52 protein-coding genes and 1 pseudogene (2 of these 53 only partly in view) are annotated in these 56325 nt (G+C 68.4%); 21 read left to right on the plus strand and 32 right to left on the minus strand.

Features of this window, described 5'->3' with window-relative positions:
• Both ABC419_RS00265 and ABC419_RS00270 read right to left on the minus strand, forming a co-directional pair.
• Positions 1-435, minus strand: the 5' end (the start) of a protein-coding gene (locus tag ABC419_RS00265; protein ID WP_412876701.1) for a GGDEF domain-containing protein. 918 nt of this gene lie to the left of the window's left edge; 435 of the gene's 1353 nt are visible here — the first part of the coding sequence; it begins with the start codon at positions 433-435; the stop codon falls past the left edge of the window.
• Between the two features lie 106 nt (positions 436-541).
• A complete protein-coding gene (locus ABC419_RS00270) occupies positions 542-982 on the minus strand; it encodes a hypothetical protein (RefSeq protein ID WP_234287881.1) in 441 nt (146 codons plus the stop codon).
• A 111-nt stretch (positions 983-1093) separates the two neighbouring features.
• On the opposite strand from ABC419_RS00270, the gene ABC419_RS00275 reads away from it, so the two are divergent.
• Positions 1094-2008 (plus strand): alpha/beta fold hydrolase, encoded by a 915-nt coding sequence (locus ABC419_RS00275; RefSeq protein WP_200168654.1) that lies wholly within the window; start codon positions 1094-1096, stop codon positions 2006-2008.
• A gap of 4 nt (positions 2009-2012) precedes the next feature.
• On the opposite strand, the gene ABC419_RS00280 is transcribed toward ABC419_RS00275, so the two are convergent.
• Positions 2013-3512, minus strand: a complete 1500-nt coding sequence (locus ABC419_RS00280; protein WP_200168652.1) for a S41 family peptidase — start codon at positions 3510-3512, stop codon at positions 2013-2015.
• Between the two features lie 81 nt (positions 3513-3593).
• Positions 3594-5462, minus strand: coding sequence for a DNA helicase RecQ (gene recQ / locus ABC419_RS00285; RefSeq protein ID WP_412876700.1), 1869 nt, complete (start codon positions 5460-5462; stop codon positions 3594-3596).
• Positions 5463-5592: 130 nt separating this feature from the next.
• On the opposite strand from recQ, the gene ABC419_RS00290 reads away from it, so the two are divergent.
• Positions 5593-7641 carry an OPT family oligopeptide transporter gene (locus tag ABC419_RS00290; protein WP_412876699.1) on the plus strand — a complete coding sequence of 683 codons (2049 nt, stop codon included), beginning with the start codon at positions 5593-5595 and terminating at the stop codon, positions 7639-7641.
• Positions 7642-7649: 8 nt separating this feature from the next.
• Here ABC419_RS00290 and ABC419_RS00295 read toward each other — a convergent pair whose 3' ends face one another.
• On the minus strand, positions 7650-8537 hold the full coding sequence (locus ABC419_RS00295) for a LysR substrate-binding domain-containing protein (RefSeq protein ID WP_412876698.1): 888 nt from the start codon (positions 8535-8537) through the stop codon (positions 7650-7652).
• A gap of 82 nt (positions 8538-8619) precedes the next feature.
• Here ABC419_RS00295 and ABC419_RS00300 point away from each other — a divergent pair, with 82 nt between their 5' ends.
• Together ABC419_RS00300 and typA are read left to right on the plus strand one after the other, a co-directional pair.
• On the plus strand, positions 8620-9666 hold the full coding sequence (locus ABC419_RS00300; RefSeq protein WP_412876697.1) for a YeiH family protein: 1047 nt from the start codon (positions 8620-8622) through the stop codon (positions 9664-9666).
• 155 nt (positions 9667-9821) lie between these two features.
• Positions 9822-11654, plus strand: a complete 1833-nt coding sequence (gene typA, locus ABC419_RS00305; protein WP_368924366.1) for a translational GTPase TypA — start codon at positions 9822-9824, stop codon at positions 11652-11654.
• An 84-nt stretch (positions 11655-11738) separates the two neighbouring features.
• On the opposite strand, the gene ABC419_RS00310 is transcribed toward typA, so the two are convergent.
• Entirely contained in the window at positions 11739-13403 is a 1665-nt protein-coding gene (locus ABC419_RS00310; protein WP_412876696.1) for a phosphatidylglycerol lysyltransferase domain-containing protein, read from the minus strand.
• 130 nt (positions 13404-13533) lie between these two features.
• Here ABC419_RS00310 and ABC419_RS00315 point away from each other — a divergent pair, with 130 nt between their 5' ends.
• Positions 13534-13992 carry a superoxide dismutase gene (locus tag ABC419_RS00315; protein ID WP_125899442.1) on the plus strand — a complete coding sequence of 153 codons (459 nt, stop codon included), beginning with the start codon at positions 13534-13536 and terminating at the stop codon, positions 13990-13992.
• Positions 13993-14062: 70 nt separating this feature from the next.
• Here the strand turns inward: ABC419_RS00315 and ABC419_RS00320 are convergent, their stop codons facing one another.
• Positions 14063-14320, minus strand: coding sequence for a GlsB/YeaQ/YmgE family stress response membrane protein (locus tag ABC419_RS00320; RefSeq protein ID WP_125899443.1), 258 nt, complete (start codon positions 14318-14320; stop codon positions 14063-14065).
• A 167-nt stretch (positions 14321-14487) separates the two neighbouring features.
• Between ABC419_RS00320 and ABC419_RS00325 the strand changes: the two are divergent.
• Together ABC419_RS00325 and hisN are read left to right on the plus strand one after the other, a co-directional pair.
• Positions 14488-14703: pseudogene (locus tag ABC419_RS00325) on the plus strand (helix-turn-helix domain-containing protein); the annotation flags it as partial.
• A 112-nt stretch (positions 14704-14815) separates the two neighbouring features.
• The gene (gene hisN, locus ABC419_RS00330; RefSeq protein WP_412876695.1) at positions 14816-15598 is read left to right on the plus strand and encodes a histidinol-phosphatase; all 783 of its coding nucleotides are present in this window, start codon (positions 14816-14818) and stop codon (positions 15596-15598) included.
• Positions 15599-15602: 4 nt separating this feature from the next.
• Here hisN and ABC419_RS00335 read toward each other — a convergent pair whose 3' ends face one another.
• The 3 genes from ABC419_RS00335 to ABC419_RS00345 form a co-directional block, all read right to left on the minus strand.
• Complete coding sequence (locus ABC419_RS00335; protein ID WP_313045219.1) at positions 15603-16634, minus strand: alpha/beta fold hydrolase; 1032 nt, start codon at positions 16632-16634, stop codon at positions 15603-15605.
• A complete protein-coding gene (locus ABC419_RS00340; protein ID WP_412876694.1) occupies positions 16631-17542 on the minus strand; it encodes a class I SAM-dependent methyltransferase in 912 nt (303 codons plus the stop codon). The genes ABC419_RS00335 and ABC419_RS00340 overlap by 4 nt, the downstream gene beginning before the upstream one ends.
• A 93-nt stretch (positions 17543-17635) precedes the next feature.
• Complete coding sequence (locus ABC419_RS00345) at positions 17636-18436, minus strand: class I SAM-dependent methyltransferase (RefSeq protein WP_412876693.1); 801 nt, start codon at positions 18434-18436, stop codon at positions 17636-17638.
• A 264-nt stretch (positions 18437-18700) separates the two neighbouring features.
• Here ABC419_RS00345 and ABC419_RS00350 point away from each other — a divergent pair, with 264 nt between their 5' ends.
• On the plus strand, positions 18701-19180 hold the full coding sequence (locus ABC419_RS00350; RefSeq protein WP_200168641.1) for an Hsp20 family protein: 480 nt from the start codon (positions 18701-18703) through the stop codon (positions 19178-19180).
• A 68-nt stretch (positions 19181-19248) separates the two neighbouring features.
• On the opposite strand, the gene ABC419_RS00355 is transcribed toward ABC419_RS00350, so the two are convergent.
• The 3 genes from ABC419_RS00355 to gpmA all read right to left on the minus strand — a co-directional run bounded on the left by ABC419_RS00355 (position 19249) and on the right by gpmA (position 21945).
• Positions 19249-20520 carry a pentapeptide repeat-containing protein gene (locus tag ABC419_RS00355; RefSeq protein WP_412876692.1) on the minus strand — a complete coding sequence of 424 codons (1272 nt, stop codon included), beginning with the start codon at positions 20518-20520 and terminating at the stop codon, positions 19249-19251.
• An 85-nt stretch (positions 20521-20605) separates the two neighbouring features.
• Positions 20606-21235, minus strand: a complete 630-nt coding sequence (locus tag ABC419_RS00360) for a bifunctional diaminohydroxyphosphoribosylaminopyrimidine deaminase/5-amino-6-(5-phosphoribosylamino)uracil reductase RibD (RefSeq protein ID WP_412876691.1) — start codon at positions 21233-21235, stop codon at positions 20606-20608.
• Positions 21232-21945, minus strand: a complete 714-nt coding sequence (gene gpmA / locus ABC419_RS00365) for a 2,3-diphosphoglycerate-dependent phosphoglycerate mutase (protein WP_412876690.1) — start codon at positions 21943-21945, stop codon at positions 21232-21234. The genes ABC419_RS00360 and gpmA overlap by 4 nt, the downstream gene beginning before the upstream one ends.
• A 210-nt stretch (positions 21946-22155) precedes the next feature.
• Between gpmA and ABC419_RS00370 the strand changes: the two genes are divergently transcribed.
• The 3 genes from ABC419_RS00370 to ABC419_RS00380 all read left to right on the plus strand — a co-directional run bounded on the left by ABC419_RS00370 (position 22156) and on the right by ABC419_RS00380 (position 26413).
• Positions 22156-23655 (plus strand): phosphomannomutase/phosphoglucomutase, encoded by a 1500-nt coding sequence (locus ABC419_RS00370; protein WP_412876689.1) that lies wholly within the window; start codon positions 22156-22158, stop codon positions 23653-23655.
• A gap of 43 nt (positions 23656-23698) precedes the next feature.
• Complete coding sequence (locus tag ABC419_RS00375) at positions 23699-25009, plus strand: FAD/NAD(P)-binding protein (RefSeq protein WP_412876688.1); 1311 nt, start codon at positions 23699-23701, stop codon at positions 25007-25009.
• Between the two features lie 117 nt (positions 25010-25126).
• On the plus strand, positions 25127-26413 hold the full coding sequence (locus ABC419_RS00380) for a cystathionine gamma-synthase family protein (protein WP_412876687.1): 1287 nt from the start codon (positions 25127-25129) through the stop codon (positions 26411-26413).
• Between the two features lie 12 nt (positions 26414-26425).
• Here ABC419_RS00380 and ABC419_RS00385 read toward each other — a convergent pair whose 3' ends face one another.
• The gene (locus tag ABC419_RS00385; protein ID WP_412876686.1) at positions 26426-27727 is read right to left on the minus strand and encodes a hypothetical protein; all 1302 of its coding nucleotides are present in this window, start codon (positions 27725-27727) and stop codon (positions 26426-26428) included.
• 7 nt (positions 27728-27734) lie between these two features.
• Complete coding sequence (gene glmM / locus ABC419_RS00390; RefSeq protein WP_412876685.1) at positions 27735-29084, minus strand: phosphoglucosamine mutase; 1350 nt, start codon at positions 29082-29084, stop codon at positions 27735-27737.
• A 184-nt stretch (positions 29085-29268) separates the two neighbouring features.
• Here glmM and glmS point away from each other — a divergent pair, with 184 nt between their 5' ends.
• The 4 genes from glmS to ABC419_RS00410 all read left to right on the plus strand — a co-directional run bounded on the left by glmS (position 29269) and on the right by ABC419_RS00410 (position 34532).
• Positions 29269-31083, plus strand: a complete 1815-nt coding sequence (gene glmS, locus ABC419_RS00395) for a glutamine--fructose-6-phosphate transaminase (isomerizing) (RefSeq protein ID WP_412876684.1) — start codon at positions 29269-29271, stop codon at positions 31081-31083.
• A gap of 83 nt (positions 31084-31166) precedes the next feature.
• The gene (gene galU, locus ABC419_RS00400; RefSeq protein ID WP_412876683.1) at positions 31167-32060 is read left to right on the plus strand and encodes a UTP--glucose-1-phosphate uridylyltransferase GalU; all 894 of its coding nucleotides are present in this window, start codon (positions 31167-31169) and stop codon (positions 32058-32060) included.
• A gap of 352 nt (positions 32061-32412) precedes the next feature.
• Positions 32413-33642 (plus strand): NAD-dependent epimerase/dehydratase family protein, encoded by a 1230-nt coding sequence (locus ABC419_RS00405; protein ID WP_412876682.1) that lies wholly within the window; start codon positions 32413-32415, stop codon positions 33640-33642.
• A gap of 14 nt (positions 33643-33656) precedes the next feature.
• The gene (locus tag ABC419_RS00410) at positions 33657-34532 is read left to right on the plus strand and encodes a Rossmann-fold NAD(P)-binding domain-containing protein (RefSeq protein ID WP_412876681.1); all 876 of its coding nucleotides are present in this window, start codon (positions 33657-33659) and stop codon (positions 34530-34532) included.
• A gap of 4 nt (positions 34533-34536) precedes the next feature.
• On the opposite strand, the gene ABC419_RS00415 is transcribed toward ABC419_RS00410, so the two are convergent.
• The 13 genes from ABC419_RS00415 to ABC419_RS00475 form a co-directional block, all read right to left on the minus strand.
• Positions 34537-35160: an SAM-dependent methyltransferase gene (locus tag ABC419_RS00415; protein WP_412876680.1), complete on the minus strand. Its 624-nt coding sequence runs from the start codon at positions 35158-35160 to the stop codon at positions 34537-34539.
• A 147-nt stretch (positions 35161-35307) separates the two neighbouring features.
• Complete coding sequence (locus ABC419_RS00420) at positions 35308-35928, minus strand: DUF1134 domain-containing protein (protein ID WP_412876679.1); 621 nt, start codon at positions 35926-35928, stop codon at positions 35308-35310.
• Positions 35929-36100: 172 nt separating this feature from the next.
• Positions 36101-36652 (minus strand): TIGR00645 family protein, encoded by a 552-nt coding sequence (locus ABC419_RS00425; RefSeq protein WP_003166428.1) that lies wholly within the window; start codon positions 36650-36652, stop codon positions 36101-36103.
• A gap of 2 nt (positions 36653-36654) precedes the next feature.
• A complete protein-coding gene (gene pheT / locus ABC419_RS00430) occupies positions 36655-39048 on the minus strand; it encodes a phenylalanine--tRNA ligase subunit beta (protein ID WP_412876678.1) in 2394 nt (797 codons plus the stop codon).
• On the minus strand, positions 39045-39437 hold the full coding sequence (locus ABC419_RS00435) for a pentapeptide repeat-containing protein (RefSeq protein ID WP_125899464.1): 393 nt from the start codon (positions 39435-39437) through the stop codon (positions 39045-39047). Before ABC419_RS00435 ends, pheT begins: the two co-directional genes overlap by 4 nt.
• A 57-nt stretch (positions 39438-39494) precedes the next feature.
• Positions 39495-39917 carry a hypothetical protein gene (locus tag ABC419_RS00440; RefSeq protein ID WP_412876677.1) on the minus strand — a complete coding sequence of 141 codons (423 nt, stop codon included), beginning with the start codon at positions 39915-39917 and terminating at the stop codon, positions 39495-39497.
• 13 nt (positions 39918-39930) lie between these two features.
• Positions 39931-41007: a phenylalanine--tRNA ligase subunit alpha gene (gene pheS, locus ABC419_RS00445; RefSeq protein ID WP_412876676.1), complete on the minus strand. Its 1077-nt coding sequence runs from the start codon at positions 41005-41007 to the stop codon at positions 39931-39933.
• A gap of 88 nt (positions 41008-41095) precedes the next feature.
• On the minus strand, positions 41096-41449 hold the full coding sequence (gene rplT / locus ABC419_RS00450) for a 50S ribosomal protein L20 (RefSeq protein ID WP_087141803.1): 354 nt from the start codon (positions 41447-41449) through the stop codon (positions 41096-41098).
• A gap of 109 nt (positions 41450-41558) precedes the next feature.
• Positions 41559-41756, minus strand: a complete 198-nt coding sequence (gene rpmI / locus ABC419_RS00455; RefSeq protein WP_003166435.1) for a 50S ribosomal protein L35 — start codon at positions 41754-41756, stop codon at positions 41559-41561.
• Between the two features lie 173 nt (positions 41757-41929).
• On the minus strand, positions 41930-43201 hold the full coding sequence (locus tag ABC419_RS00460; RefSeq protein ID WP_412876675.1) for an MFS transporter: 1272 nt from the start codon (positions 43199-43201) through the stop codon (positions 41930-41932).
• Between the two features lie 110 nt (positions 43202-43311).
• Complete coding sequence (locus tag ABC419_RS00465) at positions 43312-45279, minus strand: alpha/beta hydrolase family protein (protein WP_412876674.1); 1968 nt, start codon at positions 45277-45279, stop codon at positions 43312-43314.
• Between the two features lie 71 nt (positions 45280-45350).
• Positions 45351-45872: a translation initiation factor IF-3 gene (gene infC / locus ABC419_RS00470; RefSeq protein ID WP_003166438.1), complete on the minus strand. Its 522-nt coding sequence runs from the start codon at positions 45870-45872 to the stop codon at positions 45351-45353.
• Positions 45873-45999: 127 nt separating this feature from the next.
• Positions 46000-46980: a glycosyltransferase family 9 protein gene (locus ABC419_RS00475; protein ID WP_412876673.1), complete on the minus strand. Its 981-nt coding sequence runs from the start codon at positions 46978-46980 to the stop codon at positions 46000-46002.
• An 80-nt stretch (positions 46981-47060) separates the two neighbouring features.
• Here ABC419_RS00475 and ABC419_RS00480 point away from each other — a divergent pair, with 80 nt between their 5' ends.
• Entirely contained in the window at positions 47061-47801 is a 741-nt protein-coding gene (locus tag ABC419_RS00480) for an alpha/beta fold hydrolase (protein WP_412876672.1), read from the plus strand.
• A gap of 31 nt (positions 47802-47832) precedes the next feature.
• Here the strand turns inward: ABC419_RS00480 and hslU are convergent, their stop codons facing one another.
• Positions 47833-49140 carry an ATP-dependent protease ATPase subunit HslU gene (gene hslU, locus ABC419_RS00485; protein WP_412876671.1) on the minus strand — a complete coding sequence of 436 codons (1308 nt, stop codon included), beginning with the start codon at positions 49138-49140 and terminating at the stop codon, positions 47833-47835.
• A gap of 72 nt (positions 49141-49212) precedes the next feature.
• On the minus strand, positions 49213-49782 hold the full coding sequence (hslV, locus tag ABC419_RS00490; RefSeq protein ID WP_412876670.1) for an ATP-dependent protease subunit HslV: 570 nt from the start codon (positions 49780-49782) through the stop codon (positions 49213-49215).
• Positions 49783-49948: 166 nt separating this feature from the next.
• On the opposite strand from hslV, the gene ABC419_RS00495 reads away from it, so the two are divergent.
• Positions 49949-50359 (plus strand): BLUF domain-containing protein, encoded by a 411-nt coding sequence (locus ABC419_RS00495; RefSeq protein ID WP_200168262.1) that lies wholly within the window; start codon positions 49949-49951, stop codon positions 50357-50359.
• A 61-nt stretch (positions 50360-50420) separates the two neighbouring features.
• Complete coding sequence (locus ABC419_RS00500; RefSeq protein ID WP_412877986.1) at positions 50421-51167, plus strand: HesA/MoeB/ThiF family protein; 747 nt, start codon at positions 50421-50423, stop codon at positions 51165-51167.
• Here ABC419_RS00500 and ABC419_RS00505 read toward each other — a convergent pair.
• A complete protein-coding gene (locus ABC419_RS00505) occupies positions 51164-52150 on the minus strand; it encodes a 2-hydroxyacid dehydrogenase (RefSeq protein ID WP_412876669.1) in 987 nt (328 codons plus the stop codon). The genes ABC419_RS00500 and ABC419_RS00505 overlap by 4 nt on opposite strands.
• A gap of 119 nt (positions 52151-52269) precedes the next feature.
• On the opposite strand from ABC419_RS00505, the gene ABC419_RS00510 reads away from it, so the two are divergent.
• From ABC419_RS00510 to fabB, 3 genes are all read left to right on the plus strand, one after another.
• Positions 52270-52776 (plus strand): SH3 domain-containing protein, encoded by a 507-nt coding sequence (locus ABC419_RS00510; RefSeq protein WP_292057392.1) that lies wholly within the window; start codon positions 52270-52272, stop codon positions 52774-52776.
• 79 nt (positions 52777-52855) lie between these two features.
• Entirely contained in the window at positions 52856-53395 is a 540-nt protein-coding gene (gene fabA / locus ABC419_RS00515; protein WP_125899477.1) for a 3-hydroxyacyl-[acyl-carrier-protein] dehydratase FabA, read from the plus strand.
• A gap of 62 nt (positions 53396-53457) precedes the next feature.
• Positions 53458-54687 (plus strand): beta-ketoacyl-ACP synthase I, encoded by a 1230-nt coding sequence (fabB, locus tag ABC419_RS00520; RefSeq protein ID WP_412876668.1) that lies wholly within the window; start codon positions 53458-53460, stop codon positions 54685-54687.
• A 327-nt stretch (positions 54688-55014) separates the two neighbouring features.
• Here fabB and ABC419_RS00525 read toward each other — a convergent pair whose 3' ends face one another.
• Positions 55015-56325, minus strand: partial view of a S1C family serine protease gene (locus ABC419_RS00525; protein WP_412876667.1) — the 3' portion only. It continues 36 nt past the right edge of the window; only the last 1311 of its 1347 coding nucleotides appear in the window; its start codon lies off the right edge, out of view — the gene reads right to left on this strand; its stop codon occupies positions 55015-55017.

Raw genomic sequence — 56325 nt, forward strand, 5'->3', positions numbered from 1 at the left:
GCTCATCAGGCGAAGGGCGTGGTCGATGCGTTGGTCCGCTAGCCGCAGCAAGTCGAAGGCCGCCGGATCGTCGGCCAGGTCGTCCGCCAGCCGCGTCTTCAGCACCGCCGCCCCCGCCATGACCAGGTGCATGGGAATCTTGATGCGGGCGTGGACCTCGCCGATCTTCATCTGCCGCGCGATGAAGGCCGCTTCGGCCATGTCGGCGCCGGGCGCGAACAAGTCCACCAGCCAGTTGCGCAGCGACGGACTCAACCGCTCCTGCACCACCGAATGATGCAGGAAGGTCCGCGCCTCCTCATGCGCCAGAAGCGTCTCATAAAAAGCCGCCACAAGGGCGTCGGCGCGGTTCTGGATCAGTTGGCGAAGACGGTTCGACAACGCCAAGTCAGCGGCGTCGACCAGATCGGCGACCACGAGAGAGGAAAGCTGCAAGGGATTACTCGATACTGTACTGGGCTTCGCGGCGACGCCACGGCGGCCTTAGCCCCAAGCGGCCAAGGGAACAACCCGAAGTCGGGCCCAAACACGCCCTGGCGGATCAGCGCGAGTCGGGTCGCCCCGCTTCGACGAAGGCGCGGATCGTCGGAAAGGACGCCGCCCCGCGCTTGCTCTCGCAGACGATCTCCTGGACGTAGGAATCGAGCGAGTTGCGGGCTATCGGCTCGAAATCATAACCATCGTCGATCCGCTCCTGCTCGGCGCCGTCGGGACCGTAATAGACTTCCTCGCCGGATTTCGATTGATTGGCGGAGCAGCGGAAAGAGACAACACCGACGCTGTGCGACAGGTCGCCCGGGGCGCCCGTCGCAGGCACGCGCGCCAATCGGGCGCTGGTAACGCCGTCGGCCTGGGCGATCGAATCCACATCGACCATGAAGGCAGTGGCGGCGCTGCGCGAAATGACGTTCCAATTCTCAGCCAGGGCGGGTGATGCGGCTAGGCCCAGAACAGCGGACAGGATGGTGATTGATTTCTTCATGAGAACCTCCCCAGGTCGGACGATTTCACTCCTGATCGAAAAAAATTACAATCCAAGTCCGCTGCGTGACGCTGTCGAGGTTTCGCCGCTATCTGTCGGCAGGTTGCCGTCATGAGCCGGTTTTTCGCTGTCCTGACCGCCCTGTCCCTGAGTCTTGCGACGTTCGCCGCGCCTGCAGACGCCCGCGCGCCTGCGGTCGCCGCTACGGCGGAGCCAGCCTCGTTTCAATCGTCGCGTATCCTCGTCGAGACCCGCGGACAGGGGCCGGACGTCGTTCTGATTCCGGGCCTGGCTTCGACCTCGGCGGTCTGGAGCCGAACCGCCGACGCCCTGCAGAACCGCTATCGCGTGCATCTGATCTCGGTGCGCGGCTTCGGCCAGATTCCGGCGGGCGGCAACGCCGAGGGACGCATCAGCGGCCCGGCGGCGGCCGAAATCCTGCGCTACATCGACGAAGAGAGCCTGACTCGCCCGGCCCTGATCGGCCACTCCATGGGCGGACAGGTCGCCCTGCGCGTCGCCGCCGACGGCGGACGCCGGGTCGGGCGCGTCATGGTGGTGGACGCCTCGCCCTTCTTTCCGTCCCTGATCAGCCCAGGCTCGACCGTAGGCGATGTCGAACCCCTGGCGCGACTGGCCTATCAGGGCCTGATGCTGCTGGGCGACGAAGCCTTGCGCACACAGGCCGCCTCCATGGGGCTGGAGCTGGGCGGCGCCGCCGACAGCCTGTTCAACGGCCTGGGCTGGCAGGGCGGCGACCGGCGCGTCCTGGCCCAGGGCCTGTACGAGGTGATGACCGTGGACCTGCGTTCGCGCCTGCCGCTTATCCAGGCGCCGGTGACCGTCGTCTATGGCTGGAGCCCCGACGCCGAAAGCCCGCGCGGCCACGTCGACGACCTGTTCCGTGCGGGCTACCGCTCCCTGCCGCGCCCCGCCGCCTTCGAGAGGATCGAGGGAGCCGAACACATGGTCATGATCGACCGCCCCCGTCAGTTCCAGCAGGCGGTCGAACGCTTCCTGCGCTGAGGCGTCAGTTCGGCTGAAGCCGACGGATCGAGGCCAGCAGGGCCGCGTCGTCGCCCATGTCGCCCTCGATGACGTACTGGGGGCGTTGCGGCTCGTTGTTGCCGCGCGCGCGGCCGCGATAGACCTTCATCGGCACGGCGATCTCGGCCAGGCCGCTGGGCAGGGTCGGCTCACGGATCTCCATGTAGACGGTGTCGGCCGAGGTCTCGCGCCCGACCTGGACGGCGCCCACGGTCTTCCACAGATCGACGGCGTCCAGGCAGGCCGAGCCGCAGCTGGAATCGGTCAGGACATAGACGCGGCCCTTCATCAGTTGCGGCGCGGGCGGCGACGGAGCGGCGTCGGCAGGCTCATCATTGGCGCTGCGCCAATAGACCTGGCCGGCGGCCTTCGCCGCCTTCATTCCGTTTATGGCGTCTTCGGCCCAGGCGATCAGTTCGGGCGAGCCGTTCGAGGCGCGCAGCTTGTCGAGGAAGGCGGAGATTTCGGCGATGTTGCCGTCCGAGGCGCGCCAGTCGACGCCCTCGATCGCCGGTTCAGGGTGGGCGGCCATCCAGTCGTCGCCCCACAGAACCTGGGCCATCAGCTGGCTCCAGTGCGAGGAGCCGCCGCCGTTGCCGCGCAGGTCCAGCACCACATAGGGGGCGGCGCGCAGGGCGTCCTGCTTGGCCTTCATGTCGGCGACCAGGGCGGTCAGTTCGGCGTGGGCCTCGCTGGCGGGATCGCCGTTGAAGGTCGGGGTCGAGATCCAGAAGCCCCCGTCGTCGAAATGCTTCACGGCGAAGTCGGGCCGGGCGCCGGACGTCAGGCGGGCGCGGCGATCGCTCAGATCATCGGGCGTCGCGCGCCAGTTGAGGGCGTAGGTCCGGGTCGCGCCGCCCGTCTCGAACCGGCAGGTCGTCATCTCGGTCTGCCACGGGTTTTCCGCGCTCAGGAACATCCAGTCGCCGAAGCGGGTCTTGATCGCCTCCAGGAACCAGCGCCCCCGGAACTGGCCGATGCGCTGTTCGGCCAGGGACGCGGCGTCCACCCCGTCGCAGTCGATCAGCCGGGCGCCCAGAGGCGGGGCGGCGGCGTCGGCTTCATCGCGATCCGCCACCACCTGATCGGCCCCGCGATAGACGGTCAGGAAGCCGGGCCAGCGGGTCGGGAAGCCGAAGTCCCTCTGGGTCATGCTGATCTGAACGTGCCCGTCCTCGAAACTGGCGACATAGGCGCGCATCGCCCACCACCAGCCGCCTCGATCCGTAGTGGTCTTCGCCCGCTCCAGCGCCGTGGCCAGGCCTTGATCCAGGCGGGCGCGGAAGCCGGGATTGAGCGGATCATGCACGCCCGGATGGCTGTCGATCATGACGGCGTGCAGAGCGGTTGCATCCTGGACCAGAGTCGCAGACCAGTCGCGCGGCTGTTCCATCGGCTTGGGCGACGCATCAGGCGCCTCCTGAGCCTGAGCCGCGCCGGTCATCGCCAGGCAGGCCACGCCCGCCGCCAACAATCGCTTCATGTGCATCCCTCGTCTCTTGTCGCCGCAAGGGGTGACAGGCGGAGGGACGGCTCGCCAGTTAAGCTTTGGTCATGGAGATCGTCAGGTGACCGCCGCCAACGCCTCCAGCACCGCCCGGCCGTAACGGTCCAGCTTACCCGCGCCGACGCCAGGAATACGGGCCAGATCGTCCAAGCCGCGCGGCTCCTGCACCGCGATCTCGACCAGGGTCTTGTCCTGGAAGATGACATAAGGCGGCACCCTCTGCTCGACCGCGCGGTCACGACGCCAGGCGCGCAGCGCCTCGAACCGCGTGCGCACGTCGCCGTCCAGCGCCTCGGCCGCCAGATTGCGACCGGCGTTGCGGCGCGGCTTGTCGATCGCGACCGCGCGCACAGGCGCCTGGCGCACCCGCACCGGCCGCTCGCCGCGATAGACGGCGCGCACGGCCTGAGCGTCGCCCAGGCGGATGATCGGCTTGCCGTCATTGGGATCCTCGACCAGCAGGCCCTCGAACAGCAGGTGATCGATCACGTCGCGCCAGGCGGCCAGCGACAGGTCGGCGCCGATGCCCCAGGTCGACAGCCCGGCCTCCCACGGCTGGACGTCCTTGGTCTTGCCCAGCAGATGATCGACCACGCGCGTCCGGCCGAAGCGTTCGCCCAGACGCTGGACCGCCGCCAGCGCCTTCTGAGCGGGCACCACGGCGTCGAAGGTGGCGGGCGGGTCGCCGCAGATATCGCAGACGCCGCACGGCTGGGCGTCCTGCTCGCCGAAATAGCGACGCACCGCCTGGGGTCGACAGGTCGCGCCGTCCAGCATGGCGAACAGCTGGCGCACCTTGCGAGTCTGGACCTTTTTGACCTCCTCGGCCATCGGGCGGCTGTCGAGGCGGCGCAGGGACCAGGCGATGTCCGACGGGCCATACAGGGTAATGCCCTCGGCCGGTTCGCCGTCGCGTCCGGCGCGGCCGATCTCCTGCCAGTAGGCCTCCAGCGAGCCCGGCGGATCGGCGTGGATGACGAAGCGGACGTCCGGCTTGTCCACCCCCATGCCGAAGGCGATGGTGGCGACCATGACGGCGCCGTCCTCGGCCAGAAAACGCTCCAGCCGTCGGTCGCGCTCGCGGGCGTCGAAACCGGCGTGATAGGCGATGGCGTTGCTGCCGGCGTCCCTGAGCGCATCGGCCACCCGCTCGCAACCGTCCCGGCTGCCGCAATAGACCACGCCCGACTTGCCGCGCCGCTCGCGCACCAGTTCGATGACGGCGGCGTCGGTGCGGGCGCGCGAGCCGTTGATCTTGCGCTCGGCCGACAGCTGCAGATTGGGCCGGGCGAAGCTGTCGACGAAGACCCGCGCCTCGCCCAGCCGCAGCGAGGCCAGGATATCGTCGCGCGTGCGGGCGTCGGCGGTCGCCGTCACCGCGATGCGCGGCACGCCGGGAAAGATCTCGGTCAGTCGGCCCAGGGTGCGGTAGTCGGGCCGGAAGTCATGCCCCCACTGACTGACGCAGTGCGCCTCGTCGATGGCGATCAGGCTGATGGGCAGCTCGGCCAGACGTTCCAGCATGGCGCCTGACGCCAGGCCTTCCGGCGAGACGTAGAGCAGGTCCAACTCGCCCGCGCGCGCCGCGCGCCACACGGCCGAACGTTCGTCCATGGTCAGGCCGGAATCCAGCCGGGCGGCCGCCACGCCCTGCTGCTTCAGGGCCTCGACCTGATCGGTCATCAGGGCGATCAGCGGCGAGACGACCAGGCCGACGCCGGGCCGCAGGATGGCGGGCACCTGATAGCAGACGCTCTTGCCGCCCCCGGTCGGCAACACGGCCATGACGTCGCGCCCGGCCAGAACCTCGGCGATCACCGACGCCTGCAGGCCGCGAAAATCAGCATGACCCCAGACCCGCTCCAGCAGCTTGCGCGCCTCGTCCAGGGTCGGAGAAGCGGCGTCGGTCGGGCGGGGGTCGAACATGGCGGGCGTTGTGCCGCATTCGCTCCGAGGTGTCATCCCGTCATCCGCGCACACGACGGATACGCCGCGACCCGTTGTCACGGCCGCGCTTTCAGGCTTACTTCCGCGCAACAGCTGAAAAGAGCCCCGCATGACGGACAAACCCGCCGGAACCGGCAAACGCATAGAACTGACCATCCGCGCCCTGATCCTGGGCTGCTTGCTGGCGGCGGTCTTCACGGCGGCCAACACCTATCTGGGGCTGAAGGTCGGCCTAACCTTCGCCTCGGCCATTCCGGCGGCGGTCATCTCCATGGCCCTGCTGCGCGCCTTCCGGGGCTCGACCATCTGGGAGAATATGACGGTCCAGACCGTCGCCTCGGTCGGCGGCGCCATGAGCTCGATCATCTTCGTCCTGCCCGGCCTGGTCATGATCGGCTGGTGGATGAACTTCCCCTTCTGGGAGTCGGTGATGATCTGCATCCTGGGCGGCGTCCTGGGGGTGACCTTCTCCATTCCCCTGCGCCGGACCCTGGTCGTCCAGGGCGGCCTGCCCTACCCCGAGGGCGTCGCCGCCGCCGAGGTGCTGAAGGTCGGCTCTCCCGGCGCCGAGCAGACCGAGGAGGCCGTGCGTGAGAACAAGTCCGGCCTGTTCGTCGTCGTCGGCGGGGCGATCGCCTCGGCCGTCTTCAGCTTCCTGGCCTCTGCCCGCGTCTTCGCGCATGAGACCACCGCCTTCCTGCGACTTCCGGCCGCGATGGGCGGCGGTGCGACCGGCGTCGGCTTTTCCATGCAGTTCGCCCTGCTGGGCGCCGGCCACCTGATCGGTCTGGCGGTCGGCCTGACCCAGCTGTTCGGCCTGATCTTGGCCTGGCTGATCTTCGTGCCCATCCTGACCTCGCCCGAGTTCGTCGCCTGGGCCGCCGCCAACGGCGTGCCGTCCATCGCCGCTACGGTTCCCGCCGGCGCCGACGCCGAAGGCCTGGCCATGAGCGTCTGGTCCCAGGAGGTCCGCTTCATCGGCGCAGGCGTCATCGGCGTCGCCGCCCTGTGGACCCTGGCCAAACTGGCCAAGCCCCTGGTCGCGGGTCTGGCCTCGGCCGTCTCGGCCCAGTCGCGCCGCGCCCACGGCGAGATCCTGGACCGCACCGAACAGGACATTCCGATCAAGATCGTCGGCCTGCTGTCCGTCGCCGCCCTGGTCGGCATCGCCGTGCTGCTGGCCGTCATCGCCCAGGGCACGAGCCTGGCCGCCTCGGCCCCGCTGCTGGTGATCGGCGGCCTGGTCTATGTCGTGGTCATCGGCTTCGCCGTGGCCGCCATCTGCGGCTACATGGCCGGTCTGATCGGCTCGTCGAACAGCCCGGTGTCAGGCGTCGGCATCCTGGCCATCATCATCGCCTCCCTGCTGATGCTGGGCGTGTTGGCGGTCGCCGGCGTGCCCGCCGATCCGTCGGTCATCGCCTTCGCCCTGATCGTCACCGCCATCGTCTTCGCCGTGGCCGTCATCTCCAACGACAACCTTCAAGACCTGAAGACCGGCCAGCTGGTCGAGGCCACGCCGTGGCGTCAGCAAACCGCCCTGCTGGTCGGCGTCGTCGCCGGCGCCCTGGTCATCCCCTTCGTGCTGGACATGATGAACCAGGCCTTCGGCTTCGAAGGCGGCCCGCCCGCCATCGTCCAGGGCTCCAAGACCCTGGCGGCGCCTCAGGCGACCCTGATCTCGGCCCTGGCCAAGGGCGTCATCAGCGGCGACCTGCGCTGGGATCTAATCGGCATCGGCGCCGTGGTCGGCGTTCTGGTCATCATCCTCGACATCGTCCTGCGCCGCACGACGAACAATAAGATCAAGCTGCCGCCGCTGGCCGCCGGGATCGGCGTCTATCTGCCGGCCGCCGTCACCACCATGCTGGTCATCGGCGCGGTCTGCGGCTGGCTGTACGACCGGGCGGTCAAGTCGACCCGCTACGCCGATGTGGCGCGCCGCATGGGCGTCCTGCTGGCGTCCGGCCTGATCGTGGGCGAGAGCCTGTTCGGCGTATTCACCGCCGCCGTCATCGTCAGCACGCGCAACGAGGCGCCTTTCGCCCTGTTGCCTGAAAAGAGCGCATGGCCGGCCATGATCGCGGGCGTTGTCGCCTTCGTCGTCCTGACCTACGCCCTCTACGCCTGGGTGCGCCGCCGTTCGGCGCAGGTCTAAGCCAAAAACTATAGGGCGGCGGCGAAGGCCTCCGCCGCCCGGCTGGCCCCGCGCTCGCGATGCCGCAGCCGATAGAAGGGCCGCTCGGGCAGTTCGAGCGGCAAACGAACCAGCCGCCCCGCCTCGATCAGGGGCCGGGCGGCCAGTTCCGAGGTCGCCGTGACCAGGCCGCCGCCGTCCCCGGCGCTGGCCGCCACCGCCGTCAGGATCGCCTCATTGGACGGCAGCACCAGCGCCGTCTTCAGGTCCGACGCCGCCATACCGCGCGGCAGGGCCGCCTCGAACTCACTGCGGGTGCCCGATCCCGCCTCACGCAAGGCCCAGTCCAGCGCCTTCAGATCAGACGCCGCCAACTCCCTGTCTCGATCCGCCAGCGGATGCCCCGGCGCCGCCACGACGATCAGCCGGTCGGCGGCGATGCGCGTCCGCTCCAGTCGGGGCGCGTCCTCGGCGCCCTCGATCAGACCCAGCTCCGCCTCGCCCGCCAGAACCGCCTCGACCACCTGATGGGTGTTGCCGATCGACAGATGCAGTTCGATGCCCGGATGGCTCTGGGCGAAGGCGGCCATGCGCGGCGGCAGCCAATAGGCGGCGATGGTCTGACTGGCGAACAGCCGCACCGAGCCGCGCTTCAGCCCCGCCAGTTCATCCAGCAGCCGCTCGGCCGCCTCGGCCCGCGCCAGCACGGCCCGCGCCTCGGGCAGGAAGGCCGTTCCCGCCGCGTTCAGAGCCAGCCCGCGCCCGACCCGGTCGAACAACCGCGCCCCGTGCCGCGTCTCCAGCGCATTGACCGCCGCGCTGACCGCCGACTGGGTCAGGTGCAGCGCCTCGGCCGCCCGCGTCATGTGCAGACGCTCGGCCACGGCGACAAAGATGCGAAGCTGTTCCAGCGTCATGCGGTCATTGATCGATTAAGTCGATCGTTAAGTCCATAACTACGCGTTGGATCGATCGAAAGGCGGAGCGGATAAGAACCGCATGACCGTCGCCCTCGACCCCGCCGCTTCACCTCGCCGCCTAACCGGCCTGGCGCGCCTGTTGCCCGGCGTGGCGCTGTCGGCCGCCATCGGCGCCGTCGCCTATGGGCTGCAGATCGTCGAGACCCGACTGTTCGAGCATCCGTGGATCGAGGGCCTGGTCCTAGCCATCCTGATCGGAGCGGGGCTGCGCCTGGTCTGGACGCCGTCGTCGCTGTGGACGCCGGGCGTCGCCTTCAGCGCCAAGACCCTGCTGGAAGTCGCCGTGGCCCTGCTGGGCGCCACGGTTTCGGGCGCGGCGGTCGTGGCGCTCGGTCCCTGGCTGCTGCTGGCCATCGTCGGCGTGGTCGCCGTCGCCATTGTCGGCGGCTACGCCCTGGGCCGGGCGTTCGGCCTGCCGCACGCCATGGCCCTGCTGGTCGCCTGCGGCAACGCCATCTGCGGCAACTCGGCCATCGCCGCCGTCGCCCCCGTCATCGAGGCGGAGGGAGAAGACGTGGCCGCCGCCATCGGCTTCACCGCCGTGCTGGGCGTCGCCGTGGTGCTCCTGGTTCCCGCGGTCGGGGCCATGATGGGCTATGACGCCACGCGCGTCGGGGTGCTGGCGGGCCTGACCGTCTATGCGGTGCCGCAGGTGCTGGCCGCCGCCGCGCCCGCCGGTCTGGCCGCCGTCCAGACGGGCGCCGTGGTCAAGCTGGTGCGCGTGCTGATGCTGGGGCCGGTCTGCCTGGTGCTGGGCCTGATGCGCTCGAAACAGAGCGAAGCCGGGCGCGGACCCAGGCTGCACCAGATGGTGCCCTGGTTCATCCTGGTCTTCCTGGTCCTGATGGCCGTCCGTTCGCTGGGCTGGCTGCCCGAGGCGATCCTGCCGCCGCTGCAGGCCTCCGTCTCGGCGCTGACGCTGATCGCCATGGCGGCGCTGGGGCTGATGGTCGATCCGCGCGCCGTGGCGCGGGCCGGACCGCGCGTCGCCGCCGTCGCCGCCCTGTCGGCCCTGCTGATCGGGCTGCTGGCGCTGGCGGTGATCGCCTTCCTGCCGCTGGGCTGAAATCTGGCGGCGGCGGCCGCTGAACGCGATTACGCACTGGACTGGCGTTTTGGCCCGCATCCCTGTAAGAGGCGCCCCGAACCCTTCCCTTCTCTGCAACCTTCTTGCAGCGGCGCGGCCCATCCGTGACCGAACACAGTCCGCCCGAGCCCGAAATGAACCTGCGCAACATCGCCATCATCGCCCACGTCGACCATGGCAAGACGACCATGGTTGACGCCCTCCTCGCCCAGTCGGGCCTGTTCCGCGCCAATGAGGCGACCACGGAACGCGCCATGGACTCCAACGACCAGGAGCGCGAGCGCGGCATCACCATTCTGGCCAAATGCACGTCGGTGCTGTGGAACGGCAAGGCGGGCGAGACCCGCATCAACATCATCGACACCCCCGGCCACGCCGACTTCGGCGGCGAGGTCGAGCGCATCCTGGGCATGGTGGACGGCTGCGTCCTGCTGGTCGACGCCGAAGAAGGCGTCATGCCGCAGACCAAGTTCGTGCTGACCAAGGCCCTGCGCATGGGCCTGCGTCCCATCCTTTGCATCAACAAGGTCGACCGCGCCCACGCCGATCCGGACCGCGTTCTGAACGAGACCTTCGACCTGTTCGCCGCCCTGGGCGCCAATGACGAGCAGCTGGACTTCCCGGTCATCTACGCCTCGGGCCGTTCGGGCTGGGCGACGCTGGACCTGGCTCAACCGAGCGAGAACCTGCACCCGCTGTACGACCTGATCGTCGACCACGTCCCGGCGCCGGCCGCCCAGGCGCGCGTCAACGAGCCGTTCCAGATCCTGAACGTGCTGATCGAAAGCGACCCCTTCCTGGGCCGTCTGCTGACCGGCCGCATCCACTCGGGCAAGGCGGTTCCGGGCATGGCCATCAAGGCCCTGTCGCGCGACGGCAAGACCATCGAACAGGGCCGCATCACCAAGGTGCTGGCCTTCCGCGGCCTGAAGCGTCAGCCGATCGACGACGGCGTCGAGGCCGGGGACATCGTGGCCATCGCCGGCATGTCGAAAGCCACCGTGGCCGACACCCTGTGCGCCCTGGAAGTGACCGAGGCCCTGCCGTCGCTGCCGATCGACCCGCCGACCATCTCGATGACCGTGGGCGTCAACGACAGCCCGCTGGCCGGCCGCGAAGGCGACAAGGTGCAGTCGCGCGTCATCCGCGACCGCCTGCTGAAGGAAGCCGAAGCCAACGTCGCCATCCGCATCACCCAGACGCCGGGCTCGGACGCCTATGAAGTCGCCGGCCGCGGCGAACTGCAACTGGGCGTGCTGATCGAGAACATGCGCCGCGAAGGCTTCGAACTGTCGATCTCGCGTCCCCGCGTGGTCTATCAGACCGACGAGAACGGCCAGAAGCTGGAGCCGATCGAAGACGTCATGATCGACGTGGACGAGGAATTCTCGGGCGTCGTCATCGAGAAGCTGTCGGCCCGCAAGGCTGAAATGACCGACATGGGCCCGTCGGGCGCCGGCAAGACCCGCATCCAGCTGAAGTGCCCGTCGCGCTCGCTGATCGGCTATCAGGGCGAGTTCCTGACCGACACGCGCGGCTCGGGCGTGCTGAACCGCGTGTTCTCGCACTATGAAGAGCACAAGGGCGCCATCGAAGGCCGTCTGAAGGGCGTTCTGGTGTCGAACTCGGACGGCGACACCGCCGCCTTCGCCCTGTGGAACCTCGAAGATCGCGGCGTCATGTTCGTCGGCGCCGGCGAGAAGACCTATCAGGGCATGATCATCGGCGAGAACAGCCGCTGGGATGACCTGGACGTCAACCCGATCAAGGGCAAGCAGCTGACCAACGTCCGCGCCTCGGGCAAGGACGAGGCCGTGCGCCTGACCCCGCCGCGCAAGATGAGCCTGGAACAGGCCATCGCCTATATCGAGGAAGACGAACTGGTCGAGGTCACGCCCAAGTCGATCCGCCTGCGCAAGGAAATCCTGAACCCCTCCTTCCGCAAGAAGCGCGTCCGCGCCGACTGATCCGGCGACCCGCCGAAATGAAGAAGGCGGCCCCTGCGGGCCGCCTTTTTTGTGCGCGCTCTCCCAGCGTGAAAGAACTTCGCCCTACTTCTTCAGCCCCAGCAGGCCCAGCCAGCCGCCGCTGGTCAGCAGGGCCACGTCCAGCAGGGCCAGCGCCAGAGGCGTGGTCGTCGGGGCGGCGATGAATTTGGGCCGCCAGACGGGGCCGAACTTGGCCTTGTAGGCGCGCAGGCCCTGGAAGCCGTAGACGGCGCCCCCCTCCTCGAACACCAGGGCGCCGACGCGGGCGAAGACCGGCGCCATGCGGCGATCCTCCAGACCCGACAGGGGCGCCATGCCCAGGTCCAGCCGCTCCATCCCCTGCTCACGCGCCCACTGGGCCGTGCGGGTGAACAGATAGTCCATGATCCCATGCGGTCCCTCGGGATCATGACGCATCAGGTCGATCATCGCCTCGCGCCCGCCGGCCCCGACCAGAAGATTGGCGAAGGCGACGATGCGGCCGTTCTCGCGCACCACGGCGACCGGCGAGCGGTCCAGATAGTCGAGGTCGAACCGGCCCAGGGAGAAAGCCTTCTCCGAGCCGTTGTGATGCTGGAGCCAGGCGTCGGACACGGCGCGCAACTCGGCCCCCAGCGCCCGCGCCGCGCCGGGCGGGACCACCTCGAAGCTGGCGCCCTCGCGCTCGGCCCGGTTCACGGCGGTGCGCAGGTTCTGCTTGCCCTTGCCCTCGGTCGTGAAATGGGCGGCGTCGATCACCGCGGCCTCGCCCACCTTGCGCATGGCCAGGCCCAGCGTCGCCAGGTCGGCCAGCAGCCCTTCGCCCACCGAATAGAAGACCGCCGCCCCGCCATAGCTGTCGGCCATCTCCGCGAAGGCCCAGAGAAGCTCCAGCCGCTCTTCCTTCAGCCCGGCCGGTTCGCTCATGGCGATCCAGCGTCGACCGCGCACGCGATAGGCGATGAAGCTGCGCCCTGACGGGCTGAACAACAGGGCCTTGTCGCCCAGCAGAGCCAGGCCCGCCTCGGGCGTGGCGATCTCGGCCGTCTCCAGCGCCTGACGGGCGCGCTCGACATCGACCGGCGCGGCGGGGCCGTGACTGCGGGCGCCCGGCGCCGTCAACAGGGAGCGCACTCCGACCGCCAGGGTCAGCAGGGCCAGCACCGCCCCGGCGCGCAGGAAGCCCGAGGCCTGCTTGTCGACCAGGAAGGTCCACCACAGCTCGTCGGTATAGGCCGTGTCGCGATAGGCGAAGAGGCCCAGCCACAGCATGGCCGCCACCGCCGCCGCCAGCATCAGCAGCCAGCCCGGCCGCAGCGGCTCGCCCAGGCGCGAGCGACGATTGAAGGCCGACCGGCACGGCGTCAGCAGGGCCGCCGCCAGGGTCAGCTCGATCGCCTCCTCCCAGTCCAGCCCCTTCATCAGCGAGAAAACCGCCCCGACCATCAGGACCGCCAGCGCCGCGTAATAGGCGCCGCGCCGCCGCCGCCACAGCCCCGCCGAGATCAGCAGCAGGACAAAGCCGGTCACGCTGGCCGCGAAATGGGACAGATCGATCAGCAGCGGCGGATAGAAGCGCCCGATCGCGCTCAGCCGGTCGCTGAAGGCGGGCGTCACCGCCGACAGCAGCATCACCCCGCCCAGCAGGAAGGTGGCGACCGCGAACATCTGGGGCGTCAGCTCATAGGCCAGCCCCGCCAGTCGCCGCGTGATGCGCCAAGGGTCGTGTTTTGCGCTCGATTTGGTCAATCGCTCTCCAGAGAGCAAGAATCGGTCGTTTGGGGCGAGTAGAAGGTCATTTCAGGGCAGACGAAACCAACCTCCATCACGCGGGTTCATTTTTTCGCGAGCGCCGGGCTCGCGCTTCCAGGAGTTCCTCATGATCCGCAAGACCGCCCTGCTGACCGGCATCGCCGGCGCCCTGTTCATCGCCGCCCCTGCCTTCGCCCAGGACGCGCCCCAGACGCCCGAACCGGCCCCCGCTGAGGCGCCTGCGGCTCAACCCCAGAGCTTGACCCTCACGCCGGGCTCGACCGTCAAGGGCAGCGACGGCGCCGAGATCGGCAAACTGGTCGGCGTCCAGAACGGCGCCAACGGTCAGGAACTGACCGTCCGCACCGCCGATGGCCAGGTCCGCCCCGTGCCGCTGGCCGGCATTCGCCAGGACGGCGCCGACATCGTCGTCGACGCCAGCGCCTCGGACATTCAGTCGGCCGCTCCGATCGCCTCGGACACGGCTGAGCCGACCCCGGACGCAGCGGCTGACGCCCCTCCGGCTGACGCGCCGCCGGCCGATGAGCCGACCAGCGACAAACCGCATGGCGATGAACCGCACTAAGGGTTCATCGACCTGAAGAAAAGGGGCGGTCCCTAGCGGGCCGCCCCTTTTTACATCCTAAAGCAGGACGTCAGCCTCGGCGCTTGATGAGGCCCAGCAGGAACAGCAGCACCACGGCGCCGATAGTGGCGACGATGATGCCGACGATCCAGTTGCCTGCGGCGTCCACGCCCAAGAGGTTGTTGGCCAGGAACCCGCCGATCAGGGCGCCGACGACGCCGACGATCAGATTGGTCAGCAGGCCATGCTCCCGCTTCATGATCTTCTCCGCCAGCCATCCGGCGACGATGCCGATGATGATCCAGGCGATAAATCCAAATCCACCCATGCTTCTTCCTTCCTGAAAGGCTCTCTGCCTTGGCCGTTAATGCGCGGCCGGCTTCGCGGTTGCCTTGACCGTCGCGTCTTCCCCGCTGAGGGGAAGTCGGCACGCCGTTTGCGAGGAGCCTTCTGTCGCGTGCCGAACCGGCACAGCATGAGAGACGGGAGAGCCTCATGGCCGCCGAGATCGACCTGCACCTGGGCCGCCGCCTGCGTCGTCGTCGTCGTCTTCTGGGCCTGACCCAGCAGCAGCTCGGCGATCGCGTGGGCGTCCGCTTCCAGCAGATCCAGAAATATGAATGCGGCGCCAACCGCCTGTCCGCCGCTCGCCTATGGGAGTTGGCCGAGGCGCTGGAGACGCCGGTCACCTATTTCTACGACGGCCTGGCCGCCGATCCCGTTCCCGTGCAGCAACCCGCCCCTCACGCCACGCTCAACGCCGCCTGAGACGGAACCGCCCACCCCTCTCGTCGCTGGCGGTCGGACAGTGTATCCCGCCGGCATGACCGAGTTGGAAACCTTCGCCGTCGAACTGTCGCATGAAGCGGCCCGCGTCGCCCTGCCCTTCTTCCGCGGCGACTTCGCGCAGGAAGACAAGGGCGGCCCCGGCGCTTTCGACCCCGTCACCGAGGCCGACCGCGCCGCCGAGGCGGCCATCCGTCGCCTGATCGCCGCCCGCTATCCCGACCACGGCGTCATCGGCGAAGAATACGGCGAGGATCGCCCCGACGCCGACCATGTCTGGGTGCTGGACCCCATCGACGGCACCCGCGCCTTCATCGCCGGCCTGCCCCTGTGGACCACCCTGATCGCCCTTCGCCACGAGGGCGCGCCCGTGATCGGCGCCGTGGGCCAGCCCTATCTGGACGAGGTTTTCCTGGGCGGCCCGTCAGGCGCGCGCCTGCTCAAGGGCGGACACGAAACCCTGCTGAAGATCCGCGTCTGCCCCGATCTGGGTCAGGCCCTGATCGCCACCACCGACCCCGAGATCTTCGTCGGCGCCGACCGCGCCGCCTGGGACCGCCTGCGCGCCTCGGCCCGCCTGGCCCGACTGGGGTGCGACGGCTACGCCTACGCCATGGTCGCGGCCGGGCGCATCGACCTGGTGGCCGAAAGCGAGCTGAAGGTCTGGGACTGGTCGGCGCACAAGCCTCTGGTCGAGGCCGCGGGCGGCCGCTTCACCGACTGGCGAGGCGGCGCGCCGCACGACGCCGACGGCCGCGTCCTGGCGGTCGGCGACGCGCGTCTGACCGATCAGGCCCTGCCCCTGCTCGACCTGTCCTGACGGATCAGGCCGGTTCGGCGGTCCGCGCGGCCGGAGAGGCCGAAGGCGCGGCGGCGCCCGGCGCCACATAGTCGGCCAGGGCGTCGAACTCGTGCAGGAAGACGCCGCGCAGGTCGTCGACCTCCATGATGACCTCATGCCTGGCGGTCGGCACCTCGACATAGCGGCCGCGCCCCATGCGCCGGGCCGCCCAGCGGTTGGTCTGCTTCCACACCTTGTCGTCCTCGGCCGCCTGAACCACGCAGACCGGGATTTTCACGCTCTTGAGCGCGCGGGGCTTCAGCGCCCGCTCGCCCGCGTCCAGGGCGAAGGCCAGCCAGCCCCAGGTCGGACCGCCGATGGCCAGGTGCGGGCAGGCGTAGAGCTGCTGCCGCCACAGATCGTAGCGCGCCTGATCCGAGGTCAGGCCGTCCTTCTCGAAGGTGTGGTCGAAGGGATCATCCGGATCGTCCAGCACATAGTCCCCGGCCTTGCCGTGACGCAGGGCCCAGCGCACCGCCAGCTTGACCGTCCACATCGACCGCTTGCCGGTCTTGATGCGCAGCATGGGACTGGACAGGACGGCCCCCGCGAAACGGGTCTCATCGCCTTCCAACGTCAGCAGATTTAGGGCGCCGCCCATCGAGTGGCCGACCATGATCCACGGCTTGGGCGCCCGCGCCTCATAGGCGTCCAACAGACGGGCGTAGTCGTCGAGGAATTCCTCGACCGCGCGGGCGTGGCCGCGCAGGCGGTCCGGCAGCAGCCGCGCCGACAGCCCCTGACCGCGCCAGTCATGGGCCAGGACGCAGAAGCCGCGCGCCAGGAAGTTGCCGATCAGCTCGAAATACTTCTCGATCGGTTCGGTGCGGCCGGGGCTGAGGACGACCGTTCCGCGCGGCGTCTTGGCCTGCAGGGTCGAGGGCGTCCAGAACCCAGCGCGCAGACGCAGGCCGCCGGCCCCGCGGAACCAGTCGCCCTCGCCTCCCGGCGGGCTGGCGGCGCCGGGCACTCCCATCAGGGGCGCATGGGCGGCGAAGGCGGCGGTGCGGCTCACTCGGGCTTCCTGAACTTCAGCGTCATGCGGTCGCTTTCGCCGATGGCGTCATACTTGGTCCGATCGAACTCGGGATCAGCGGGCTGCCCCAGGGGCGCCGTCAGGCGGCGCGGCGCCAGGGTCTCGACGCCGAAGGGATGGTCCTTGGTGTCGGCCGGATTGGCGTTGATCTCGGACGCCTCGACGAAGATGAAGCCGGCCTCCTGGGCCAACTGCTTGACGAAGGCCTCCTGCACATAGCCGTTGGCGGCGGCCGGATCCTGATCCTCGTCCGGCTGAAGGCGATGCTGCTCGATGCCCAGGATGCCGCCGGGGCGCAGGGCCGCAAAGGCGTCGGCGAAGGCCTTTTCGGCGATCCCCGCCGCCATCCAGGCCTGGATGTAGCGCATGAACAGCACCATGTCGGCCGTTCCCGCCGGGGCCACCGGCGGCGAGCCGGGACCGAAGGCGGTGAACTGCACCGGGCCGTACAGCTTCTTGTCGGCCAGGATGCGGGCCTTCAGGGCGTTGTTGATGGCCACCTGGGCCGGATCGGCGTTCGGCCCCTCGACGAAGCCCGCCAGATAGAGGGCGCCGCCGCCCTTGTTCAGATAGGGGGCCAGGATTTCGGCGTACCAGCCGCTGCCGGGCCAGAAGTCGACCACCGTCATCTTCGGCTGCAGGCCGAAAAACCGCAGGGTCTCGACCGGGTGGCGCCAGGCGTCGCGCGCCTTGTCGTCCGCCGGACGCCAGGCCCCGGCGACGGCCCACTCCAGCGAGCCTTCAGGCGGGCCCTTGGGCGCTTCGGGGGCGGCGGGCGTCTGCGCCTCTTCCTTGCGGCCGCAGGCGGCCAGGCCGAACAGGGGCGCGACCAGGGCCAGGGCGCCGGCGCCGGTCAGGACGGATCGCCGCGTCGATCGTTCTGTCATGCGCGCTTCCTCTCGCCGCCGGATGTCTTCGCTTGGGGCTTAAGGCGCTTCTGCGCCAGCGTCAAAACCACGCACTGCATTGTCATCGGGCCGTCAGTCCGCCGCGTAGGGCTTGCGGAAACGCAGGGTCATTCGGTCGCTCTCGCCGATGGCGTCCAGCGCCGCGCGCTCATCCGCCGTCAAGGTCCGGCCGTCGCGTTCCGAGGTGCGCGTAGGCTTCAGCGTCCAAACCCCGAACGGGTGGTCGCGGTCGTCCTTGGGGTTGGCGTTCAGCTCGCTGCGAGCCTCCAGCTCGAAACCGGCGCGGCGGGCGGCGTGGATGACCCAGCTCTCGGGCACATAGCCGTTCGGCGCCGTCTCCGTCACGTTCAGGCCCTCGGCCGCGCGGTGCTGCTCGACCGCCAGCACGCCGCCGGGCTTCAGCGCCGTGAAGAAGGCCGCCAGATAGGGCTCGGCCCGGCCGTCGCGCGACCAGTTGTGGAAGGCGCGGGCCACCACGACCATGTCCGCCGTCCCGTCGGCGACGCCCATGCCCTCGGTCGGGCGATTGACCGGGACGTACCGCCCGCCGGTCGCCGCCGCATAGGGCTCCAGAATGTTGCGCCACCAGCCGGCGCGGCCCGGCTCGATCTCCACCACCGTCAGGCCCGGTTGCAGCCCCCAGAAGGTCAGGGTCTCGAACGGATGACGCTCGCCGTCGCGGGCGCGGTCGGCCTCGGGCCGGGTCGTCGCGGCCACGGCCGCCTGAAGCGCCGCATCCTCGGAGAAGCTCGGCATCTCCATCGACAGGCCCTGGCGGTGCGGCAGCGACGCGGCCTCCGGCGGGCCCGATTGGGCGAGGGCGGGCGAGGCGAGCAGACACGCCGCGACGGCGCTGAGGGCGAAGGTTCGCATGGCGGGCTCCGGTCGATCCTGAACGAGGAAGGGTAAACCCTTACGGCGCTTCGCGGCCACGGCAAGGCGCAGAGGCCGAAAGCGACGATTTCGCGCGCCCCTTGCGCTCGGAAAACGGCCTCCTACCTCTTCATCCGAGAGCGCCGATCCCGGGCTCTCCAGACCTGACGGGGCCGATTTCGGATCGCCGGGACTGAAACCCTCCGTCGTCCGGGGCCAAATCGCCGGGCGGCTCAACCTTGCTGAATGTCAGAAGGATGACCCATGCGTACCTATGATTTCTCGCCGCTGTACCGTTCCGCCGTCGGTTTCGACCGTCTGGCCCGCCAGCTGGAAAGCGCCGCGCGCTCCAGCCAGGAAAACGGCTGGCCTCCCTACAACATCGAGACGACCGGCGAGGACGCCTATCGCATTGAGATCGCCGTCGCCGGTTTCTCGGCCGATGAGCTGAACATCGAGGCGAAAGAGAACCTTCTGACCGTCACCGGCAAGAAGGCGGCCAACGACGACGGCGCATCCGCCCGCACCTTCCTGCATCGCGGCCTGGCCGAGCGCGACTTCGAGCGCCGCTTCCAGCTGGCCGACTATGTGGTGGTCAAGGGCGCGGCCCTGGCCAACGGCCTGCTGACCGTCGAGCTGAAGCGCGAACTGCCCGAGGCCCTCAAGCCCCGCAGCATCGAGATCGCCACCGGCTCGCCCCTGATTGAAGGCAAGGTCGAGACCAAGGCCAAGAAGGCGGCCTAAAAGGCCTCACGCCTGACTGAAAAGTCGAAGGGGCGGCGTTCGCGTCGCCCCTTTTTCGTGCGCGCTCCCTAGGCCGCGTGCAGGTCCGCCGGGTCCAGCCCGCGCGCGCCGCTCGTCTGGGCGCCGGTGAAGTCGGCCTGTTTGGTCTGGGCGCCGTGCAGGGTCGCCCGGCTCAGATCCGCGTCGACCATCACGGCCCGGCGCAGGTCCGCTCCCGTCAGGTCGGCGCCGCGCAGGATCGCCCCGGTCAGGTCGGCGGGCAGCAGGCGATCCGCCGCCAGCATCAACGGCCCCAGCTGGGCCTCGCGCAGGTCCGACCCGTTCAGCCGCGCCCGCGTCAGCCGCGCGCCGCGCAGATCGGCCCGGCGCAGATTGGCCGAGCGCAGGTCCGCGCCCTCCAGCTGCGCGCCCTGAAGCTGCACCCCCTCCATGTCCAGGCCGTAGAAGACCGCCCCCTTGGCCGACAGGGCCGTAAGGTTCAGCCCGCGAATGGTGACCAGCGGCCGCAAATCCACCCCGTCGAACACCGAGGGCTGGCCCTCGGCCCCGCCCGTCTCGCACCATTGGGCGTGATCGCGCAGCATTTCGGCGGCGGGCATCTGGCTGACCGGCTCGCCCGCCGGGCGGTTGTCCACCAGGGCGCCGTCCATATTGGCCCCGTCCGTCCGCCACATGGCGGCCTTGACCCCCACCAGGACGGCGTCGCTGAGGTCCGCCCCCGACAGATCCGCGCCCGACAGGTCGGCTCCGGCCAGATCGGCGCCGCGGAAGCTGGCCTGTTTCAGATTGGCCCGGACCAGCTTGCAGTCCTTCATGACGGCGTCGGTGAAATCGGCGGCCACGGCGACGACGCCGGTCATGCGCGAGCGTTGCAGATTGGCGCCCGCCAGCACGGCGCCCTGCGCCTGGGTGTCGGCGCGCTTGCGCGCCTCGACGACGCGGAAGCCCAACTTGGCGTCCTTGGCGGCGATGGTCCCTTCGCGCAGGTCGGCCTCGAACAGATCGGCCCCCGACAGGTCGGCGCCGCGCAGGCAGGCCCCGCGCAGATCGGCCCGCCGCATGCTGGCGTCGATCAGAGTCGCGTCCTGCATGTCCGCGCCGAAGAAGTTGGCGTTGTCCAGCTTGGCGCCCGTCAGGTCGCAGCCGATCAGGCAAGCCGCCGTGAAGTCGGCGTCGGCCAGGTTGCGGCCGCGCAAGGACACGCCCGACAGGTCCATCCACGCGAAGACCGCCCGCGCCCCGCCCGGCCGCGCCTGCCACAGGCGGTCGTGCTTCAGGCAGACGGCGTCGACCTCTTCCTGGGTCAGCTTCCTGCGGACGGGTTCGACGGCCTCGCTCATGGGGGCGATCATGGCTTACGGCGGATTAAGGAAGCTTTGCGGAAACAACCATTTTCGCGTCGTTCCCGCCCGCCGTCGCCGCGTTCTACTCCGTCAGCAGGCCCTGGTCGCGCAGGGCTTCGGCCAGTTCGCCCTCCTGGGTCCACAGACGGGTGTAGCCCGCTTCGCCCAGCCGGTTCAGCTCGGTCGTCAGATCGGCGCGCGCGGAAGCGGCGAAGCGGCCGTCGAAGCCCGCTCCGTCGAGGCTGACACGCACCATCGGGCGGCCCGTCTCCAGACGGTGCAGGAAGCCTTCGCTCAGCACCGAGGCCTCTTCGCACAGCAGGCCGGTCTCGACCGTCAGGCCCGACTGGCGCAGCCGCTCCGTGCCCCGGCCCGAGGCGAAGGGCGAGGGATCAAGCGCGGCGATCACCACCCGCTCGACCCCAGCCTCGGCCAGGAAGTGGGCGCAGGACTTGCGTCCCGAAGAACGGGCGCCGCACGGCTCCAGCGTCACATAGGCGGTCGCGCCCTTCACGGCCTCGCCCGCCTCGGGCACAGCCTGCTCCTCGGCGTGCGGGCGCCCGCCCGGCGCCGTCGCGGCCTCGGCCAATACGACCCCGCCCTTGACCAGGACGCAGCCGACCGCCGGATTGGGCCAGGTCTCGCCCATGCGGCTGAGAGCCAGGTCGATGGCCCGCCGCATGAAGACGGCGTCTTGCGCCTGCCCGCTCACGCGATTTGCGGCAGGGCCTGCGCCCGCCCCTCGTCCAGATAGCGGGCGGCGACCGGCTTCAGGTCGGCGTCCAGGTCGATCTCCAGCGGATTGCCGGTCGGGATCTCGACGTCGACGATCCTGTCGTCCGGCACGGCGAACAACAGCTTGACGATGGCGCGCAGCGAATTGCCGTGGGCGGCGATCAGCACGTCCTCGCCGGCCTTCAGGCGCGGCGCGATCTCGGCGTCCCAATAGGGCTGCACCCGGTCCAGCGTGGTCTTCAGGCTCTCGGTGTCCGGGATGGCCTTGCCGGCGTAGCGAGGGTCCGCGTCGAAATCGAACTCGCCGCCCGGCGCCAGCGGCGGCGGCGGCACGTCATAGCTGCGGCGCCAGACCTTGACCTGGTCCTCGCCGTGCTTGGCCGCCGTCTCGGCCTTGTCCAACCCGGTCAGGCCGCCGTAGTGGCGCTCGTTCAGGCGCCAGTCCTCGATCACCGGCACCTCCTTCAGACCCGCCGAATCCAGCGCCAGGGCGCCGGTGCGCTTGGCCCGCTTCAGCACCGAGGTGAACATGACCGCAGGCTTGAAACCCGCCTCGGCGATCAGCTCGCCGCCGCGCCGGGCCTGGGCCTCGCCCTCCGCCGTCAGGTCGACGTCGACCCAGCCGGTGAAGCGGTTTTCCAGGTTCCATTGGCTCTGGCCGTGGCGCAGCAGGATCAGGCGGGTCATCAGGGTCTCCGGGAAACATCCGTATCTAGGCTCATCGCTAGGCCCCTGACGCGGGGGCGGTCAAGGTTTCACCGCTCGCTGAAATCATCCAATGACGCAGCGCAGCGATAACACCGGTCAAGCGTTGTGGCCTCTTGCCGGAGAGGGCGTTATACGGCCGCGTCGAACTTCGGCCCCGCGCCCTTCAAGACGTCACCATCAGGAAGACCCATGCAAAAGCCCCGTCAGGACATCCGCCCCAACACTGCGGAGTATGAAACCCTGCCCTTGGTCAAGCCGACCGGCTTTCGCGAATACGACGCCCGCTGGATTCTGGAAAAAGAGATCAACCTGCTGGGCATCCAGGCGCTGGGCCTCGGCCTAGCCACCTATGTACACGAAATCGGCCAGACGCCGAAGATCGCCGTCGGCCACGACTTCCGCGGCTATTCCCTGTCGGTGAAACAGGCGCTGATCCTGGGCCTGCTGGAAGGCGGCATGGAGGTGCTGGACATCGGCCTGGCCCTGTCGCCGATGGCCTATTACGCTCAGTTCGCGCTGGACTGCCCCTGCGTCGCCATGGTCACGGCCAGCCACAATGAGAACGGCTGGACCGGTGTGAAGATGGGCGCCCAGGCCCCCCTGACCTTCGGTCCCGACGAAATGGGCCGCCTGAAGGAAATCGTCCTGAACGGCCAGGGCGTCGCCCGCCCCGGCGGCAAGCTGGAACGCGTCGAGGGCTTCCGCGAGACCTACATCAAGGACGTGGCCTCCAAGGTGAAGCTGTCCCGCCCGCTGAAGGTCGTGGCCGCCTGCGGCAACGGCACGGCCGGAGCTTTCGCGCCCGAGGTGCTGCGCCTGATGGGCGCCGAGGTGATCGAGATGGACACCGACCTCGACTACACCTTCCCCAAATACAATCCGAACCCGGAAGATCACGCCATGCTGGTGCAGATGGCGGCCAAGGTGAAGGAGACGGGCGCCGACCTGGCCCTGGGCTTCGACGGCGACGGCGACCGCTGCGGCGTGGTCGACGACACGGGCGAGGAGATCTTCGCCGACAAGATCGGCCTGATGCTGGCCCGCGACCTGTCGGCCATCCACCCGAACGCGACCTTCGTCGTCGATGTGAAGTCGACCGGCCTCTACAAGACCGACGAAGTGCTGAAGGCCAACGGCGCGGCCACCGTCTACTGGAAGACCGGCCACTCCTACATCAAGCGCAAGACCGCCGAACTCGGCGCCCTGGCCGGGTTCGAGAAGTCGGGCCACTTCTTCCTGTCGGGCGATCTGGGCCACGGCTATGACGACGGCCTGGTGGCGGCGGGCGCGGTGCTGGCCATGCTGGACCGCAACCCCGGCAAGAGCCTGTCGGAACTGAAGACCGCCCTGCCCGACGCCTGGACCAGCCTGACCATGTCGCCGCACTGCGACGACGAGCTGAAATACGACGTCCTGGCCAGGATCGTGAAGGAATACGAGGATCTGGCGGCCTCCGGCGGCGAAATCCTCGGCCGCAAGATCGTCGAGGCCATCACCGTCAACGGCGTGCGCGTCCACCTGGAGGACGGCTCCTGGGTGCTGGTCCGCGCCTCCTCCAACAAGCCCGAACTGGTCGTGGTGGTCGAAAGCATGCGCTCCGCCGACGACATGCGCGACCTGTTCCGCAAGGAAGTGAAGCCGCGTCTGGCCGCCCACCCGGAAATCGGCGCCTTCAACCAGGAAATCTGATTCCGGTTTGACCGGCGGCGGCGTCGTGGACGATGCTTGTTCCATGAACGACGCCGCCGCCTCCCTCCCCGTAGTCATCGTCGGCGGCGGGTTCTCCGGCGCCATGCTGGCTGCACGCCTGGCCGAACGGGGCCAGGCCTCGGTCCTGATCGAGCGCGGCGAACAGGTCGGCCTCGGCGTCGCCTATTCCACGCCGCTGGACGACCACCGGCTGAACGTCCGCGCCGAGCGGATGAGCGCCCGCCCCGACCGGCCCGCTGACTTCACCGACTGGCTGGCGCTCCACGCCCCCGCCTTCGCCGATCCGAACGGCTTCGCCCCACGCCGTCTCTACGGCCTCTATGTGCAGGCCCGCCTGGCCGAGGCGGAGGCCCCCCATCCCGGCCTGATCCGCCACATCAGGGGCGAGGCCGTCCGCATCGAAGGCGAGACCGTCATCCTCGCCAACACCGCCCGCATCCCCGGCCGCGCCGTGGTGCTCGCCACCGGCAACCCGCCGCCCCGCCCAGCCGTCGCGGGCGAAGGCCCCCGCCGCGTCGCCGATCCTTGGCGGCCCGACGCCCTGGCCGCGATCGCCCCCGACGACGACGTGCTGATCCTCGGCTCCGGCCTGACCATGGTCGATGTCGTCCTGGCGCTTCAGGCCCAGGGCTGGCGCGGCCGGGCGACGGTCGTGTCGCGGCGCGGCCTGCTGCCCCAGGCCCACGGCGCCCATCACGACGCCCCGATCGACCTTCCGCCCGAAGCGCTGACCGGCGCCCTGTCCCGTCGCCTGACCTCAGTGCGGCGCCTGGCCCGCGACCACGGCTGGCGCCGCGTCATGGAAGGCTATCGCCCCATCACCGCCGCGCTGTGGGGCGCGGCGACGACCGCCGAACGCGCCCGCTTCCTGCGCCATCTGCGCTCCTGGTGGGACGTCCATCGCCACCGCATCGCGCCCGAGATCGCCGCCGTGCTGGAGACGCTGACGGCGGCGAACCGCCTGACCGTCGTCGCAGGCCGCGCCCAGGCGACGAAGGCCGATGGCCGGGGCGCGACCCTGACCGTCCGCACACGGAACGGCGAGACTCAAGTCTTCTCCGCCGCCTGGCTCATCGACTGCACCGGGCCCGGCCACAACGCCGCCCGCGCGCCCCTGACCGCCGCCCTGATCGCCGAAGGCCGCGCCCGCCTCGACGCGGTCGATCTGGGCCTCGACCTCGACGCCGAGGGCCGCGTGCTGCACGCCGACGGCGCCGCCGACCCCGGCCTGTTCGTGCTCGGCCCCCCGGCTCGCGCCGCCTTCTGGGAGACCATCGCCGTGCCGGACATCCGCCAGCGCATCGAGGCCCTGGCTCGCGCCCTCGCCGGTTGACGCGCGCCGTTCAGGCGGTCGGAATTTCCAAGACCCCGCGCCTTCCTCTGCGAGACTTAGCGTCTGGCGAGCCTTTCTCGGGTCGGCTATCACCGTCTCAGGAGAGGAAACACAAAAATGAACCGTCACCGCACCCGCGTACTTGGGGATCGCACCCTCGCGCCCGAAACCCTGATGATGGGCTACGGCTATGATCCGGCCCTGTCGGAGGGCGCGATCAAGGCGCCGCTGTTCCAGGCCTCGACCTTCGTCTTCAAATCGGCCGAGGACGGCAAACGCTTCTTCGAGGTCGCCTATGGCCTGCGCCAGCGCGATCCGGACGAGGCGCTGGGCCTGATCTATTCGCGCATCAACAATCCGAACCTCGAGATTCTGGAAGACCGTCTCGCCGTCTGGGACAAGGCCGACAAGGCCCTGGTCTTCTCCAGCGGCATGGCCGCCATCTCGACCGCCATGCTGGCGCTGGTGCGGCCCGGCGACGTCATCCTCTATACGGCCCCGGCCTATGGCGGCACCGAATATCTGTTCGACCGCATCCTGCCCCGCTACGGCGTCAAGGCGATCAGCGTCCCCGCCGCCGAGGGCGCCGACGCCCTGGACGCCGCCATGATCGCGGCGGCCGCGCAGGCCAAGGCCACCGGCGGACGCCTCGCCGCCGTCTATCTGGAGACCCCCGCCAACCCGACCAACCAACTGGTCGACATCGCCCGCGCGGTCGCCGGCGCCAAGGCGCTGGATCAGGCCGAGCCGCCCGCCGTCGCCGTCGACAACACCTTCCTCGGCCCCCTGTGGCAGAGCCCGCTGGAGCTGGGCGCCGACCTCGTCCTCTATTCCCTGACCAAATACGTCGGCGGCCACTCGGACCTGATCGCGGGCGGCTGCATGGGCGGGGCCGACATCATGGCCCGCGTCGGCGAGATGCGGACCATCTGCGGCACCACCGCCGATCCGCATACGGCCTGGCTGCTGCTGCGCAGTCTGGAGACCCTGCACATCCGCATGGAGCGGGCACAGGACAACGCCCTGATCCTGGCCGAGCGCCTGCGCGCCGATCCGCGCGTCAGCGCCGTCCTAACCGCCGGAGGGCCGGACGCCTCGCCCGAACAGCAGGCGATCTTCGAGGCCCAGTGCAAAGGCTCGGGCTCGACCTTCTCGCTGGAGCTTCCAGGCGGCGAAGCCGAGGCCTTCCGCATGCTGAACGCGCTGCGCCTGTTCAAGCTGGCCGTCAGCCTGGGCGGCGCCGAGAGCCTAGCGTCCCACCCCTCCAGCATGACCCATTCGGACTATACGCCCGAAGCCAAGGCCCGCAGCGGCATCGGCGACAATCTAGTGCGCCTGTCGGTCGGCATCGAGAACGTCGACGACCTGTGGGCCGACCTGGATCAAGCCCTGTCCGCCGCCTGACCGTCTCAAGGATCAGTCCGCCAGAAAAGCCTTCAGCTCGGCGGACTGATCCGAGGCCATGAACCGCTGCAGCAACACCACATTTGCGGCCAGGGGCGCCGACACCTGCGCCAGCCGCCCCGCGTCCCAGGCGATCAGCTGATCCAGCGGAAGGGCCTCATGCCCTTCCGTCCACAACCGCTCCTGTCGCGATACGCGGATGTCGGCGACCGGCCGTCGCAGGGCCGTGACCGCAAAGACCTCGGGCTTGCCCCCGCGGTAGAGATAGCGGCCGAAGCCCACCAGCACGGTCTTCAGCTCCGTCGCGCTGAAGACGCAGTCCGTCTCTTCAAACAGCTCGCGCTCGATCTCGCGACGGCAGAATTCCTGAAAGGTCAGGCCGGGGCGAACGGCCAGCTTCTGATAACGCGCCAGGTCGAACGAACCCGACCCGGTCGGCGCCAGCAAGCCCGAGCTTTCCGCGCTGGTGGCGGCTTGTCGGGTCAGATAAGCCATGCCCGACTGGTCGATCATGATCGTCGACCCGCCCAGTTGGTTCGACGCCGACGCCTGTTCCAGCCGGATCAGCTCGTCATCGCAGAGGAAATGGTCCCGACCCGCCCAGACCCGCCGGTTGCGCGCCTTGGCATAGACGTCGAACCGCAGCACCTCATTGGTTGTCCGGTCGAAGAAATAGGTCGTCTTCTGCAGCCGCACAGGCGCGTCGCCCTGAACGAAGCCGCTGTCGATCTCGGTCCGAAGCCCCAGCTTCTGCTCATTGACGACCAGGGGATTCATAGCCTGTTCGGCCAGCCGCGCCGCCTGCGCCAGTTCGTGCGGCCAGCCATAGATCTGCTTCATCAGAACCAGCCCGTGACGTCCCTGATCCAAGCGGGCGTCGACGCCCATGTTGAGCGCCACCGGCCCGTTGGCCCCGGTCACGGCCTGGATCACGTCGTGCGATCCTTCCAGACCCGAGACGGACGCCACCGGCCGGGCGGGCCTCAACTCATAGTCGTCCGCCGCCGGGCGCAGACGACGAATGAGGGCGCGCGCCAGTCCGATCAGTCCGATCACCGCCAAGGTGAAGGCCACGCCTTTGAACATCCAGCCCAGCACGGACCAGATCGGGCCTTGAAACAGATGATCCGTGAACGGACCGATGAAGTCGCCGAAACCGGCGAAAGCGCCCAGCGCGAACAGGACGGCGGCGTTGCGCGTCTTGAAGGCGCGGAACCAGAACTGCTCCCAGCCCGCCCGCAGACGTCGCCCGAGCTGTTCGCGGCGAAAACGAATCCGCTGCTTCAGGCCGTCTTCGCCGCCCCCCTGCGTCATAGTCGTACTAGCCCGCCGCCTTCACCGCCTCGGCGACCTCGTTGACCACGCGCTTGACCAGGGCCTCGTCGTCGCCCTCGGCCATGACGCGGATCAGCTTCTCCGTGCCCGACGGCCGGACCAGCAGGCGGCCCGAGCCGTTCAGCGCCGCCTCGGCCTCAGCCATGGCCGCCTTGACCTTGGCGTCCTCCAGCGGCTTTCCGGCGGTGTAGCGGACGTTCTGCAGCAGTTGCGGCACCGGCTCGAACTGACGCGCCAGCTCGCTCATAGGCACGCCCGCCTCGACCAGGACGGCCAGCACCTGCAGCGCCGCCATCAGGCCGTCGCCGGTCGTGGCGTGGTCCTTCAGGATGATGTGGCCCGACTGTTCGCCGCCGATGTTGAAGCCGCCCTCGCGCATCCGTTCCATGACGTAGCGATCGCCGACCTTGGTGCGCTCCAGCGTCAGGCCCTCGGCCTTCAGGCGGCGCTCCAGGCCCAGATTGGACATGACGGTGGCGACCACGCCGTTGCCGTTCAGCCGCCCGCGCTTGGCCCAGTCCAGCCCGATCAGGGCCATGATCTGATCGCCGTCGACCACATGGCCCTTCTCGTCGCAGATGATGACCCGGTCGGCGTCGCCGTCCAAGGCGATGCCGATGTCGCAGCGATAGCGCTTCACCGCCTCGGACACGGCCTCCGGATGGGTCGAACCGCATTCGGCGTTGATGTTCAGGCCGTTGGGCTCGACGCCTACGGGAAAGACCTCGGCCCCCAGTTCATAGAGGGTCGTCGGCGCCACGCGGTAGCCCGCGCCGTTGGCGCAGTCGATGGCGATGCGCAGGCCCTTCAGGCTGAGCCGCTTGGGGAAGGCCTGTTTGGCGATCTCGATATAGCGCGGCGGGGCGTCGTCGATGCGCTTGACCCGGCCCAGCTTGTTCGACGGCGCCAGATCCTGATCCAGGGCCCCGTCCATCATGGCCTCGATCTTCAGCTCGATCTCATCCGACAGCTTGTAGCCGTCCGGCCCGAACAGCTTGATGCCGTTGTCCGCATAGTCGTTGTGCGAGGCCGAGATCATGATGCCCAGATCGGCCCGCATCGAGCGGGTCATCATGGCCACGCCCGGCGTCGGCAGCGGCCCGAACGTCCGCACGTCCATACCGACCGAGGCCAGACCCGCGACGAGCGCCGGCTCGATCATATAGCCGGACAGACGGGTGTCCTTGCCGATCACCACCAGATGGCGGCGGTCGTCGTCGGTGCGGAACAGCCGCCCGGCGGCCAGGCCGACGCGCAGAGCCACCTCGGCCGTCATCGGATGGATGTTGGCCCGGCCGCGAATGCCATCGGTGCCGAAGTATTTTCTCTCGCCCAAGAGGCCGTCCTTCGCTGGCGGCCCCGGAATTGCAAAGAAACCTTCCGAAACCCATTTTTTGATGTCGTCGCCCCCGCGATTTCCTAGAGCGGAGATCAAGGGCGGAGGCTGAACCCTCTCGCTTACCTCAATTTCGCGGCCCTGCGCAAAAAGCGGCGGCTGCGTTCCGATCGGAGCAGACCTCATGTGCGGCATCATCGGCGTCACCGGAACCGGCCCCGTCGTCCCTCGCCTGATCGACAGCCTGAAGCGGCTGGAGTACCGCGGCTATGACTCGGCCGGCATCGCCGTGCAGAACGACGGCGGCGTCGAGCGCCGTCGCGCCAAGGGCAAGATCCGCGAGCTGGAGGCCGTGCTGGCCGCCGACTCGATCGCCGGGACCGTCGGCGTCGGCCACACCCGCTGGGCCACCCACGGCGCCCCGACCACGACCAACGCCCACCCGCACAAGGCCGGTCGCGTCTGCCTGGTCCACAACGGCATCATCGAGAATTTCGCCGAGCTGAAGGCTGAGATGGAGGCCGAGGGCCGCGTCTTCGAAAGCCAGACCGACACCGAGGTCGTGGCTCATCTGCTGGATCACAAGCTGGCGGCTGGGATGGCCCCGCTGGACGCCTTCAAGGCCACCCTCGACCGCCTGACCGGCGCCTACGCCCTCGCCGTCCTGATCGAGGGCGAGGACGAGCTGATCTTGGGCGCGCGTCGCGGCAGCCCTCTGGTCGTCGGCTGGGGCGAGGGCGAGATGTATCTGGGCTCGGATGCCTTGGCCGTCGGCCCCTTCACCCAGAAGATCTCCTATCTGGAAGAAGGCGACTACGTCGCCGTGACCCGCACCGGCGCGCGCATGTTCGACGCCTCGGGCCGCCCGGCCGACCGCGCCGTGGTTCAGGTCTCCGCCTCCTCGGCCCTGGTCGAGAAGGGCGAGTACCGCCACTTCATGGAAAAAGAGATCCATGAACAGCCCGACAGCGTCCAGCACACCCTGTCGGAATACCTCGATCTGGTCTCGGGCAAGGCCAAGGTTCAGGCCGTGGACTTCGCCGCGATCGAGCGCATCCAGATCGTCGCCTGCGGCACCGCCTTCTACGCCGGCCAGATCGGCAAGTACGCCTTTGAACGCTATGCGGGCCTGCCCTGCGACATCGAGATCGCCTCGGAGTTCCGCTATCGTCAGCCGGCCGTGAGCAAGGGGACGCTGGCCGTCGCCGTCAGCCAGTCGGGCGAGACCGCCGACACCCTGGCCAGCCTGACCTGGTGCAAGGCGCAGGGGCTGAAGACCGCCGCCGTGGTCAACGTCCACACCTCCTCCATGGCGCGCGAGGCCGAAATCCTGTGGCCGACCCATGCGGGGCCGGAAATCGGCGTCGCCTCGACCAAGGCCTTCACCGCCCAGGTCGCGGCCCTGCTGTCGCTGGCGGTCGCGGCGGGCGTGGCCCGCGGCAAGATCGACCCCGCCCAGGAAGCCGAACTGGTCAAGGCCCTGTTCGAGGCCCCGCGCCTGATCGCCGAGGCCCTGCAGATGGATGCGGGCATCCACGCCCTGACGCTCGACCTGGCCAAGGCGCGCGACGTGCTGTTCCTGGGCCGCGGCCCGATGTTCCCGCTGGCCATGGAAGGCGCGCTGAAGCTGAAGGAGATCAGCTATATCCACGCCGAGGGCTATGCCGCCGGCGAGCTAAAGCACGGCCCCATCGCCCTAATCGACGAGGCGACCCCCACCGTGGCCCTGGCCCCGCTGGACGACCTGTTCGAGAAGACCGCTTCCAACCTTCAGGAAGTCGCCGCGCGCGGCGGCCCGGTCATCATGATCGCCCCGGAAAAAGCGCCCGACCCGCACGGCGCCGGCATCCGCCGCGTCCACGCCCCCGACTGCCCGGCCCTAATCGCGCCTCTGGTCTACGCCGTGCCGATGCAGCTGCTGGCCTATTACACCGCCGTTCAGAAGGGCACCGACGTCGACCAGCCCCGCAACCTGGCCAAGTCGGTGACGGTGGAATAGGCGAACCCGAACCGTCCGGGGGCGTTTGGAAGCTTCACAAATTACGCCTATGACAGGCGCCCCAAGGCTGATCAGGACGATCCATGACGACCTCCCCCGCCCGCCTTCGCCCAGCCCCTCTGCGCAAGGCGGTCCTGCCCGTAGCCGGTCTCGGCACGCGGGTTCTGCCCGGCACCAAGACCACGCCGAAGGAGCTGCTGAACGTCGTCGACCGACCGATCCTCTCCTACATCGTGGAAGAGGCGCGCGAGGCGGGGATCGAGCACATCGTCTTCGTCACCGGCCGCGCCAAACAGGCGATCGAGGACTATTTCGACCACCAGATCGAGCTTGAGGCCCAGCTCCTGGCCAAGGGCAAGACCGAGATACTGGAGATCATGAACGCCGAACTGGCCCAGGCCGGCGAGATGAGCTTCACCCGCCAGATGCAGCCCAAGGGCCTGGGCCACGCCGTCTGGTGCGCCCGCGACATCATCGGCCACGAGCCCTTCGCCGTCATCCTGCCCGACGTCATCGTGGATTCTCAGCCCGGCGCCCTGAAGCAGCTGGCCGAGCTCTATGCCGAGGTCGGCGGCAACGTCATCGGCGTCGAGGCCGTGCCCGAGGCCGACACCCATAAATACGGCATCATCGACCCCTCGTCCCAGAACGGCCGCCGCTACGGCATGAAGGGCATGATCGAAAAGCCCGCCCAGGGCACGGCGCCCTCGAACATGTCGATCTCGGGCCGCTACATCCTGCAGCCGGAAATCTTCGACCTGCTGGAAACGCAGGAGCGCGGCGCAGGCGGCGAGATCCAGCTGACCGACGCCATGGACCGGCTGATGAAGACGCAAACCTTCACCGCCTATGAGTATGAGGGCGTGACCCACGACTGCGGCGACAAGATCGGCCTGCTGCGCGCCAACGTCGCCCTGGCCCTGAAGCGCCCCGACCTCGGCGACGCCGCCCGCAAGGCCATCGAAAGCCTGTTGTAACCTCCCTTCTCCTTTTTTGTGATCGTGAAGCGCTCAAGCCGCCAGCGCGGCGACACGCTCAAATCCTTCTCCCCTTGTGGGAGAAGGACGTAGGACGCCAGCATAAAGAGCGTCAAAAATCGCTTTGATTTCAAAGCCCCCTTCGCTGCAGACCGGCTTCAGCCCGCCTTACTTGCCCGCCACTTCATCATCGCTGGTCAGCCCCGATAACTCCTCCGAGTTCAGACGATTCAGACGAATTGGACTCTGTTTTTCCGCCCTGCGTCGCTTTCGCCGAGCGCCTCACGCCACGCTTTCGCCCCCTCGCGCGTTCGGCTAGGCAAGTTAGAGTGCTGAAAACGAGGTTCGACTGATGCGCGTGATGATTCTGGGCGGCGACGGCTTCTGCGGCTGGCCCACGGCCCTGCACCTCTCGGCGCGCGGCTGGGACGTGCTGGTCGTCGACAACCTCAGCCGCCGCAACATCGACAATGAGCTGGAAATCCGCTCCCTGACCCCGATCCGCACCATGGGCGAGCGCATCGCCGCGTGGCAGGAGGTCTCGGGCCGCACCATCGACTTCGTCAATCTGACCGTTGGCAAGGAGTTCGATCGCCTGGTCGCCCTGATCAAGGACTGGGCGCCCGACAGCGTCGTCCACTTCGCCGAACAGCGCGCCGCTCCCTATTCGATGAAGTCGGCGCGGCACAAGCTCTACACCGTCGACAACAATCTGAACGCCACCAACCACCTGCTGGCCGCCATCGTCGATAGCGGGCGGGACGTCCACCTGGCCCACCTGGGGACCATGGGGGTCTATGGCTACACCACGGCGGGCCTGCGCATCCCCGAGGGCTATCTGAAGGTCACGGTCGACACCGACCACGGCCCGACCGAACAGGAAATCCTGTTCCCGCCGAACCCCGGCAGCATCTATCACATGACCAAGACCCAGGACGCCCTGCTGTTCCAGTTCTACGCCAAGAACGACGGCCTCAGGATCACCGACCTGCATCAGGGGATCGTCTGGGGCGCCCAGACCGAAGAAACCCGCCAGGACGAGCGCCTGATCAACCGCTTCGACTATGACGGCGACTACGGCACGGTGCTGAACCGCTTCCTGATGCAGGGCGCGCTTGGCTATCCGCTGACGGTGCACGGCTCGGGCGGCCAGACGCGGGCCTTCATCCATATCCAGGACACGGTGCGCTGCGTCGAGCTGGCGCTGAAGAACCCGCCCAAACGCGGCGACCGGGTCAAGATCCTGAACCAGATGACCGAGAGCCGTCGCGTCCGCGACCTGGCCCGCATGGTGGCCGACATGACGGGCGCCCAGGTCCACAACGTCGCCAATCCGCGCCAGGAGGCCGACGAGAACGAACTGGTCGTCGCCAATGACCAGTTCCGCGAACTGGGGCTGAAGCCGATCACCCTGGCCGAGGGGCTGATGGCCGATGTGACCGACATCGCCCGCCGCTACGCCGACCGCGCCGACCGGACCAAGATTCCTTGCGTCACCGCCTGGAACGCCGGCCGCGCCGAAGCCCTGCGCGACGAGGCCGAAACGACCGCCCCTTCCCCCGTCCGCGTCCTGTCCGCCTGAAAGACCCAAGCCCGATGACCGAACCCGCCGCCGCCCCGTCCCTGCTGGTGTTCGGCGGCGGCTATCTGGGACAGGCGGCGGCGCGCGAGACCCTGCGGCGCGGCGGCCGGGCCTTCGCCACGTCGCGCGGTCTCGAAACCCGTCAGGCGCTGGCCGGGCAGGGGATCACGCCGGTCCATCCCGCCGACGCCCTTGCCCTGGGCGCAGCCCTGACTGCCGCTCAGGCCGTGCTGATCACCACGCCGCCGGACGCTCACGGCTGCCCCGCCCTGCGCGCCCTGACGCCGCTGGCGGGCGACGCCTGGCCCGACTGGATCGGCTATGTCTCCTCCACGGCCGTCTATGGCGACCGGGCGGGCGGCTGGGCCTTCGAGGGCGATCCGCTGAACGCCGCCACGCTGGAGGGCGCCCGTCGCGCCCGCGTCGAACGCGACTGGCTGGACGGAGCGCAGGGCATGGGGCTGACGCTGCAGATCTTCCGCCTGCCCGGCTTCTACGGCCCCGGCCGCAGCGTCATCGACCGCCTGCGCGCCGGAACCGCCCGGCTGGTCAGAAAACCCGGCCAGGTGTTCAACCGCATCCATGTGGACGATGTCGTCTCGGGCCTGTTCGCCTCCATGGACCGGCCGCGCCCCGGCGGCGTCTACAACCTGACCGACGACGAGCCGACCTCCGCCGACGTCGTCACCGCCTGGGCGGCTGAACGCCTGAAGCTGCCGCGCCCGCCTGAGGTCGACTGGACCGCCCCCGAGGTCAGCGAGGCCATGCGCCGCTTCTACCTGGACTCCAAGCGCATCTCCAACGCCCGCGCCAAGGCCGAACTGAGCTGGCGCCCGGCCTATCCCTCCTACCGTGAGGGACTGGAAGCGATTCTGGCGTCAGAGGACTGAGGCGTCAGAGCGGCTTGCGCGCAATCAGGTCGATCAGGGCCGAAACGCCCGAATGGCCCGGGCCTTCGTCCAGCTCGGCGTCATAGGCGTCGATCCGTTCGATCTCCAAATCGGCGAAGGCCTCACGCAGCAGGGCCTCGGCATAGAGGTTCTCCTCCACCCCCGGTCCGCCCGTGCCATAGGCCAGCTGCTCGGGCCGATAGCCTTCCAGCAACAGAAGGCCGCCGGGCTTCAGCGCCGTCTTCATGCGGGCGAACATCCGGTCGCGCGCGGCCGGGCCGACGAACTGGATGAAGACGCCGACGACCACGTCCATCCTCCCTTCAGGCCAGGCCCAGTCGTCCAGCCCGCCGATCTGGGCGTCCAGCGCGACTCCGCGCCGGCCCGCCAGAGCCTGCGCCTTCTCCACCGCACGCGGCGAGATGTCGAAGGTCAGGACGTCCAGCCCCTGCTGCGCCAGCCAGACGCCGTTGCGCCCCTCGCCGTCCGCAACAGACAGGGCCTTCAACCCCGGCTGCAGACGCTCCGCCTGCCGCGCCAGAAAGGCGTTGGGCGCCTCGCCGAAACGATAGACGTCATCGGCATAGCGCGCGTCCCAGAAGGCGCGCGTATCGGGCGCAGCGGTCATCAGCGATCTCCCTTGAGGCTCAAGGGGGATATGGCGACGCTGGCCGTCCCCGCAACCGGCCGCGGCGCGATCACGCACGCCACGCGCAAGCTTCAGCGCCGAGCTTCGCTCAAGCCGCGAGGGTCCGCGACCCGAGCATAGCGACACTTAAAATGGCAGGATGTTGCGCTGGCGGCTGTAGCTCATGGTGCCGACGTTGGCGCCCAGACGCACGCCGACGCCGGTGCGGATCGGGGCCAGGACGATGCCGTCCGCGCGCTGATAGTTCACGCCCAGACCAGCGACCAGATAGGCCGAGCCCTCGACGCCCGGATACCGGCGATAGAGCATGTCCGGGTGGTAGAGGCCGTAAACCAGGGTGAACACCCGGCTGGCGTTGCCGCCCCAATCCCAGCCGATGGAGGCGCCCTGCCAGAACACCTCCTGCGAGGCCGACAGATCCTTCATGTGCAGGGCTCCGCGGCCGTAACGCAGACCAGCCACCACGGCGCCCGCGCCTTCCTCGCCCGCGATATAGGCGGTGGGGCGGTCGCCCTGTTCGGCGAAGATGCGTTCGATGGCGCCGCCTACAGCCTCGGCGGCGATGCCCAGTTCCCGCGAGCCGGCGGTGACCAGTTCGTCAAAGGTGTAGGCCTGGGCCCGCTGATCGGACGCGATCGGATAGTTGGGATCGGCGGGCGGGCGGCTGGCGCAAGCGCCGAGACCGGCGGGCAGGACGCCGGCGGCGGCGATGCCGAGGCTGGTGCGAATCAGTTGGCGGCGGTGCATAATCAAGGCTCCCGGCTAAGGACGGTCCGCCCGTCGTCGCGGGCTTGGCCTACCGTCCCTGCCTTTTACGGCAGCCTTGGGGCTTTAAGGTTAACCGAAGATTGCCCGCGCCCCGTTAAAGCGTTCCGGCGGATCAAGCCTGCGTCATGCAGACCGGAAATCCGCCGGGCCGTCAGTGCTTGTCGGTCTTGGCCGCGATCCAGTCCATCAGCGCCAGAAGCACCCCCGAGGCGATGAAGGTCAGATGGATGATCACCGCCCACATCAGCGCCGCCTCATCCAGCGGATGGCCCGGCTTGCCGATGTTCATGAAGCTCTTGAGCAGATAGATGGCCGAGATCGCCACGATGGAGGCGATCAGCTTCATCTTCAGGCCCGAGAAATCCACCGAGCCCATCCACGGCGGGCGGTCCACGTGGTTCTCGTCCAGATCCAGCTTGGAGACGAAATTCTCATAGCCGGAATAGAGGACGATCAGCAGCAGATTGCCCGCCAGCGACAGGTCCACCAGGCTGAGGATGGCCAGGATGGCGGTGTCGGACGTCATGTGGCCGTCGCCGACGATGAAGGCCTGCGGCAGGTAGTAGAACAGCTCCCGCACGAAGACGACGAGCAGCATCACCAGGGCCAGCACCAGGCCGAGGTAGAAGGGGGCCATCAACCAGCGCGCGCGGAACAGGTTCCGTTCGAACTGGGTCTCGGCCCAGGGCTTCTTGTCCGTCATGTTCAGCTTCTCAGAGTTCCGCCGGCCTTGGTCGCAGCAGACGTGATCTTGGCCGTCAGGGCCTCGATCTCCGCTTCGGTCAGGGTGGCGGCGCGGGGCTGGACCTCGACCTCGATCGCCACCGACTTCTGACCTTCAGGCACGCCTTGGCCGCGATAGACGTCGAAGACGCGCACCTCGGCGATCAGGGCCTTGTCGGCGCCCGCCACGGCGCGGGTCAGGTCGCCCACGGCCTTGGCTTCATCCATCAGGAAGGCGAAGTCGCGGGTCAGCGGCATCAGGTTCGGCAGGTCCGCCGCGCCGCGCGCCTTGCCGCCCTTGCCGCGCGGTTCCGGTACGGAATCGAGCACGATCTCGAAGGCCAGCATGGGGCCGTCGGCGTCCAGGGCCTTCAGCACGCGCGGGTGCAGGGCGCCGAACTCGACGATGACGTTCTTGGGCCCCAGCTGCAGCCGGGCCGAACGGCCGGGATGCCACCAGTCGCGGTTCGAGCCTTGCGCCAGTTGCAGGGAGGCGACCGGGGCGCCGATCTCTTCCAGCACGGCCATCAGGTCGCCCTTCAGCGCGAACAGGGGATCTTCCCCCGCCCCGCCCCAGTGACGGTCGGCGTGCGGCGCCGCCAGGCCGGCGATGACGGTGCGCTGGCCGTTCGGCTGGTCGTCCAGATAGATGGGGCCGATCTCGAACAGGGCGACGTCGGCGTGGCCGCGCGCGGCGTTGCGCGCCGCCGCCTGGATCAGGTTCGGCAGGGCCGAGGGCCGCATGCAGTCCAGATCGGCCGCGATCGGGTTCTCCAGCACCAGACGCTCGTCCCCGCCGCCGAACAGGGCGGCGATCGACTGCTTGGTGAAGGACCAGGTGACGGCCTCGGCATAGCCCAGGGCCGCCAGAGCGCGGCGCGCCGTGCGCACGCGCGCCTGACGCGGGCTCAGCACCCCGCCCGGGGCCGGAGCGACAGGCGGCAGGGGCGCGTCGGGCAGGGCGGCGTAGCCCTCGATGCGGGCGACTTCCTCGACCAGATCGGCCGGGCCTTCGATGTCGCGGCGCCAGGACGGCGGCGTCACCGACCAGGGCGAGCCGCGCATGACGGTGAAGCCCAGGGCGAACAGGATCTCGAAGACCCGGTCCTCGCCCAGGTCCATTCCCGACAGCCGCTTCACATAGGAAGGGTCGAAGGCGAAGGCGGCCGGGGCGGCCGGGGCCTGGCCCGCCACCGTGACCATCGACGGCTCGCCGCCGCACAGGTCCAGGATCAGTCGCGTCGCCAGCTCCAGACCGGGGACGACCGAGGCCGTGTCGACGCCGCGCGCGAAGCGGTACTGGGCGTCGGAGCTGACGCCCAGCGAGCGGCCCGTCTGGGCCGTGGCGATGGGGTCGAACCAGGCGCTCTCGACGAAGACGTCGACCGTCTCGTCCGAACAACCCGTGGAGACGCCGCCCATGACACCGCCCAGACCGATGGCGCGCTGACCCTCGGCGTCGGCGATGACGCAGTCGGCGGCGCCCGGCGCATAGGTCTTGCCGTCCAGGGCTTCCATTTGGTCGGCGTCGCCGCGACCGGCGCGCACCACGATCCCGTCGCCCGACAGGCTCGCCAGATCATAGACGTGCAACGGCCGCGCGCGGTCGTAGGAAATCAGATTGGTGACGTCGACGAGGCGGTTGATCGGACGCAGGCCGATGGCCGTCAGGCGCTGTTGCAGCCACTCCGGCGACGGGCCGTTCCGCACGCCCCGGATCACGCGACCGGCGAAGACCGGGCACAGCTCGGGCGCCTCCAGCGTCACCGAGACGGGGCTGTCGAAAGCCCCGGCGACCGGCGCGATCTCCGGCGTCGTTAGCCTGCCGAGCCCGGCGGCGGCCAGGTCTCGGGCGATGCCCGCCACGCCCAGCCAGTCGGGACGGTTCGGCGTCACCTCGAAGTCGATGACCGGCTCGGCGCCGAAAACGCCCGCCGCAGGCTGGCCGACCTGCAGGTCGTCGGACAGCTCCAAAATGCCGTCGCTGTCGTCGGGCAGTTCAAGCTCCGCGCCCGAGCACAGCATGCCGTTGGACACCACGCCGCGCACCGGCTTCTCGACCAGGGTCACGCCCAGGCCGGGCACATAGGCGCCGATAGGGGCGTAGATGGTGGTCAGGCCCGCCCGCGCGTTCGGCGCGCCGCAGACGATCTCCTTCAGGCCGTCCACGGTCTCGACCTGGCAGACCTGCAGCCGGTCGGCGTTCGGGTGGCGTTCGGCCGAAACGATCTTGGCCACGGTAAAGGGCGCCAAGGCGGCGATGGGGTCGTGGACCTCTTCGACCTCCAGCCCGGCCATGGTCATGGCCTCCGCGACCTGATCGACCTCGGCCTCGGTGTCGAGGTGGGCCTTCAGCCAGGAAAGCGTGAACTTCATTGGGCCGTCCCAGGCTGAGAAAGGGCCCCGACCATATTGTCGAGGAAGGCCGCCGAGCCGGTGAAGCCGACGCCGAGGAAGTTGCAATTGATGAACTGGCAGTTTCGGAACGGAATCGGGCCGGTGACACGCTGCGGTCCTTGCGGGCTCAGCATCAGGTTGCGCGGGTCGCCCTGGGCGTCGCCCATGTCGCAGCCGTCAAAGTTGCAGCCTTCCAGCGGCAGCAGGACCGCCGGCCCCTCCATCAGGCAATTTTCAAAACGGCGGCCTTCGATAGCCGACAGCCCTGCGCGAGCGGCTTCCATGAACAACTGCGGCAGCCACACATTTTTGCGGACATAGTTCGGGCCAGGGCCAAGCGCCTCAAGTGTGATGGTGGTGTCAGTCATATCGATCTTTCACAAAACAGAAGGGACGAGCATCGCCGCATCGCGCGGCCGCGCGCACTATCCCTTCGCCTGAGCCTCCGCCTCGGCGCGCGCACTGAGCAGGCCCTGCTCCAGTTCGTCCAACGCCTCCTTGGCGCCGGTGAAGCCTACCTGGACAAAACGGCAGCGCACGAAACGGCAATTGGACATGCCGATCACGCCAGCGATCATATCGCCGCGCGGGTCCAGCAGCAGGGTGCGCGGATTCTGGGCCACGCCCATGTTGCAGCCGTCAAACGTCGTGCCGTTCATGATGGCCATGACAGCCGGACCTTCGATCAGGCATTCGGTGAAGGTCTTGCCGTCAATGAAGACCTGTCCGCCGTTCATGTGGTGCACGGCCAGGGATGGCAGCCAGACGGCTTCCTTCTCAAAAGACGTGCGGGCGATAATTTCGCGACCCAGCTTCTCTTCGGGCGACATCGCGGTCTGATCGGTCATCGGTATTTCCAGTTCAGCTGAGGCCCGACGCCGGGTTCGGCGCGGCGAAGGCGGAGAAGCCGTAGTGCGCCAGCCAGCGCGTATCGGCCTCGAACATGGGGCGCAGGTCAGGCACGCCGTATTTCAGCATGGCCAGGCGGTCGACGCCCATGCCGAAGGCGAAGCCCTGGTACTCGTCCGGGTCGATGCCCGCATTGCGCAGGACGTTCGGGTGCACCATCCCGCAGCCCAGGATCTCCAGCCAGTCCTCGCCCTCATTCAGGGTCAGCTTGCCGCCGGAGCGATCGCAGCGAATGTCCATCTCCGCCGAGGGTTCGGTGAAGGGGAAGTGGTGCGGGCGGAAGCGGGCGTGGACATCGTCCAGCTCGAAGAAGCGGGCGATGAAGGTCTCCAGCGTCGTCTTCAGATGGCCCATGTGGATGTCGCGGTCGATCACCAGGCCTTCGATCTGGTGGAACATCGGCGTGTGGGTCGCGTCGGAATCCTTACGGAAGGTGCGGCCCGGCGCGATGATTCGGATCGGCGGCTTCTGCGACATCATGGTACGCACCTGCACCGGGCTGGTGTGGGTGCGCAGCACCTTGCGCTCGCCCGTTTGCGGGTCGGGCTTCAGGAAGAAGGTGTCGTGCATCTCCCGCGCCGGATGCTTGGGCGGGAAGTTCAGGGCCGTGAAGTTGTGGAAGTCGTCCTCGATGTCCGGCCCCTCGGCGACCGAGAAGCCCATGTCGGCGAAGACGGCGACCATCTCGTCCATGACCTGCATGGTCGGATGCACCCCGCCCTTGCGGCGCGGGCGGCTGGGCAGGGTCAGATCGACGCGCTCGGCCAACAGGCGGGCGTCCAGCTCGGCGGCTTCCAGCTCGGCCTTGCGGGCGGACAGGGCCGACGACACCCGGTCGCGCAGGCCGTTGATGACGGGGCCGCGCTCGCGGCGCTCATCAGGGCTCAGCGCCCCCATGCCTTTCAGCAGGCCCGAGATCGAGCCGGACTTGCCGAGGGCGGCGACGCGGATGTCCTCCAGACCCGCCACGCTCTCGGCCGAGCCGATGGCGTTGATGAGGTCCAGTTCCAGTTGAGCGAGATCGGTCATGCAGGTCGTCTAGCCGCTAGGATCGAAAGCAAAAAGCCCCCCGGCGCGAACCGGAGGGCTTTTGCTTCATCCCGTGAGGGAGGAAAACTTAAGCGAGGGCCGCGCGAACCTTGTCGGCGATGCCCTTGAAACTGGCTTCGTCGGCGGCGATCGTCGACAGAACCTTGCGGTCCAGCTCGATGCCGGCCTTGGCCAGGCCGTGCATGAACTGCGAATAGGTGAAGCCTTCCAGGCGAGCGGCGGCGTTGATGCGCTGGATCCACAGGGCGCGGAACGAACGCTTCTTGTTGCGACGGTCGCGGTAGGCGTATTGACCGGCGCGATCCACCGCAGCCTTGGCGGTGCGGATGGTGTTCTTGCGGCGGCCGTAGAAGCCCTTGGCCTGCTTCAGGACTTTCTTGTGCTTGGCGTGGGACGTAACGCCCCGAGTGACGCGAGCCATTGTAATTTTCCCTTCGGGAAGTCCCTATCGCTCGGCCCGCTGGGCCTTGCTGCTTGAGGGACTTAGTTCAAATTCTATGCGGTTGAGAGATCGTGTCTGCGTGCGCCGATCAGGCGTACGGCATGTAGGACTTGATCTTCTTGGCGTCGGCGTCGGCCATGACCGAAGTGCCGCGGTTCTGGCGGATGTACTTCGAGTTGTGGCTGATCAGGCGGTGGCGCTTGCCGGCCACGCCAGCCTTGACCTTGCCCGTCGCGGTGAATTTGAAGCGCTTCTTGGCGCCCGACTTCGTCTTCAGCTTCGGCATTTTCACTCTCTGTCTTTTAGAGGGCTACCGCTCTTCGAGCTACTTGAGCCCGACCAGCGCCAGCCTGATTTAAGACCGCCCAGGCATGCCTGTTCGCCCGGCGGTCCGGTACGCGAAGGCGCGGCTTCTACGCCAAACGGCTGCCCGAGGCAAGAAGAGTCCGCTTCGACCGCTCAGACAGCGATCGCGCGACGACGCGCGGCGCGCCCGGCGTTGATCGCCATCATCGCCGCCGGAACCGTCAGCACCGCTCCGACCAGGAAGGGCCAATCCGGCCCCACAGCGGAATAGAGAACCCCCGCGACCATAGGGCCGACGATGCGCGCCATCGACCCCGCCGCCATGTTCAGCCCCAGCATGGCCCCCTGCCGATCCGGCGGCGACGAACGGCTGATCAGGGCCGAGATGTTGGGCATGGCCAGCGACATGCCGCAGGCGCCGATCCCCATGACGATGGGAATGATCCACCCGGCCGACACCGGAATGACGAACAGCCCCAGGTCGATCTGCGCCGCAGGGAACCAGGCCGGCGGCGCGACCACCTGCAAGATAAGCGACGTCCCGAACAACAGCATGCCCGCCGCCAGCACCCGCGCCTCGCCGAAGCGCCGCGCCAGTCGACCGGCCAGAAGCCCCTGGTTCACGGCCGAGACCAGGCCCACGATCATGAAGCTGAGCCCCACCTCGCGCGCCGTCCAGGCGTAGCGATGCTCGGCCCACAGGCCGAAGGCGGCCTCCATCGCGGAAAAGCCCGCCAGATAGATCAGGCTGACCACCAGGACGCGCGACACCACCTCGTCCGTGCGGGCGAACTGAATGCCCGACAGGAAGGCGGGACGCGGCGCCGCCGGATCGGCCTTGGCCCGGCTCTCGCGCAGGAAGAACATCACCCCCAGCGCCGCCAGCACCGCCGCGCCGGAGGCGGCGAAGATCGGCAGCTGATAGCCGACATGGCCCATCTGCGGCTGAGCCAGCAAGCCGCCCATGCCCGGCCCGACGATGAAGCCCAGGCCGAAGGCGGCGCCGATCAGCCCCATGCGCCCGGCCCGGCGCTCAGGCGGGGTGACGTCGGCGATATAGCCCTGGACCGTCGAGATGTTGCCCGCGCCCAGCCCGGTGAACATCCGCACCAGGATCGCCGTCCAGATGTTGGGCGCGAAGGCCAGCAACAGATAGCCCACGGCGTTGGCCGCCAGGGTGATCAGCAACACCGGCTTGCGCCCGATCCGATCCGACAGCCGTCCCCAGAAGGGCTCGGCGAAGAACTGGCCCAGGGAGTAGGCCGAGAACATCAAGGTGATCTGCCACGGCTCGGCCTGAAGGCTCTGGGCGAAGAAGGGCAGCAGCGGCACCACCAGGCCGAACCCGACCAGATTGATGAAGACCACGGCGAACAGCACCGCCAGGGTCGGCGCCTGGGCCTTGGGAGACATGGAAGCGGACATGATTTCGCCTTAGCGCGACACCTACGTATCGGAAAGCGCGACGATGCAGAGCGACCCGAAGCTCATGAAGGACGAAGCCATCAACGCCATGCAGCCATATCCCAACAATGTCAGTCAGCGGGGTTGTGCCGCTCCATGAAGGCGATCGCAGCCCGGAACACCGCCTCTCGTCCAGAACGCCGCGACAACCAATGGTCCTCGCCGCGCAACTCGACGACCTCGACGCTCTTCCCTTCTTTTTCCAGCGCGCGCCGGAAAAGTTCAGACTGCTCATATGGCACAACACTGTCATCGGTGCCGTGGATCAACAGAACCGGCGCCCTCACCCGGTCAGCTAAACGCGCCGGTGACACCTCGGCGATGGAGTTGTCGTTGATGCGTGACGCCCCCATGAAACGCTTCCAGTAGCGCATTACGTCTGTATCGCGCCCGCCGGTCTGATCACGCTCCCAAGCCAGCATTCTAGGCAAGTCCGACACGCCCGCGCCCGCCACGGCGCACCGATAGGTTTCCGGATCCAGCGTCACACCCGCCATGGCCGCATAGCCGCCATAGCTCCAGCCGAAGATGCAGACCTTGCCTGCATCGATCACCCCTTCGCGGGCCAGATGCGTCACGCCGTCCGTCAGGTCGGTCTGCATTTTGCGCCCCCACTCGCCATATCCCGCCTCGACATGAGCCAGACCAAAGCCGGTAGAGCCGCGGTATTGAGGCTGAAGAACGGCGTAGCCGCGCGACGCCAGCACCTGAGCCCAATAGTCGAACCCCGGAAGATCACGAGCCTGCGGCCCGCCGTGAGGCATGACGATCAGCGGCAGGTTCTTGGCCTCTCGCCCACGCGGCAAGGTCAGATAAGCGGGGATATCCAGTCCGTCGCGCGCCGAATAGGTGATGTAGCGAACCGGTCCCACCGCTTCGCCCGGCACGCCCGGATAACGCGACCCAACCTTAATCAAGCGCTCTTGCTTGATGTCCACCACGGCATAACTGCCCGGATCGGACGCTCCGTCCGTCAGGACGATCAGCCGATCATAGTCAGGCGTCGCGGATTCAATCCGAATGTTCTGCCCGGGAAACAAGCCCTCCAAATACCGCCAACGACGCGCCATATCCTCATCGGTGAACAGGAATTCCGCACGTTCTTCGCCTTCGGCCCTGAAGCCAAGAAGATTTCGGGTCAGCGGATGATAAATCGGCGAGGGCTCAACCATATCATCGATCCGGAGTCGCCGCGCCTCGCCGCCCGCCAGCAGCACCTCGTAAAGCTCGATATCGCCATCCCTGGGCACGGAGATCAGAACGGAGCCTTCAGTCGTGCCCGCTCCAAGCAGGGCAGGCGTATCGATCTTAAATCCTTCGCCGCTCCAGATTTCTCGCCAACCCACATCCGCCTTGGCCTGCAGCCACCACCGCCCCGTGTCACGGCTCCACTGAGCGCGCGCGACAGACTTCCCGTCTGGTCCCACCACGCCCTCGAAGTCCGGCCTGAGAACTCCCTGGCCACTGTCCAGATCGACCTCGAACACCGAGAGGCCATGGTCTCGCACATAGCTGCGTACAAAAGTTCGGATTCGCCCGTCCACCTCGCGCTGGAATGGAGGACCTGCGATGAAGTTGAACAGGCCCGTTCCCTGCGACTGTCGCGACCCGGCGACGCTACCGCCCCGAGAACTGGACGAACGCATCAAGGTCACGAAACGGCGCGTGCGGACGTCGAACGACTGAGCCGTGTAGAATTCCGCACGGTCAGAGACCCATGCGATATCCGTATACTCAGAGGTCGTGATCACGACATGATCGTTATCCGCCCAGAAGACATCTCGAACCTTCTTGTCGCCGAGATCGACTGCGCCCAGGGCCTCCCCGGCGAGCGAACGGACACCCAAGCGACGCTGCCCCTGTGGCGTCACGCCGATGAAGGCCAGCCGGGCTCCATCAGGCGACAGCACCACCTGATCGAGAGCTGGCAGTGAAGCATAAGCCTCCACAGGCGGCGCGGATGGCGGCGTCGCGTCTCCCGCCTCAACGCCCCCGGCCAACACCAAGGAAGCCGCAGCCGAGATCAGGATCAGCTTCATGTCCCCTCCAGAACAAAAAACGACGCTACACAGAAGCGTAGCGTCGTTATTCGTTCAAGTGATTTTCGCGATCAGCGCGGGGCCAGGATCATGATCATCTGGCGGCCTTCCATCTTGGGCGCGAACTCGACCTTGGCCTCTTCCTCGAAATCGGCCTGGACCTTGTTCATCAGCTTCATGCCCAGTTCGGGGTGGGCCATTTCGCGGCCGCGGAAGCGGATGGTCACCTTGACCTTGTCACCGTCGTCGAAGAAGCGGTGCATGGCCTTGGCCTTCACGTCATAGTCGTGCGTGTCGATGTTCGGCCGAAGCTTGATTTCCTTCAGCTCGACGACCTTCTGACGCTTGCGCGCCTCGGCCTTCTTCTTCTGTTCCTGGAAGCGATGCTTGCCGTAGTCCAGAATCTTGCACACCGGCGTTTCGGCGTTGGCGACGATCTGAACCAGGTCCAGGCCCGCCTCCTCGGCGGCCTCCAGCGCAGCCGACAGCGGCATGACGCCCTGTTTTTCCCCGTTCTGGTCGATGAGCAGAACGCGGGCGGCGCGGATATCCTGGTTGATGGGCGGCCCGTCCTTTACGGGCGGCGCTTGCATGGGACGGCGAATGGGCGTCGTTTCCTTATGTGATCAGAAGATAGGCGAATCTGGTGGCGAGGATTCAGCGCACACAACTGCGGCTGCGTTCCAAGCGGCCGGAATATGGCGACGCAAGGCCGCTATTTCAAGGGATTTCGGGCCCCCAGGCCTTTGCGGCCCCTTCAGCGACATAGGCGTCGTACAGGTCCAGCACCGCATCGAAGACATGATCGACGCTCAGATCCTCGATCGGGGCGAACTGGCCGCGCGTCTCATTGGACGCCGCGGTGCGCGTCTTCGGCCCCCACGGCCCATAGAGCCACCACTCGGTCGGGCCGAACAGCCCCAGCGTCGGCCGCCCCAGCGCCGCCGAGACGTGCATCAGGCCGCTGTCGTTGCCGACAAACAGGGTCGCCCGGTCGATGGCGGCGGCCGAACACAGGATGTCGCCCTTGCCCACGCAGTCGATGGCGCGCGGTCCCGCCGCCTCCAGCGCCGGGGTTGCGGGCGGCCGGTCGCCGGGACCGCCGACGGGCATGAAGCGCCAACCGTCGAAGCGCGGCTCCGCCTTCAGCTTCTCGACCAGTTGACCCCAGCGGTCGGCGGGCCACGACTTGCCCGGCTGGTGCGCAATGGGGGCGAGCGCGATGATAGGCCCGGCGCCCGGCCCGGCGGCCAGTTGCGGATCGATGACGGCGGCGGCCTCGACACGGGCCCGAACGTCGAGGAAGATTTCCGGGTCCAGCGGCGTCGGCGAACCCATCAGGCGCGACACCATCTCGACCTTGCGCAGGCCCGTCTCCCAGCGGCGGTTGTAGACGATGCGCCGCTTGGCCGGGATCAGATAGGCCAGGGCCGAGCCGCGGATGTCCACGACCATGTCCCACTGCGTGCCGCGCACCTGCTTCCACAGATCGATCCAGTGTCCGGCGGCCTTCTTCTTGTCGAGGATGATGACGCGCTCGACGTTCGGCGCCGAGCGGAAGAAGGGGGCGGGCGGGCGGCCGCAGGCGACGGTGATCTGTACGCCCGGCAACTGGCGCGCGATCTCGCGGATCACGCCCGAGGAGATGACGCAGTCGCCGATCCGGTTGGAGCTGACGAAGAGGGCTTTGGGTGCGGACAAGCGGGGGCTCTCGCGGCCTGTGAAGAGACCCGGTCTCTGCTAAAGCCATTCCGCGAGGAATGACAGTCCGAGGAGTTTTCATGTCCGACGTCCAGACGCTGCAACGCCCCGACGGTGAAACGCTGGCCTATAAGGCGATCAAGGGCGACGGCCCGACGGTCATCTGGATCGGCGGCTTCCGCTCGGACATGGAGGGGACCAAGGCGCTGGCGCTGGACGCCGCCGCCCGCGAGCGCGACTGGAACTATGTGCGCTACGACCACTTCGCCCATGGCGTCTCCTCCGGCGACTGGAAGCAGGCGACCATCGGCCGCTGGCGCGAGGACGCCGTCGCCCTTATCGACAGTCTGGAGGGCCCGGTGATCCCGGTCGGCTCGTCGATGGGCGGCTGGGTGGCCCTGCTGGCGACGCTGGCGCGGCCGGAGCGGGTCAAGGGCGTGGTGCTGGTCAATCCGGCGCAGGACTTCACCGAAAAGCTGATGTGGCCGGGTCTGGCGGATCATGAGCGTCAGGCCATCCTGCGCGAAGGCGAAACGGTCATCACCGAGGAAGGGCTTGGCTCCTACGTCCTGACCCGGCGGATGTTCGAGGAGGCGCGCGACTGGCTGCTGCTGGACGGCCAGATCGACATCACCGCGCCGGTCCATGTGCTGCAGGGCCGCGCCGACGACGTGGTGCCGTGGCGCCATCAGGTCGAGCTGGCCGAACGCCTGAGCGGCGGCGACCTGCGCCTCGACCTGATCGAAGGCGGCGACCACCGGCTGTCGAGCCCCGCAGAGCTTAAGCGGTTGGTCGAGGCGGTGGAGGCGATGCGGGGCTGACCCCGCACCGCCGCGACAGCGGATCAGCCCATCACAGGATGAACCGGCTCAGGTCGACGTTCTTGGCCAGGTCGCCGACCTTCTCGCGCACCTTGTCGCCGTCGAAGGTCAGGGTCTGGCCCGACAGGTCCGCGGCCTTGAAGCTGGTTTCCTCCAGCACCCGCTCCATCACCGTCTGAAGACGGCGCGCGCCGATGTTCTCGACGGTGGAGTTGGCGGCCACGGCGGCGTCGGCCATGGCCTCGACCGCGTCGTCGGTGAAGACCAGTTCGACCCCTTCGGTCGCCAGCAGGGCCTGGTTCTGACGGATCAGATTGGCCTCGGGCTCGGTCAGGATGCGCTTGAAGTCGTCGCGGGTCAGGGCCTTCAGCTCCACCCGGATCGGCAGGCGACCCTGAAGCTCGGGCAACAGATCCGACGGCTTGGCGACATGGAAGGCGCCCGAGGCGATGAACAGCACATGGTCGGTCTTCACCGGCCCATACTTGGTCGACACCGTCGTGCCTTCGATCAGGGGCAGCAGGTCGCGTTGCACCCCTTCGCGCGAGACGTCGGCGCCGCCGCCGCGATCCTGGCGCGCGGCCACCTTGTCGATTTCGTCCAGGAAGACGATGCCCTCGTTTTCGGCCAGCAGCAGGGCTTCCTTGGTCAGGCTTTCCTGATCCAGCAGCTTGTCGCTCTCCTCGGTGACGAGGGGCGCCAGGGCGTCGCGCACAGTCAGCTTGACCGTCTTGGTACGGCCGCCGCCCATCTTGCCCAGCATCTCCGACAGGTTCAGCAGGCCGACGTTGCCCCCGCCGCCCGGCATGTCCAGCCCCTGCAGCGGCGAGGCCGTATCGGCCAGGGCGATCTCGATCTCCTTGTCGTCCAGCTCGCCCGCCCGCAGCTTCTTGCGGAAGGCCTCGCGCGTGACGGGCTGGGAACCCGGTCCGACCAGGGCGTCCAAGATGCGTTCCTCGGCCTGACCTTCGGCGCGGGCCTTGACGCCCGAGCGGCGCTTGTCGCGCACCATGACCAGGGCGCTTTCGACCAGGTCGCGCATGATCTGATCGACGTCGCGGCCGACATAGCCGACCTCGGTGAACTTGGTCGCCTCGACCTTGAGGAAGGGCGAGCCGGCCAGACGCGCCAGGCGCCGGGCGATCTCGGTCTTGCCCACGCCTGTCGGGCCGATCATCAGGATGTTCTTGGGCGTGACCTCGTCGCGCAGGTCGTCCGGCACGCGCTTGCGGCGCCAGCGGTTGCGCAGGGCCACGGCAACGGCGCGCTTGGCGTCGTCCTGGCCGACGATGAAGCGGTCCAGCTCGGAGACGATTTCACGGGGAGACAGATCAGTCATGGTTCAGACGGTCCAGAAATACGCATATCAGGCGCTCAAGCAGCAAGCCGCCGCGCGGCGAGCGATAGCGCCCTACAGACTTTCAATGGTGAGATTGCCGTTGGTGTAGACGCAGATGTCGGCGGCGATCTTCATGGCCTTGCGGGCGATCTGCTCGGCGTCCAGCTCGGTGTGCTCGTCGATCAGGGCGCGGGCGGCGGCCAGGGCGTAGTTGCCGCCCGAGCCGACGGCGGCCACGCCGCATTCCGGCTCCAGCACGTCGCCGACGCCGGTGACGGTCAGAATGGTGTCCTTGTCGGCGACCAGCAGCATGGCCTCAAGCCGGCGCAGATAGCGGTCGGTGCGCCAGTCCTTGGCCAGTTCGACGCAGGCGCGGGCCAGTTGGTCCGGGTACTGCTCCAGCTTGGCTTCCAGCCGCTCGATCAGGGTCAGGGCGTCGGCCGTGGCTCCGGCGAAGCCCGCCAGCACCTTGCCGTTCGCCAGGGTGCGCACCTTGCGCGCCGCGCCCTTGACGATGGTCGGCCCCATGGAGACCTGGCCGTCGCCGGCGATGACGGTGCGGCCGTTCTTGCGCACCGCCAGAATGGTGGTGCCGTGCCAGTCGGGAAAGTTCGAGGCGCTCATGTTCATGGCGGATGACATGGCGAAGCCCGTCGCCCGCCGCAAGATCAGGCTTTGTCGCAACCGCCCGCACAAAGCTTAACCATAAGAGATTCTTAATCGGCCCATGACAGGGGAACGCCCCCGGCCGCCCCATCATCTCGCCGTCCGCGAGGCGGGGGAGGCTGCGCTTGCGTTTCGAGTTCCCTTGCCCCTGCACCGCGCCATCTATGTCAGCGACGCCGTCGGCGGCGCGGCGACCAGCCTTCTGATCCTGGCGGAGATCCTCGGCGAGTCCGAGCGCAACAACCGCCGCGAAGGCCTGACCAGCGCCCTGATGCGCCATGGCGGCCAGTTCCTTCAGCTCATCGAAGGCCGCCGGGCCGACATCGACCGCCTGATGGACCGGCTGCGGATCGATCCGCGCCATGAAAACCTGCGCCTGTTGTCCGACATGGCCGTGTCCGGCCGCCGGTTCGGCGACTGGCCCATGATTCTGGCTGATCTGACGCCCGAGGCGGCCCGCCTGTTGAACGGCGAGGCCCTGGACCAGCTCAGTCCCGCGCGCGCCGAGACCCTGCTGGCCCTGGCCGTCGGGGTCGCGCCCGTTCCGGCCTGACGCATCCGTCCGACTGCGCTAGACAGTCGGCGTGACCCAGCCTTCCGCCCCTCTCGCCCCCGTGCGCTTCTCCGACGAAGAGGTCGAGCGCTACGCCCGCCAACTGGTGCTGTCCGAGATCGGCGGCCCCGGCCAGCAGGCGCTGAAACGCGCCCGCGTGCTGATCGTCGGCATGGGCGGGGTGGGCAATCCGGCCGCCCTCTATCTGGCCGCCGCCGGGGTGGGGACGCTGGGCCTGATCGACGACGACACGGTCGCCCTGTCCAACCTGCAACGCCAGATCGCCTTCACCACCGACGACCCCGGCCGCGCCAAGGTCGAGGCGGGCGCCGAGCGCCTCAACGCCCTGAATCCACACGTCGCCGTCCAGACCTTCAACCAGCGCGTCACGCCGGACAGTGCGGCGGCTCTGATGCAGGACTTCGATCTGGCGCTGGACGGCACCGACGATTTCGAGACGCGACTGGCCGTCAACGCCGCCTGCGTGGCGGCGGGCAAGCCGCTGGTGTCCGGCGCCCTGGGCCGCTGGTCGGGGCAGGTGTCGGTGTTCGAGGGGCGACCCTGCTATCAGTGCCTGGTGCCCGAGATTCCTCCCGACGCCGAGACCTGCGCCCGCGTCGGCGTGGTCGGCGCCCTGGCCGGCGTCATCGGCGCCATGGCGGCGCTGGAGGCGATCAAGCTGATCACCGGCGCGGGCAAGCCGTTGACCGGCCGCCTGATGCTGTATGACGGCCTGGCCGGAAACAGCCGCGTCGTGAAGATCGCCGCCGACCCCGCCTGTCCCGTCTGCGGGTCAGCTCACGCCTAGAGCATCGCCGGGATGACGCGGTCAGGCGGGCGGTGCCCGTTCTGATAGGTCATGATGTTGGCGATCACGCGATCGCCCATGTCCTGACGCGCCTCAAGGGTGGCCGAGCCGAGGTGGGGCAGCAACACCACGTTCGCACGGCCGAGCAGACCCGGATGCACCTTGGGCTCGTTCTCAAACACATCCAGGCCGACGCCGAACAGGGCGCGGCGGTCCAGCGCCTCGACCAGGGCGGCTTCGTCGATCAGCTCGCCGCGCGCGGTGTTGACCACGATGGCGTGCGGCTGAAGCCGGGCCAGACGCTCGACCGACAGCAGGTGGTGCGTCTCTTTCGTCGCCGGGCAGTTCAGCGAGATGACGTCCATCCGCGCCAGCATCTGGTCCAGGTCGTCCCACCAGGTCGCGCCCAGCTCCTCGGCGATCATGTCGGGGACGGGCTTGCGGTTGTGATAGTGGACCTGCATGCCGAAGGCCTTGGCGCGGCGGGCCAGGGCCTGGCCGATGCGGCCCATGCCGACGATGCCCAAACGCTTGCCCCACAGCTTGCGGCCGCACATCCAGGTCGGGCTCCAGCCCTCGAAGCGGCCCTCGGCCACCACCTCGGCGCCTTCCACGATGCGGCGACTGACCGCCAGAATCAGGCTCATGCCCAGGTCGGCCGTGTCCTCGGTCAAGACGCCCGGCGTATTGGTGGCGATGATCCCACGCCCGACGGCGGCGTCGATGTCGATGTGATCCACGCCCGCGCCGAAATTGGCGATCATCTTCAACTGCTCGCCTGCGCCCGCGATCAGTTCGGCGTCCAGGTGATCGGTGATGGTCGGAACCAGCACTTCGGCCCGTTGCAGGGCGGCGGCCAAGTCGTCGCGCGACATCGGCCGGTCGGTCAGGTTCAATTCGGCGTCGAAAAGTTCGCGCATCCGCGTTTCGACGGCGTCAGGCAGGCGTCTGGTTAATACGACCTTAAGCTTGCGAGCGGACATAGGAGACCTGGGTTTTCCACGGGCGGCGCCCGTTCGGAACGGGTCGATATTCGGTGTCTAGCAAAGCTGCGGTCAGGATCAAAAGGGCGCCTCGCGTTGCGGCCCTCGCCGCTGTCCTCATGACCGGCGTTCTGTTGGCGGCGGGCTCGACCATGCCCGACGGCCGCCCGACCCCGACGGGGCTGGAGGTGCCGCGCTGGGTGACGCTGAAATCCTCGCAGGTGCGGGCGCGCCAGGGGCCGGGCCTCGACTACCGCATCCTGTGGGAATATCGCGCCGCGGGTCTGCCGGTGCAGGTGATCGCCGAGACGCGCGAATGGCGCAAGATCTGCGACCCGGAAGGGTCCGTCGCCTGGATCCACCGCACCGTCGCCTCGGGCCGCCGCAGCGTCTTCAACCGCTCGGACGAAGCGGTGCCGATCCGCACGGGCCGGTCCGAGACCGCCTCGGTCCGCGCCCTTTTGTCGCCGAACGCCCTGATCCCCCTGGACGAGTGCGAGGACGGCTGGTGCCGGGTGCGGGCGCGCAAGCTGCGCGGCTGGGTCGCCGAACGCGCCGTCTTCGGAACCCAGGAACGGGCCCTGTGCAACGCCGCCCGCCCGGCCGGCGCCGGCCGCGCCTCCTGATCCCATATGCTGACGCATGGTTGAGCGCGGCCTCTGGGTCGTGTAACCCGCCAGCAACACCTTTCGGAGCCGATTTCCCTTGAGCCAGTCGCAATATCCGTCGTCGTTCGATCACGAAGGCCTGCTGGCCTCGGGCCGGGGCGAGCTGTTCGGTCCGGGCAACGCCCAGCTGCCGGCCCCGCCCATGCTGATGTTCGACCGGATCAAGACCATCAGCGCCGACGGCGGCGACTACGGCAAGGGCTATGTCGAGGCGGAACTCGACATCAACCCGGACCTCTGGTTCTTCCAGTGCCACTTCATCGGCGATCCGGTCATGCCGGGCTGCCTGGGTCTGGACGCCATGTGGCAGTTGGTCGGCTTCTACCTCGGCTGGATCGGCGGACCGGGCAAGGGCCGCGCCCTGGGCGTCGGCGAGGTCAAGTTCACCGGCCAGGTGACGCCGGACGTCAAGAAGGTGGTCTATAAGGTCCACCTGAAGCGCGTCATCAACCGCAAGCTGGTCATGGGTATCGCCGACGGCGTGCTCGAAGCGGACGGCGAGGTCATCTATACTTGCGCTGACATGCGCGTCGGCCTGTTCGGCGGCGCGGCTCCGGTGGAACCGGACGCCGCCTGACCCCACTTGATGGATAGCCGCGGCCAACGCGGCGTCCGAAGACTTTGAGGATTGGAATCACCATGCGGCGTGTCGTCGTCACCGGACTGGGCATCGTCTCTTCCATCGGCACCGGCCAGGATCAGGTCGCGGCCTCCCTGCGCGACGCCAAGTCTGGCGTCCAGCACGCCGCCGACCACGCCAAATACGGCTTCCGCTCCCAGGTCTGGGCGCCCCCGGCCCTGGGCCACACGGCTGAAGACTGGGCGCCTCTGGTCGATCGTCGCGCCGCCCGCTTCCTGGCCAACGGCACGGCCTGGGCGCACATCGCCTTTGAAGAGGCCCTGAAGGACAGCGGCCTGTCCGCCGACGAGATCAAGAACGAGCGCATCGGCCTGATCGTCGGCGAGGGCGGCCCCTCGACCCAGGTCATCCTGCAGGCGGCGGCCACCACGGTCGAAAAGGGCTCGCCCAAGCGCGTCGGCCCCTTCGCCGTGCCCAAGGCCATGGCGTCCGGCCCTTCGGCCGTGCTGGCCACCTGGTTCGAGTTGAAGGGCGTCAATTATTCGATCAGTTCGGCCTGCGCGACCAGCGCCCACTGCATCGGCGCGGCCGCCGAACAGATCGCCTGGGGCAAGCAGGACGTGGTCTTCGCCGGCGGCTGCGAGGACATCGACTGGTCCATGTCGAACATGTTCGACGCCATGGGCGCCATGTCCTCCAACTTCAACGACACGCCCGACAAGGCCAGCCGCGCCTATGACACGACGCGCGACGGTTTCGTCATCGCCGGCGGCGCCGGCATCGTGGTGCTGGAAGAATACGAACGCGCCGTGGCGCGCGGCGCGACCATCTACGCCGAAGTCACCGGCTACGGCGCCAACTCGGACGGCTATGACATGGTGGCCCCCTCGGGCGAGGGCGCCGAGCGCTGCATGAAGATCGCGCTGGAGATGGCCGGTAATCCGAAGATCGACTACCTGAACCCGCACGGCACCTCGACGCCGGTCGGCGACAGCAAGGAAATGGGCGCGGTGCGCAACGTCTTCGGCGACGCCATGCCGATGATCTCCTCGACCAAGTCGCTGACGGGCCATTCGCTCGGCGCGGCGGGCGCGCAGGAAGCCATCTACTGCCTGTTGATGATGAAGCACGGCTTCGCCGCCGAGAGCGCCCACATCGAGAACCTAGACCCCGAGTTCGAGGGCATGCCGATCCTGCGTCAGCGCCACGACGGCGAACTGACGCATGTCATGTCCAACAGCTTCGGCTTCGGCGGCACCAACGCCACCCTGATCCTGTCCAAGGTCTAAGCTTCACCAATCGGGAAAATCCGAAACGACACGAAAACGCCCCCATTCGGTCCTTCGTCCGCCCGGAACGCTGATCAGAACTACATCATCGGCTCGTCGGAGTTCGGAAAAGTCCCGGATCCTGAACAGCCCCCCCAGCCCCCTGGATTTTTCCGCTTAGGGCTTCGGCGGGTCGATGCTTCCTCCAAGCGAGACGCCCGCGCCTGCCTCCCCTCCCCCTCCCGGCAGCGCGGGCGTTTTGCTGTCTGCTCCCTATCCGACGCACAAGACTTCGCCCGCGCGACGGGCGGTCACGCGGGCGATTCCGTAGAGCTTCAGACGGCGTGATCAGGCCGGCAGGTCGATCTCGACCCGTTCATTGTCGCGCAGGACGATAATCGGCACGACCGCCTCGCCCGCCGCCTGAAGCCGCTGGGCCAGATCCCTCATGTCCGCAATCTCGGCCCCGTTCGCCTGAACCACCACATCACCGGCCTGGAAGCCGGCGGCGGCGGCGGAAGACCCGGCCTCGACCACCGCGATCTGAGCCCCGCGTCCTGAAGCCGGATTGCGCACCGTCAGGCCGCGCGCCATGGCCGCTTGCGCGCCGACGCGCACCGGCGCCGGATCGGACGGCTCGATCGTCAGCCGGGTCGAGGCCTCTCGGCCGTCGCGCAGATAGACGACCGGCATCTGGGTTCCGGCGCGGGCGATGCCGACCGTGGCCTGGACCGAACCGGCGTTGGCCACCGGGCGGTCCTGGATGCGCGTCAGCACGTCGCCGGGCTTCAACCCCGCCTTCTCGCCCGCCGAGCCCGGCTCGACGTCATAGACCACGGCGCCGCGCACGATGTTCAGCCCGACCTCGCGCGCACGCTCGGCCGTCAGGGAGCCGAGACCGAGGCCGACGCGGCCGCGCTTGACCTCGCCGGTGGCGCGCAGTTGGTCGACCACGAACATCATGATGCGCGTCGGCACGGCGAAGGCGATGCCGTCGTTGCCGCCGCCGAAACCGCCCGACAGGATGGCGGTATTGATGCCGATCAAGCGGCCCCGGCTGTCCAGCAGCGGCCCGCCCGAATTGCCCGAGTTCACCGCCGCATCGGTCTGGATGTAGTCCTCGATGGCGTCGCCCATGCCCGAGCGGTTCAGGCCCGAGATGACGCCCATGGTCAGGGTCTGGTCCAGGCCCAGGGGATAGCCGACGGCGAAGGCCAGGTCGCCGCTGCGCAGGGTGTCGGAATCCACCGTCGCCACCTGCGCCAGGCCCGTGGCGTCGATCTTCAGCACGGCGATGTCCGTCGCCTTGTCGGCGCCGATGAGGGTGGCGTCGAACAGGCGGCCGTCGATCAGGTCGACCGTGAACTTCTGTCCGTTCTCGATGACGTGGTGGTTGGTGACGATGATGCCTTCGCGCGCGTCGATGATGACGCCCGATCCGCCCTGCGACGGCTTGGGATTGTTTTCCGAGCTGGGACCGCGCGACTGGCCCAGGGTCGTCACCTGGACCACGGCGGGCAGGCTTTGCTCCAGCCCGGCGGCGAAGGTGAAGACGCCGCGTCGGGCGTCATAGGGCATGGCCGCGACAGGCGACTGGACGGTGGTCGCCGTCGGGGCCACGGGCGCAGCCTGGGCCATGCCGCTGAAGCTGAAGATCGC

Source organism: Brevundimonas phoenicis (assembly GCF_047237745.1).
Taxonomy (GTDB): domain Bacteria; phylum Pseudomonadota; class Alphaproteobacteria; order Caulobacterales; family Caulobacteraceae; genus Brevundimonas.

Bases quoted from the DNA above. Each gene is read 5' to 3' on its own strand.
- typA (WP_368924366.1), top strand. From the start codon at position 9,822: ATGAACCTGCGCAACATCGCCATCATCGCCCACGTCGACCATGGCAAG.
- glmS (WP_412876684.1), top strand. From the start codon at position 29,269: ATGTGCGGCATCATCGGCGTCACCGGAACCGGCCCCGTCGTCCCTCGC.
- ABC419_RS00505 (WP_412876669.1), bottom strand. From the start codon at position 52,150: ATGTCCGCTCGCAAGCTTAAGGTCGTATTAACCAGACGCCTGCCTGAC.
- ABC419_RS00345 (WP_412876693.1), bottom strand. From the start codon at position 18,436: ATGCGAACCTTCGCCCTCAGCGCCGTCGCGGCGTGTCTGCTCGCCTCG.
- ABC419_RS00420 (WP_412876679.1), bottom strand. From the start codon at position 35,928: ATGCACCGCCGCCAACTGATTCGCACCAGCCTCGGCATCGCCGCCGCC.
- ABC419_RS00270 (WP_234287881.1), bottom strand. From the start codon at position 982: ATGAAGAAATCAATCACCATCCTGTCCGCTGTTCTGGGCCTAGCCGCA.
- ABC419_RS00280 (WP_200168652.1), bottom strand. From the start codon at position 3,512: ATGAAGCGATTGTTGGCGGCGGGCGTGGCCTGCCTGGCGATGACCGGC.
- ABC419_RS00460 (WP_412876675.1), bottom strand. From the start codon at position 43,201: ATGTCCGCTTCCATGTCTCCCAAGGCCCAGGCGCCGACCCTGGCGGTG.
- fabB (WP_412876668.1), top strand. From the start codon at position 53,458: ATGCGGCGTGTCGTCGTCACCGGACTGGGCATCGTCTCTTCCATCGGC.
- hslV (WP_412876670.1), bottom strand. From the start codon at position 49,782: ATGTCATCCGCCATGAACATGAGCGCCTCGAACTTTCCCGACTGGCAC.
- ABC419_RS00440 (WP_412876677.1), bottom strand. From the start codon at position 39,917: ATGACCGATCAGACCGCGATGTCGCCCGAAGAGAAGCTGGGTCGCGAA.
- ABC419_RS00435 (WP_125899464.1), bottom strand. From the start codon at position 39,437: ATGACTGACACCACCATCACACTTGAGGCGCTTGGCCCTGGCCCGAAC.
- infC (WP_003166438.1), bottom strand. From the start codon at position 45,872: ATGCAAGCGCCGCCCGTAAAGGACGGGCCGCCCATCAACCAGGATATC.
- rpmI (WP_003166435.1), bottom strand. From the start codon at position 41,756: ATGCCGAAGCTGAAGACGAAGTCGGGCGCCAAGAAGCGCTTCAAATTC.
- ABC419_RS00465 (WP_412876674.1), bottom strand. From the start codon at position 45,279: ATGAAGCTGATCCTGATCTCGGCTGCGGCTTCCTTGGTGTTGGCCGGG.
- ABC419_RS00480 (WP_412876672.1), top strand. From the start codon at position 47,061: ATGTCCGACGTCCAGACGCTGCAACGCCCCGACGGTGAAACGCTGGCC.
- ABC419_RS00510 (WP_292057392.1), top strand. From the start codon at position 52,270: ATGACCGGCGTTCTGTTGGCGGCGGGCTCGACCATGCCCGACGGCCGC.
- gpmA (WP_412876690.1), bottom strand. From the start codon at position 21,945: ATGACCCGCCTGATCCTGCTGCGCCACGGCCAGAGCCAATGGAACCTG.
- rplT (WP_087141803.1), bottom strand. From the start codon at position 41,449: ATGGCTCGCGTCACTCGGGGCGTTACGTCCCACGCCAAGCACAAGAAA.
- ABC419_RS00385 (WP_412876686.1), bottom strand. From the start codon at position 27,727: ATGACGCAGGGGGGCGGCGAAGACGGCCTGAAGCAGCGGATTCGTTTT.
- ABC419_RS00370 (WP_412876689.1), top strand. From the start codon at position 22,156: ATGCAAAAGCCCCGTCAGGACATCCGCCCCAACACTGCGGAGTATGAA.
- hslU (WP_412876671.1), bottom strand. From the start codon at position 49,140: ATGACTGATCTGTCTCCCCGTGAAATCGTCTCCGAGCTGGACCGCTTC.
- ABC419_RS00405 (WP_412876682.1), top strand. From the start codon at position 32,413: ATGCGCGTGATGATTCTGGGCGGCGACGGCTTCTGCGGCTGGCCCACG.
- ABC419_RS00350 (WP_200168641.1), top strand. From the start codon at position 18,701: ATGCGTACCTATGATTTCTCGCCGCTGTACCGTTCCGCCGTCGGTTTC.
- pheT (WP_412876678.1), bottom strand. From the start codon at position 39,048: ATGAAGTTCACGCTTTCCTGGCTGAAGGCCCACCTCGACACCGAGGCC.
- galU (WP_412876683.1), top strand. From the start codon at position 31,167: ATGACGACCTCCCCCGCCCGCCTTCGCCCAGCCCCTCTGCGCAAGGCG.
- ABC419_RS00290 (WP_412876699.1), top strand. From the start codon at position 5,593: ATGACGGACAAACCCGCCGGAACCGGCAAACGCATAGAACTGACCATC.
- ABC419_RS00295 (WP_412876698.1), bottom strand. From the start codon at position 8,537: ATGACGCTGGAACAGCTTCGCATCTTTGTCGCCGTGGCCGAGCGTCTG.
- hisN (WP_412876695.1), top strand. From the start codon at position 14,816: ATGACCGAGTTGGAAACCTTCGCCGTCGAACTGTCGCATGAAGCGGCC.
- ABC419_RS00375 (WP_412876688.1), top strand. From the start codon at position 23,699: ATGAACGACGCCGCCGCCTCCCTCCCCGTAGTCATCGTCGGCGGCGGG.
- ABC419_RS00300 (WP_412876697.1), top strand. From the start codon at position 8,620: ATGACCGTCGCCCTCGACCCCGCCGCTTCACCTCGCCGCCTAACCGGC.
- ABC419_RS00355 (WP_412876692.1), bottom strand. From the start codon at position 20,520: ATGAGCGAGGCCGTCGAACCCGTCCGCAGGAAGCTGACCCAGGAAGAG.
- recQ (WP_412876700.1), bottom strand. From the start codon at position 5,462: ATGTTCGACCCCCGCCCGACCGACGCCGCTTCTCCGACCCTGGACGAG.
- pheS (WP_412876676.1), bottom strand. From the start codon at position 41,007: ATGACCGATCTCGCTCAACTGGAACTGGACCTCATCAACGCCATCGGC.
- ABC419_RS00340 (WP_412876694.1), bottom strand. From the start codon at position 17,542: ATGACAGAACGATCGACGCGGCGATCCGTCCTGACCGGCGCCGGCGCC.
- ABC419_RS00380 (WP_412876687.1), top strand. From the start codon at position 25,127: ATGAACCGTCACCGCACCCGCGTACTTGGGGATCGCACCCTCGCGCCC.
- ABC419_RS00410 (WP_412876681.1), top strand. From the start codon at position 33,657: ATGACCGAACCCGCCGCCGCCCCGTCCCTGCTGGTGTTCGGCGGCGGC.
- ABC419_RS00275 (WP_200168654.1), top strand. From the start codon at position 1,094: ATGAGCCGGTTTTTCGCTGTCCTGACCGCCCTGTCCCTGAGTCTTGCG.
- ABC419_RS00320 (WP_125899443.1), bottom strand. From the start codon at position 14,320: ATGGGTGGATTTGGATTTATCGCCTGGATCATCATCGGCATCGTCGCC.
- ABC419_RS00315 (WP_125899442.1), top strand. From the start codon at position 13,534: ATGATCCGCAAGACCGCCCTGCTGACCGGCATCGCCGGCGCCCTGTTC.
- ABC419_RS00425 (WP_003166428.1), bottom strand. From the start codon at position 36,652: ATGACGGACAAGAAGCCCTGGGCCGAGACCCAGTTCGAACGGAACCTG.
- ABC419_RS00415 (WP_412876680.1), bottom strand. From the start codon at position 35,160: ATGACCGCTGCGCCCGATACGCGCGCCTTCTGGGACGCGCGCTATGCC.